52 protein-coding genes (1 of these 52 cut by a window edge) are annotated in these 57,671 nt (G+C 65.0%); 32 read left to right on the plus strand and 20 right to left on the minus strand.

All coding sequences use genetic code 11. The features are described 5' to 3' along the window. The first annotated feature begins 371 nt into the window (after positions 1–371). The 3 genes from A9977_RS34750 to A9977_RS10460 are packed head-to-tail and all read left to right on the plus strand — an operon-like array spanning position 372 to position 1,075. Entirely contained in the window at positions 372–566 is a 195-nt protein-coding gene (locus A9977_RS34750) for a DUF1508 domain-containing protein (protein WP_405054681.1), read from the plus strand. Between the two features lies 1 nt (position 567). Beyond that, on the plus strand, positions 568–816 hold the full coding sequence (locus A9977_RS10455) for a hypothetical protein (RefSeq protein ID WP_183024777.1): 249 nt from the start codon (positions 568–570) through the stop codon (positions 814–816). A gap of 52 nt (positions 817–868) precedes the next feature. Further along, on the plus strand, positions 869–1,075 hold the full coding sequence (locus A9977_RS10460) for a hypothetical protein (RefSeq protein WP_183024778.1): 207 nt from the start codon (positions 869–871) through the stop codon (positions 1,073–1,075). A gap of 1,264 nt (positions 1,076–2,339) precedes the next feature. Here the strand turns inward: A9977_RS10460 and A9977_RS10465 are convergent. Further along, positions 2,340–3,218: a c-type cytochrome gene (locus A9977_RS10465; protein WP_183024779.1), complete on the minus strand. Its 879-nt coding sequence runs from the start codon at positions 3,216–3,218 to the stop codon at positions 2,340–2,342. A 172-nt stretch (positions 3,219–3,390) separates the two neighbouring features. Here A9977_RS10465 and A9977_RS10470 point away from each other — a divergent pair, with 172 nt between their 5' ends. The 6 genes from A9977_RS10470 to A9977_RS10495 all read left to right on the plus strand — a co-directional run bounded on the left by A9977_RS10470 (position 3,391) and on the right by A9977_RS10495 (position 10,728). Continuing rightward, complete coding sequence (locus A9977_RS10470) at positions 3,391–3,714, plus strand: cytochrome c family protein (RefSeq protein ID WP_259651896.1); 324 nt, start codon at positions 3,391–3,393, stop codon at positions 3,712–3,714. After that, positions 3,711–4,649, plus strand: a complete 939-nt coding sequence (gene coxB / locus A9977_RS10475; RefSeq protein WP_183024781.1) for a cytochrome c oxidase subunit II — start codon at positions 3,711–3,713, stop codon at positions 4,647–4,649. The genes A9977_RS10470 and coxB overlap by 4 nt, the downstream gene beginning before the upstream one ends. Then, positions 4,646–7,165, plus strand: coding sequence for a cbb3-type cytochrome c oxidase subunit I (locus A9977_RS10480; protein WP_183024782.1), 2,520 nt, complete (start codon positions 4,646–4,648; stop codon positions 7,163–7,165). The genes coxB and A9977_RS10480 overlap by 4 nt, the downstream gene beginning before the upstream one ends. Positions 7,166–7,450: 285 nt before the next feature. Then, positions 7,451–8,722 (plus strand): sorbosone dehydrogenase family protein, encoded by a 1,272-nt coding sequence (locus A9977_RS10485; RefSeq protein WP_183024783.1) that lies wholly within the window; start codon positions 7,451–7,453, stop codon positions 8,720–8,722. A gap of 70 nt (positions 8,723–8,792) precedes the next feature. Next, positions 8,793–10,295: a superoxide dismutase family protein gene (locus A9977_RS10490; RefSeq protein WP_183024784.1), complete on the plus strand. Its 1,503-nt coding sequence runs from the start codon at positions 8,793–8,795 to the stop codon at positions 10,293–10,295. Positions 10,296–10,350: 55 nt separating this feature from the next. Then, positions 10,351–10,728 (plus strand): hypothetical protein, encoded by a 378-nt coding sequence (locus A9977_RS10495; protein WP_183024785.1) that lies wholly within the window; start codon positions 10,351–10,353, stop codon positions 10,726–10,728. A 63-nt stretch (positions 10,729–10,791) separates the two neighbouring features. Here A9977_RS10495 and A9977_RS34755 read toward each other — a convergent pair whose 3' ends face one another. The 4 genes from A9977_RS34755 to A9977_RS10515 form a co-directional block, all read right to left on the minus strand. Then, positions 10,792–11,016: a Lar family restriction alleviation protein gene (locus tag A9977_RS34755; protein WP_183024786.1), complete on the minus strand. Its 225-nt coding sequence runs from the start codon at positions 11,014–11,016 to the stop codon at positions 10,792–10,794. A gap of 965 nt (positions 11,017–11,981) precedes the next feature. Further along, a complete protein-coding gene (locus A9977_RS10505) occupies positions 11,982–12,335 on the minus strand; it encodes a VOC family protein (RefSeq protein WP_259651897.1) in 354 nt (117 codons plus the stop codon). A gap of 114 nt (positions 12,336–12,449) precedes the next feature. Continuing rightward, positions 12,450–13,361 carry an NAD(P)H-hydrate dehydratase gene (locus A9977_RS10510; protein ID WP_183024788.1) on the minus strand — a complete coding sequence of 304 codons (912 nt, stop codon included), beginning with the start codon at positions 13,359–13,361 and terminating at the stop codon, positions 12,450–12,452. A gap of 1 nt (position 13,362) precedes the next feature. Then, positions 13,363–14,130 carry a histidine phosphatase family protein gene (locus A9977_RS10515; RefSeq protein ID WP_183024789.1) on the minus strand — a complete coding sequence of 256 codons (768 nt, stop codon included), beginning with the start codon at positions 14,128–14,130 and terminating at the stop codon, positions 13,363–13,365. 283 nt (positions 14,131–14,413) lie between these two features. Here A9977_RS10515 and A9977_RS10520 point away from each other — a divergent pair, with 283 nt between their 5' ends. Continuing rightward, on the plus strand, positions 14,414–14,950 hold the full coding sequence (locus A9977_RS10520; protein ID WP_310936112.1) for a YetF domain-containing protein: 537 nt from the start codon (positions 14,414–14,416) through the stop codon (positions 14,948–14,950). Between the two features lie 1,247 nt (positions 14,951–16,197). After that, positions 16,198–16,587: a hypothetical protein gene (locus A9977_RS10525; protein ID WP_183024790.1), complete on the plus strand. Its 390-nt coding sequence runs from the start codon at positions 16,198–16,200 to the stop codon at positions 16,585–16,587. Between the two features lie 176 nt (positions 16,588–16,763). On the opposite strand, the gene A9977_RS10530 is transcribed toward A9977_RS10525, so the two are convergent. Both A9977_RS10530 and A9977_RS10535 read right to left on the minus strand, forming a co-directional pair. Beyond that, positions 16,764–19,082, minus strand: coding sequence for an FdhF/YdeP family oxidoreductase (locus tag A9977_RS10530; protein WP_183024791.1), 2,319 nt, complete (start codon positions 19,080–19,082; stop codon positions 16,764–16,766). 685 nt (positions 19,083–19,767) lie between these two features. Next, positions 19,768–20,133 (minus strand): hypothetical protein, encoded by a 366-nt coding sequence (locus A9977_RS10535; RefSeq protein WP_183024792.1) that lies wholly within the window; start codon positions 20,131–20,133, stop codon positions 19,768–19,770. A gap of 85 nt (positions 20,134–20,218) precedes the next feature. Between A9977_RS10535 and A9977_RS10540 the strand changes: the two genes are divergently transcribed. Further along, the gene (locus A9977_RS10540; protein ID WP_183024793.1) at positions 20,219–20,449 is read left to right on the plus strand and encodes a hypothetical protein; all 231 of its coding nucleotides are present in this window, start codon (positions 20,219–20,221) and stop codon (positions 20,447–20,449) included. Positions 20,450–21,993: 1,544 nt separating this feature from the next. On the opposite strand, the gene A9977_RS10545 is transcribed toward A9977_RS10540, so the two are convergent. The 8 genes from A9977_RS10545 to A9977_RS10580 form a co-directional block, all read right to left on the minus strand. After that, complete coding sequence (locus A9977_RS10545) at positions 21,994–22,833, minus strand: chemotaxis protein CheB (RefSeq protein ID WP_183024794.1); 840 nt, start codon at positions 22,831–22,833, stop codon at positions 21,994–21,996. Positions 22,834–23,873: 1,040 nt separating this feature from the next. Further along, a complete protein-coding gene (locus A9977_RS10550; protein ID WP_183024795.1) occupies positions 23,874–24,107 on the minus strand; it encodes a hypothetical protein in 234 nt (77 codons plus the stop codon). A gap of 476 nt (positions 24,108–24,583) precedes the next feature. Then, on the minus strand, positions 24,584–25,090 hold the full coding sequence (locus A9977_RS10555; RefSeq protein ID WP_183024796.1) for a hypothetical protein: 507 nt from the start codon (positions 25,088–25,090) through the stop codon (positions 24,584–24,586). A 21-nt stretch (positions 25,091–25,111) separates the two neighbouring features. After that, the gene (locus A9977_RS10560) at positions 25,112–26,266 is read right to left on the minus strand and encodes a zinc-dependent alcohol dehydrogenase (RefSeq protein ID WP_183024797.1); all 1,155 of its coding nucleotides are present in this window, start codon (positions 26,264–26,266) and stop codon (positions 25,112–25,114) included. Positions 26,267–26,400: 134 nt separating this feature from the next. Continuing rightward, on the minus strand, positions 26,401–26,637 hold the full coding sequence (locus A9977_RS10565; RefSeq protein ID WP_220811672.1) for a hypothetical protein: 237 nt from the start codon (positions 26,635–26,637) through the stop codon (positions 26,401–26,403). A 47-nt stretch (positions 26,638–26,684) separates the two neighbouring features. Continuing rightward, complete coding sequence (locus A9977_RS10570) at positions 26,685–26,975, minus strand: hypothetical protein (protein ID WP_183024799.1); 291 nt, start codon at positions 26,973–26,975, stop codon at positions 26,685–26,687. Between the two features lie 670 nt (positions 26,976–27,645). After that, on the minus strand, positions 27,646–28,788 hold the full coding sequence (gene glf / locus A9977_RS10575) for a UDP-galactopyranose mutase (protein WP_183024800.1): 1,143 nt from the start codon (positions 28,786–28,788) through the stop codon (positions 27,646–27,648). 345 nt (positions 28,789–29,133) lie between these two features. Continuing rightward, positions 29,134–29,322, minus strand: coding sequence for a hypothetical protein (locus tag A9977_RS10580; protein WP_183024801.1), 189 nt, complete (start codon positions 29,320–29,322; stop codon positions 29,134–29,136). A 142-nt stretch (positions 29,323–29,464) separates the two neighbouring features. Here A9977_RS10580 and A9977_RS10585 point away from each other — a divergent pair, with 142 nt between their 5' ends. From A9977_RS10585 to A9977_RS10635, 11 genes are all read left to right on the plus strand, one after another. Further along, entirely contained in the window at positions 29,465–30,373 is a 909-nt protein-coding gene (locus A9977_RS10585) for an alpha/beta fold hydrolase (RefSeq protein WP_259651898.1), read from the plus strand. 202 nt (positions 30,374–30,575) lie between these two features. Continuing rightward, entirely contained in the window at positions 30,576–30,983 is a 408-nt protein-coding gene (locus A9977_RS10590) for a TraR/DksA C4-type zinc finger protein (RefSeq protein WP_183024803.1), read from the plus strand. 44 nt (positions 30,984–31,027) lie between these two features. Continuing rightward, positions 31,028–31,921 carry an SDR family oxidoreductase gene (locus tag A9977_RS10595; RefSeq protein WP_183024804.1) on the plus strand — a complete coding sequence of 298 codons (894 nt, stop codon included), beginning with the start codon at positions 31,028–31,030 and terminating at the stop codon, positions 31,919–31,921. A gap of 1,425 nt (positions 31,922–33,346) precedes the next feature. Beyond that, positions 33,347–33,946 carry a methyltransferase domain-containing protein gene (locus A9977_RS10600; RefSeq protein ID WP_183024805.1) on the plus strand — a complete coding sequence of 200 codons (600 nt, stop codon included), beginning with the start codon at positions 33,347–33,349 and terminating at the stop codon, positions 33,944–33,946. Between the two features lie 180 nt (positions 33,947–34,126). Continuing rightward, positions 34,127–35,017, plus strand: a complete 891-nt coding sequence (locus A9977_RS10605; protein ID WP_183024806.1) for an MBL fold metallo-hydrolase — start codon at positions 34,127–34,129, stop codon at positions 35,015–35,017. Between the two features lie 263 nt (positions 35,018–35,280). Further along, complete coding sequence (locus A9977_RS10610; RefSeq protein ID WP_310936113.1) at positions 35,281–36,336, plus strand: c-type cytochrome; 1,056 nt, start codon at positions 35,281–35,283, stop codon at positions 36,334–36,336. Continuing rightward, positions 36,333–38,261 carry a cytochrome c oxidase subunit I gene (gene ctaD / locus A9977_RS10615; RefSeq protein WP_183024807.1) on the plus strand — a complete coding sequence of 643 codons (1,929 nt, stop codon included), beginning with the start codon at positions 36,333–36,335 and terminating at the stop codon, positions 38,259–38,261. Before A9977_RS10610 ends, ctaD begins: the two co-directional genes overlap by 4 nt. Further along, a complete protein-coding gene (locus tag A9977_RS10620; RefSeq protein WP_183024808.1) occupies positions 38,258–38,872 on the plus strand; it encodes a cytochrome c oxidase subunit 3 in 615 nt (204 codons plus the stop codon). Before ctaD ends, A9977_RS10620 begins: the two co-directional genes overlap by 4 nt. Before the next feature lie 9 nt (positions 38,873–38,881). Beyond that, positions 38,882–39,850: a cytochrome c oxidase assembly protein gene (locus A9977_RS10625; RefSeq protein ID WP_259651899.1), complete on the plus strand. Its 969-nt coding sequence runs from the start codon at positions 38,882–38,884 to the stop codon at positions 39,848–39,850. After that, on the plus strand, positions 39,847–41,136 hold the full coding sequence (locus A9977_RS10630; RefSeq protein WP_259651900.1) for a cytochrome c: 1,290 nt from the start codon (positions 39,847–39,849) through the stop codon (positions 41,134–41,136). Before A9977_RS10625 ends, A9977_RS10630 begins: the two co-directional genes overlap by 4 nt. A 410-nt stretch (positions 41,137–41,546) precedes the next feature. Beyond that, a complete protein-coding gene (locus A9977_RS10635) occupies positions 41,547–41,930 on the plus strand; it encodes a response regulator (protein ID WP_183024809.1) in 384 nt (127 codons plus the stop codon). A gap of 274 nt (positions 41,931–42,204) precedes the next feature. Here the strand turns inward: A9977_RS10635 and A9977_RS10640 are convergent, their stop codons facing one another. Then, positions 42,205–44,226, minus strand: coding sequence for an AsmA family protein (locus tag A9977_RS10640; RefSeq protein ID WP_183024810.1), 2,022 nt, complete (start codon positions 44,224–44,226; stop codon positions 42,205–42,207). Between the two features lie 1,023 nt (positions 44,227–45,249). Here A9977_RS10640 and A9977_RS34605 point away from each other — a divergent pair. The 4 genes from A9977_RS34605 to A9977_RS10655 all read left to right on the plus strand — a co-directional run bounded on the left by A9977_RS34605 (position 45,250) and on the right by A9977_RS10655 (position 48,249). Then, entirely contained in the window at positions 45,250–45,780 is a 531-nt protein-coding gene (locus A9977_RS34605; RefSeq protein ID WP_310936114.1) for an SDR family NAD(P)-dependent oxidoreductase, read from the plus strand. 84 nt (positions 45,781–45,864) lie between these two features. Then, entirely contained in the window at positions 45,865–46,299 is a 435-nt protein-coding gene (locus A9977_RS34610) for a hypothetical protein (protein WP_310936115.1), read from the plus strand. Between the two features lie 28 nt (positions 46,300–46,327). Beyond that, entirely contained in the window at positions 46,328–47,125 is a 798-nt protein-coding gene (locus A9977_RS10650) for an SDR family oxidoreductase (RefSeq protein ID WP_183024811.1), read from the plus strand. Between the two features lie 245 nt (positions 47,126–47,370). Continuing rightward, positions 47,371–48,249 carry a class I SAM-dependent methyltransferase gene (locus A9977_RS10655; protein WP_259651901.1) on the plus strand — a complete coding sequence of 293 codons (879 nt, stop codon included), beginning with the start codon at positions 47,371–47,373 and terminating at the stop codon, positions 48,247–48,249. Positions 48,250–48,400: 151 nt separating this feature from the next. Here A9977_RS10655 and A9977_RS10660 read toward each other — a convergent pair whose 3' ends face one another. Beyond that, complete coding sequence (locus A9977_RS10660) at positions 48,401–50,158, minus strand: hypothetical protein (RefSeq protein WP_183024812.1); 1,758 nt, start codon at positions 50,156–50,158, stop codon at positions 48,401–48,403. A 2-nt stretch (positions 50,159–50,160) separates the two neighbouring features. After that, positions 50,161–50,718 carry a dual specificity protein phosphatase family protein gene (locus tag A9977_RS10665; protein ID WP_259651902.1) on the minus strand — a complete coding sequence of 186 codons (558 nt, stop codon included), beginning with the start codon at positions 50,716–50,718 and terminating at the stop codon, positions 50,161–50,163. A 140-nt stretch (positions 50,719–50,858) separates the two neighbouring features. Between A9977_RS10665 and A9977_RS10670 the strand changes: the two genes are divergently transcribed. Next, positions 50,859–51,932 carry a UDP-glucuronic acid decarboxylase family protein gene (locus A9977_RS10670; RefSeq protein WP_183024813.1) on the plus strand — a complete coding sequence of 358 codons (1,074 nt, stop codon included), beginning with the start codon at positions 50,859–50,861 and terminating at the stop codon, positions 51,930–51,932. On the opposite strand, the gene A9977_RS10675 is transcribed toward A9977_RS10670, so the two are convergent. Together A9977_RS10675 and A9977_RS10680 are read right to left on the minus strand one after the other, a co-directional pair. Continuing rightward, positions 51,836–52,807 (minus strand): beta-xylosidase, encoded by a 972-nt coding sequence (locus A9977_RS10675; RefSeq protein ID WP_183024814.1) that lies wholly within the window; start codon positions 52,805–52,807, stop codon positions 51,836–51,838. The genes A9977_RS10670 and A9977_RS10675 overlap by 97 nt on opposite strands. Further along, positions 52,804–53,949 (minus strand): inositol-3-phosphate synthase, encoded by a 1,146-nt coding sequence (locus A9977_RS10680; RefSeq protein ID WP_183024815.1) that lies wholly within the window; start codon positions 53,947–53,949, stop codon positions 52,804–52,806. Before A9977_RS10680 ends, A9977_RS10675 begins: the two co-directional genes overlap by 4 nt. A 264-nt stretch (positions 53,950–54,213) precedes the next feature. On the opposite strand from A9977_RS10680, the gene A9977_RS10685 reads away from it, so the two are divergent. The 4 genes in view from A9977_RS10685 to A9977_RS10700 are tightly spaced (at most 9 nt apart) and all read left to right on the plus strand, a layout consistent with a single transcriptional unit that may run on beyond the window. Further along, entirely contained in the window at positions 54,214–55,332 is a 1,119-nt protein-coding gene (locus A9977_RS10685; protein ID WP_183024816.1) for an NAD(P)-dependent oxidoreductase, read from the plus strand. Continuing rightward, on the plus strand, positions 55,329–56,423 hold the full coding sequence (locus A9977_RS10690; RefSeq protein ID WP_183024817.1) for an NAD-dependent epimerase/dehydratase family protein: 1,095 nt from the start codon (positions 55,329–55,331) through the stop codon (positions 56,421–56,423). Before A9977_RS10685 ends, A9977_RS10690 begins: the two co-directional genes overlap by 4 nt. After that, complete coding sequence (locus A9977_RS10695; RefSeq protein WP_183024818.1) at positions 56,408–57,361, plus strand: zinc-binding dehydrogenase; 954 nt, start codon at positions 56,408–56,410, stop codon at positions 57,359–57,361. Before A9977_RS10690 ends, A9977_RS10695 begins: the two co-directional genes overlap by 16 nt. A 9-nt stretch (positions 57,362–57,370) precedes the next feature. Continuing rightward, positions 57,371–57,671, plus strand: the beginning of a protein-coding gene (locus A9977_RS10700) for a Gfo/Idh/MocA family protein (RefSeq protein ID WP_220811674.1). 758 nt of this gene lie beyond the right edge of the window; 301 of the gene's 1,059 nt are visible here — the first part of the coding sequence; the start codon lies at positions 57,371–57,373; the stop codon falls past the right edge of the window.

Raw genomic sequence — 57,671 nt, forward strand, 5'->3', positions numbered from 1 at the left:
CCGAGCAACCAAGAATAAGGGCGTAGGCCGTGCGACTTGTCGTTATTCCCGAGTCGAAAAAATCCTGGGTTTGGGAACTCCGGACCGCGCAGGACGTCTTGGTATTGAGGAGCCCGGCAGGCTTCGCCACCAGGTCTCAAGCCGTATCGCAGACTGAGGCACTCAGGCGAGCGATCGACATTGCGGGCATCTATGACCTTGTGGGATCTCGGGTGGATAACCCAGAAAATCGGGTCGCCCCCTAGTGGCGGCGACATTCCTTCTGTTTTGGCCCAAACGCCATAAGTCGCTGGCGGTCTCGGTTCATTGCTCAAGACCGAGCCGTTGCTGCTCCGCATTAAAGGTGTTGAGGGTTTTCGTTGTGAATACGTATGAGATTTGTAGTTGTGCCTGAGCTTGGTGGTCGCTGGACTTGGGTGATGCGAGACGGCGACGGAAACCAAATCGCCAAGAGTTCTCTATCCTGGTTGGATCGAGACGAAGCGCTCAGGGCCATCGAAGTTATTCGGGCCAAGGTGCCAAAGGCGTTAGTGTTCGATCCCCTTGGTTCGCCTATTTCCGGCTGACTTGAGCGACGGTTCGCCGCTATGCTCGGCCATGACTGAATACTTCCGCTCTGTCTCTGTCCGGGTCACCGAGCCGATGTTTGGTCGCTTCTACTGGACGATCGTGGAGAACCTCGGCGTCGCGACGAAGTTCAATGAGCTGGCGGCTGCGGCGGAGCCCTACGACACATGGGAAGAGGCGCGCCAGGCCGGCGTCGCCGAACTGAAGCGCCGCGAGCCCGAGCTATGGGCAGATCCTTCGTCAGGCTGAGCACAGCGCAAGTAACCTTGCGTCCGCCGCCCCTCCGGCGCAAAGTCCCGACATGACCCACCCGATCATCGGCCTCTTCGAGCAGCGCGCAGCCTTGCTGAATCTGCAGGGGAGCGACAAGGGGCTGGAAGATGCCATAGCCGACCTGGCGGTCTGGATGGGCTTGGCTACGGATCATCTCAGCGAGGACGATCTAGCAGTTCTGGGAGGGATCGGAGGGCTGCTGTACCGGGAGGGGCTACGACGGCGGCAGGCGTGAACAATCCGCTTCGGCTGCTGTGAGCAGTCCGGCTGCTGCGCTCAATGGGAGTGCTTTCATGCCGGGAGCCCGCTTACGGCTTGCCAGTGTTTGGGCGCTATCGTCGTGTGATCGCCGAAGCGCACCGTTCTCTGCTCGACCGGTGAGGCGGGAGCCTGTGGTCGCCGATCTCGTCGAACATACGCCGCGCGAACGGTCGCTTAAGGCCTGCTCGAAACCTTGGGGTAATGTTTACCTAGGCAGTCAGACGAGTCAGCACATACTCTGATAATTCTTTTGCAACGGTAGCCCAAGGAACGACATGGCTCAGGAAACAATAAGAAGCCGCGGATGAATGGGTAGGCGAGGTCATGGGCCGCCCCGCGCCTGCGGCATTCTTAGCCACCTACATTGAGCGCCGAGTGAGCGCTGGAGGACGCTCCTTGACCGTCGCCCTGGACGCCGAATAAGGTGAGGGCAAAACGTTATTTATTAAGCGCTGGGCAGAAGACCTTGAGCGTGCGAAGCGAGGCGTCCTCGTGTTCGACGCGTGAAAGAACGACACCGCCGCCGATCCGGTTTTCGGCTTTATGGCAGAGCTACAAGGCGGGATGACGTCCTCCGTCAAAAGGTGCCAGCTTCCTCAAGGGCAAGTGCAGCTCTAAGGGCTACGGCTTTGGGAATGATGAAATCTTTCCGGAAGGCTATAGTCCCGGCTGGCGGCGCGTTAGCGGCAGGCCTTCGTAAAAAGGCTACTGGTGTAGCGTGGGAGAGATAAGGGTCGAAATCTCGGCGGCCGACTTGGAGTTCGAAGTCGATACGGAGGCGCCCGGTTCGCGCCTTTCCGGATGGCGAGGATGCGCAGTCATATCTTCAAGTTATGAAGGCAAAGCTGAGCACCAGGGTCAGTGTGACTCTTGTGAGAGTGATCGCGAACTCTTTCACTGCGGCTCTCGGTGCATTTTTTACAACGGGCCCTGCTGTACTGTTTGGCGCTTCATTTGCAACCGTTTTTGAGTTCATTTCCTGATTTATAGGAAATGCATTCAGGCCTGCTCCTCCTGTATTTGATGGAATACGAATTTCTTCCCGCAATCCAGCGGACAACGGTGGCGGTCGGCGACCGTTGTGTTGCGCAGCGCTTGCATTCGTGCGCGGCCGACTGGGGCAGAGCACGAAGCGAAATCAGCGGTCATTGCTGAGTTGAAGAAAAAAGCTGGGTGTGGGACTTCGCAGTGGGGCGGTGAACCGCGGCCGCCCGGCTCGGTGTTCCCCGCAAACCCCCTCAGTGCAGCGTCGCCAAGTAGGCCGCGATGTCTGTTGCGTCCTGCTCGGTCAGCCCCATCTCGGGCATGGCTGTCAGCGGGTCGACCTCGCGCGTGTGGCGCAGCCACCGCACCATGTTTTCGGGCGTGTTGACCAGTTTGCCTGCAAGAGTGTGCCGCTGCGCCAGGCCCGCGAGCGGCGGCCCGACCGCGGGGGAGGAGCCGGTCACACCGGGGATGGTGTGGCAGGCATTGCAGGCGTACTGGTAGAGCGCCTGTTTGCCGCGTTCGATGTCGCCGGCGCGCGGCACGGCAGGCTCGGCCGCGCCGCAGGCGGTAGCGCCGACACGCGAAGCACCCGCCGCGGCCCACGCGTTAGCTTGTACCGCCGGCTGTGTCATGGTCGCGAAATCCTGCGGGCTCAGTTCGGGCAGCCTGTTCATGAACGCGACCAGGGCCCACAGGTCTGCGTCCGCCAGCCGGAACTCCCAGGCCGGCATGCCGCTCATCTTGATGCCGTGGCGCGTCACCCAGTACAGCTCGCGCGGCAGCCAGCGCTGGCGCGCGTCCACCAGCGGCCCCGGCAGCGGCTGCATGCTCTTGCCGATGTCGCTTTGCGCCACGCCCGGTGCGCCATGGCACTGCACGCACTTGTCCCTGAAGCAGCCTGCACCACGGGCCACGAGTGCGGGCGCGTCGAGCGCCGGCACCTGCACGTCGCGGGCGCGCAGACGCACCGACTGGCGCATGGCCGTCTCGAGCAGCGAGTACACGGGCTGCGTGTGCTGGCGGGCCGCCGACACGTCGTAGAGACCGCCGTAGACAAAGGCCAGCGCGGCCGCGGCGGCCAACAGGCCGGCGCCGGCGAGCGTCAGGAGGATCGTGGCGCGCTTGCTCATGGTCGCGGTATTGTCCGACGCATGTCGGCGCACCCGTGTCGGCGCGCAGCGCGTGTGCGGCCACAGAATCGTGCGCATGCCGACCGGCCCCGGACCCCTTTGCCCCGCCCTGGCGCGCATGTGTCGCACCTGCGTGATCAGTGCGACCTGCGGCGCGCTGGGCGGTTGCGGCATGCAAATCGGCGATCTGCCACTGCCGCACAACCGGGCCGCGCCCGCGCAGATCGCGCGCGGCCAGCAGCTGCTGGCGCAGTACCAGTGCGGCAGCTGCCATGTGGTGCCCGGTGCAGCGATCGCGCGGGGCCGCGTCGGCCCGCCGCTCGACGGGTTCGGCCGCCGCAGCTACATCGCGGGCCATGTGCCCAATGGACCCGAAGCCCTCGCGCGCTGGATCGAGGCGCCTGCGGCGCTGGTGCCCGACACGACGATGCCCTCGATGGGCGTTTCGCCGGCCGACGCGCGCGACCTCGCGGCCTACCTGCTGGCGCTGAAGTGAACGCGCCGCCGCAGCAGTCCGCCCTGAACCCGGCCGGCCCGTTGGCCGCCTCGATCCTCGACGTCACGCTGGTGATCACGGTCGGCGCCACGCTGATCTTTCTCGGCGTGATGGGCCTGCTGTGGCTGGCCGTGCGGCGTCGCGAGGGCGCCGCGGTGAACACACGGCTGTGGGTGATCGGCGGGGGCTTCGTGTTCCCGCTGGCGGTGCTGGTGGCGCTGTTCTTCTACAGCGTGCGGCACGCGCCGCCGTGGCGCGCGGTTCCGCCGTCCGATGCGCTGATCGTCGGCGTGACAGGCCACATGTGGTGGTGGTCGCTGCGCTACCGCGATCCGGCGTCGGACCGAGAGATTGCGACAGCCAACGAGATCCGCATCCCGGTGGGGCGGCCTGTGTACCTGGGACTGACCAGCGCCGACGTGATCCACAGCTTCTGGGTGCCCGCGCTCGGCGGCAAGATGGACATGCTGCCCGGCCGCGTCCAGCACCTTCTGGTGCAAGCCGACCGGCCCGGCATCTACCGCGGCCAATGCGCCGAGTACTGCGGCGCGCAGCATGCGCGCATGGCGCTGCAGGTGGTGGCGATGGCACCCGCGGACTTCGAACGCTGGCTGCACGCGCAGGTGCAGGACGCGGCGCCGGCCGACACGCCCGCGCTGGTCCGGGGCCGCCAGGCCTTCATCGCACAGCGCTGCGGCGCCTGCCACACGGTGCGCGGCGTCACGGCCGAGAGCCGGCTCGGCCCCGACCTCACGCATGTGGGCAGCCGGCTCCAGCTCGGCGCCGCCGAAATGCCCAATGAGCCCGCCACGATGATCAACTGGATCGCGCACGTGCAGCAGATCAAGCCCGGCGCACGCATGCCCTCAGGCGCAGGACGCGTCGACGACGAGAGCATGCGTGCCATCGCGCTCTGGCTGAGCCACCTGAAATGAGCACACCGCGCAGCCATCCCTCGCGCCTGCCGCGTCCCGCAGGCGAACGCGAAGCGCTCGAGCGGGCTTGGCGCTCGCCCACCGGATGGCGGCGGCTCGCGGCCGTCAACAACACCCACATCGGCGTGTACTACATCGCGACGGCGATGCTGTTCTTCGTGCTGGCGGGCATCCTCGCGCTGGTGATGCGCACGCAGCTCGCGGTGCCGGGCAACACGCTGGTCGATGCATCGACCTACAACCAGCTCTTCACCATGCACGGCACGGTGATGATGTTCCTGTTCGCGGTGCCGATCGTCGAGGCCGTGGCCGTGTACCTGCTGCCCGGCATGCTGGGTGCGCGCGACCTGCCGTTTCCGCGGCTGTCGGCGTATGCCTTCTGGGCCTACGCGATCGGCGGGCTGGCCTTCTTCTGCACGCTGTTCTTCGGTGTCTCGCCCGACGGCGGCTGGTTCATGTACCCGCCGCTGACCAGCAAGGAGTACTCGCCCGGCACCGGCGCCGACTGGTGGCTGCTGGGCATCGGCTTCATCGAGATCTCGGCCATTGCCGGTGCGATCGAACTCATCATTGGCATTCTGTTCACCCGCGCGCCGGGCATGACACTGATGCGCATGCCGATCTTCGCCTGGGCCATGCTGGTGACCGCTGTGATGATCGTGTTCGCCTTTCCCGCGGTGATCGCGGCGACCACGCTGCTCGAACTGGAGCGCGCCTTCGACTGGCCCTTCTTCATCGCGGCGCGCGGCGGCGACGCGCTGCTGTGGCAGCACCTGTTCTGGTTCTTCGGCCACCCCGAGGTCTACATCATCTTCCTGCCCGCGGCCGGCATGGTCTCGATGATGGTCGCGGCGCAGACCGGCACGCCGCTGGTCGGCCACCGCGCGGTGGTCTATGCGCTGATCGGGGTCGGCGTGGTGAGCTTCGCGCTCTGGCTGCACCACATGTTCGCGGCCGGGCTGGGCAACACCTCTATGCTGGTGGTGTCGGCCGCTAGCTTTGCGGTCGCGATCCCGAGCGGGATGCAGGTCTTCGCCTGGATCGCCACGCTGTGGCGCGGCACGGTGCGCTTCAACACGCCGACGCTGTTCCTGCTGGGGTTCCATTTCATCTTCGTGCTCGGCGGCCTGACCGGCGTGATGGTCGCGGTGCTGCCTTTCGACTGGCAGGCGCACGACACCTACTTCATCGTTGCCCACCTGCACTACGTCCTGATCGGCGGCATGGTGTTCCCGCTGTTCGCCACGCTCTACCACTGGGCGCCGGTGTACCGCGGCCACACGCTGTCGGAGCGCTGGGGCCGCTGGTGCTTCGGCCTGATGTTCGTGGGCTTCAACGTGGCCTTCTTCCCGATGCACCTGACCGGCCTGCTGGGCATGCCGCGCCGCGTCTACACCTATGCCGAGCACATGGGCTGGGGTGCGCTCAACATGCTCTCGACCGTGGGCGCCTTCGCCTGCGCGCTGGGCGTGCTGCTGTTCCTGGGCGACATGGCGCGCATGATGCGCAAGCCCGAACAGGACCATGACAACCCCTGGAACGCGGGCACGCTCGAATGGCTGCCGCCGCGCGACTACGGCGTGCGCAGCATTCCGCAGGTGGCATCTCGCGAGCCGCTGTGGGCCGACCCTACGCTGCCCGCGTCGGTCGAGGCCGGCCGCCACTGGCTGCCGGGCACCGTGACCGGAGGGCGTGAGACGCTGGTCACCAGCCCGGTCGATGCCACGCCGCGCCATGTGCTGGTGCTGCCGGGCGACGGCTGGAGTCCGTTGATCGCGGCGGCCGGCACCGCGGGCTTCTTCCTGCTGCTCACGGCCGGCCAGCTGGCGCTAGCCTTCGCCTGCGGGATCGGCGCGATCGTCGCGGTGATCCATTGGCTCTGGGGCACCGACCGGCCGCCGCCGGTCGCCACGGCCGAGGTCGCGGACGGTGTGCGGTTGCCGCTCGGTGCGCGTGGCCCGCGTTCCCACTCGTGGTGGGGCACGCTGGTGCTGGCCACGGTCGACATGACCGTGTTCGCCTGCTTCGTCTACGCGCACGTGCATGTGGCGATGGCCGGCGCCGTGTGCCCTCCCGTCGGCTCCGCGCTGCCGCCGCTCGCGCAGGGGCTCGTCGGGCCGGCGCTGTGGTTGCTCGGCTCCCTGTGCCTGGCCCGCGCGGCGCGGGTCTTGCGCGAGGCCGGCGGGCGCGAGCGCCGTTGGGTGCGCGTGCTGGTGCTGGCCGCGCTGCTGTGTTCGGCGGCGGGCTTCGCGCTCGACTTCCATGCCCACGCCGTTGCGGGCCTGTCGCCGACGCGCAATGCCTGGAGCGCAACGGTCGCGATGCTGCTCGGCTACCAGGGCTTCCATCTGGCGGTGCTGGTGCTGATGGGGTGCTTCCTGTTGGCCCGCACCCACAGCGCCCACCTGCAGCCCGGCGCGCGCGCCACGCTCGACAACACCGCGCTGCTCTGGCACACGGCAACGCTTCAGGCGCTGCTGGGAGCGGCGGCGATCAGGCTGACCGCATTTTTTTAGGGATGAAGGCGTCGAGATCACTGTCCGGTACGCCCGCAGAGCTGGCGCCGGGCCAGTGTGTCCTTGCCGGTCCGTCGACGCCTCCCTGCGCGTAGGCCCTGAGGCAGACGCTAGGGCGAGATGAGGTGACGACCGCGCTCGCGCCTCGGCGCTAACGCGCGGATTTGCGGGGCAGAGACCTCCCCATGCGTATGCGCCGTCGTCCTACTTGAGCGTTGCTTCCTCAGCCACGCGACAGGAGGGGATCTCCGTTGGAATGGCAGCCGCACCCGACTCACAAGGATCATGATGACCGTCTCCCGATCTTTCCTCGCCTGGGCCCTTCCGATGACGCTGGCCATTGCCGGTGCGGCCAGCGCTCAGCTCCCTCCTGGAGACGGTCCGAACGTGGTGACAACCACCAATCTCGAGCCCACGCCCGTTAAGTTCGAAGACAGCATGCTTCAGCGGCTGCGGGTGCCGGCGGGCTTCAGCGTCAACGTTTTTGCCAGGAACATGCAGCATGTGCGGTGGATTCAACCCACCCCAAACGGCGACCTGTACGTAAGCCGCCCCAAGCAGGGTGACGTGCTGCTACTGCGCGACGCCAATCGCGACGGCATGATGGATACGCAGAAGGTGGTAGCGCAGAACATCAAGAACGTGCACGGCCTTGCCCTGCGTGACGGCAAGCTCTACATGGCGAGCGACAAGAAGGTGCTGGTCGCGGACGTCCTGTCTGACGGCATGCTGTCGACGCCCAAGGTCATCGTCGACGACCTGCCCGACGGTTCGCAGCATCCCTACCGAACCCTGGCCTTCGGGCCCGACGGCATGCTGTACGTGACCGTAGGTTCGCAGTGCAACAACTGTGTGGAGACGAACCTCGAGGCTGCGACCGTCCTGCGCATGCAACCCGATGGTTCGGCCCGCAGCGTGTATGCCCGCGGCCTGCGCAACACGCTCGGCTTCGCATTCAACCCGGTGGGTGGTCAGCTCTATGGTTTCGATCACGGCTCGGACGACCGTGGCGACGACACGCCGCCCGAAGAACTCAACGCGATCCTGCCCAACAAGCACTATGGATGGCCGTTCTGCTGGGGTGATCGTCAGGTCGACATGAAGCAGCAGAACGATCCCGAGAACACAACGAAGGCGGACTTCTGCCCGACGACCGAAGCGCCGGCCCTGACCTACACGGCTCACGCCGCGCCGATCGGCCTGGCGTTCTACATGGGTGCCCAGTTCCCGGCCGACTACCGAGGCAGCGCCTTCGTCGCGATGCGCGGCTCGTGGAACCGTGGACAGCCCAGCGGCTACAAGGTGGTGCGTGTCCGATTCGATGCGGCTGGAAAGCCCCAGAGCATCGAAGACTTCGCCACGGGCTGGCTCATGGATGTGCCGCCCGCTAACCTGCAGCAGCCCGGCGCCGGCACACCGGCCGAACAGCAGAAGGCGCGCCGGCCAGCGCAGTTCGGCCGCCTCGCGGGCGTGGCGGTCGCCAATGACGGCGCGCTTCTGGTGGCCGAAGACCAGAACGGTGTGATCTACCGCATCAGCCACGGCAGCGCCCGCTGAGCGGCGCTCCCGCCCTTCGCCGCGCCGTTCCATGTCCAAGCCCGCATCCCCTGCACAACGGAAGTCCGCCATGTCCTCTCTTCTCTCCAGCACGCCTCTGCGGTGCGCGATGGCTCTTGCGGTCGCCGCCACGATGGCCGCCTGCGCGAACCGCGCCGAGACGGTGCCGCCTGCCACCACGGGCCCAATGGGTGCGCTCGCGCCCACGGGGCCCGCCGCGGTCGCGCGGCTGCTCACGCCAGGCGGTCAGCCCGCGGGCCAGGCCGTGCTGACGCCGGCGGCGAGCGGCGTCGACGTCCAGGTCACGGTGCAAGGCCTCAGCCCCGGCGCGCACGGGCTGCATGTGCATGCCAACGGCGCCTGTGCGCCAGGGCCCGATGCGGCCACGGGCAGCTTCGTCGATTTCGGCGCAGCGGGTGGCCATTTCGATCCTGGCGCCTCGCACAACCATGGGCAACCAGGCCAGCCGGCCGGCGCGGCGCACGCAGGTGAGTTGCCGGCGCTGCAGGTGGGGGCGGATGGCCGCGGCACCGTCCGCTTTCTGAATCCCAACCTCACGCTGTCGCCCGGGTCGATGTCCGCGATGGGGCGCACCGTCGTGGTTCATGCCGACCCCGACGACTACCAGAGCGATCCCGCCGGCAATTCGGGCGCCCGCATCCTTTGTGGTCTGATCGAACCCGGCCAGGGCGGCATCGTGCAGGGCCGCGCGACGATCGAAGGTGCCCAGGTCTTCCCGGAAGGCATTGCGGTCGATCTTCGCACCGGCACGGCCTATGTGGGCTCCACCACCAACGGCGACCTGTTCCGTATCGCGCGCGGCGCGACCAAGGCGGAGCTTTTTCAGGCCGGCGGCTCGCCCGGGCGTATGGGCGCCTTCGGCATGAAGGTCGATGATCGCGGGCGCCTCTGGATTGCCGGCGGGCCCAACGGCACGGTGGCCATCGTCGATCTGGCGACCGCGACCACTCTGGCCGCCATCGAGCTGCCCAAGGGCCCGCAGACCTTCGTGAACGACCTAGTCGTCAGCCGTGATGGTGCCGTCTACGCCACCGATTCGTTCCGCCCGGTGATCTACCGGATCCGCAACGTGCCTGCGGGCGGCACGTTGGTGATGGAGCCGTGGCTCGATCTGTCTTCGACACCGGTGCGCTACGTCCCTAACGAGGTCAACTTGAATGGCCTGGTTGCATCGCCCGACGGTCGCTGGCTGCTGTCGATCCAGCTGTCGACCGGCCAGCTGTGGCGCATCGACACGCAGACCAAGGCCGTGACCGAGGTACGCGTCGGCGGCCGACCGCTGAAGAACGGTGACGGCCTGGTCCTGTACGGGGCCGACGACCTGCTGGTGATGCGCAATGTCGAAGGCGAGATCGTGCATCTGAAGCTTGCGGCCGGTTGGGGCAGCGCCCAGATGGTGCAGCGGCACACCGATCGCCGCCTACGCTATCCCACCACGGCCGCAGTGACCGCCGACGGCCTGATGGTGGTCAACGCGCAACTCGACAAGCAGAAGAGCCCTCCGCCGCTGCTTCCTTTCGACATCGTGACCGTTCGCTTGCAGGGGCAGTGAACCGAACGTCTGCATGTGTTGGGCGCCCCGGGGTTTTGTCGATTGGGATAAGAGCATGGAACTGCAGAAGATGTTGACGAGGTCGGGGTATGTCGTGGTGGGCGCCATGCTGGTTGCGTTGAACGTCGGATGCTCCTTCCCTGGAGGAAGAGGACTTTCGGGCGGGCGCGATGCAACTTACAAGGTCGAGAATCAACCAGGTGGGTTCTTGATTTCGTCGACTTACTCGCGCCCTTCGCTCGCTGCTGACAATGAGACCGTTCGATCCTCCTGCAAGAGGAGCCTCATGGCGACGGCGCAGGACTATGCAGACAGCTTCGGCCGCACCATTCAGCCCTTGGAGGAGGGACGCGTTCGCGTAAGCATGAACCACGATGGCACCACGGGGATGACTCGCTGTGATGCATCAGTGGCGGTCGCGTGGTCACGATGACTGGGAAAAAGCGTGCCGACCAGCGTTGCCGTCCGCCGGTCTCAAGCATGCTCAGGGGCAGATTTACAACTTCGGGAACAGCGATCTGCTGTTCCATCGTCTTGCCGCCAGCTGAACCAAGTCAGACTCGGGATGATCCTGTGCCCGGAAAATCGGGCCTCGCGCTTCGCAGCGAACACATTGAACGTAGGCGTGTGCCCACCTCGGTGTCGGTGCTGGATCTTCCATCAACTGTGGCAATCCGTCTGCTCCGCAGAATGGACATTTTGCAAGCGTCGAGCGAGTCATGGTTCGATTCTGTGCTCTCCCGGTGTCGAAGCCGTCGTATGTGCATGAAGCCGAGAGGCTCTCCTACACACGCCCTGCAGTCTGGCTTTAAAAGGGGCTGATCGCCAATCGGTAGACGCCCTGAGCAATACCGCTGATCAAGGTCGGATGGCCGACCACCAGAGGTCGTAACCGCCAAGCCGGTCCGTCCCCGAAAAAGATGAGCACGCCCTCAAAGAGGGACATGCGCCAGGCGGAACAGGGTTCGGACGTCAAACTGCGCAAGTCAGAACAAGGAGCCGCAAATGACGTCCGCACCGTTCGACCAGATGATCGGCAAAACGATGCAGTTCTGTAGAAGGCACTCACCCACCTTTCATCGCTGCAAGGGGAAGGCAGGAGATGGAACGTACGGAATCGGGGGAGCCACCAGGGCACAGCAACCAGGTCAATGCGAGGATTGCGATCAATATCGTCCTGGTGATTGCAGAACCCACGCTCCATGCATTCTGGAGCGCTGAGCCGACGCCTGCCAGGGCGCAATCGTGGTCCAGCGACCTAAGTCCGACCCGCAGGGAATCACCTGCCGAAGTGAACGCCGAGAAACGGAAATGTGATGACCCGCCACGTCGCGGCCGGCCATTCTGGTTTTTGCCGATCTTTGGTCGTCCTTGCGGTTGCGACGATGGTCGTGGACAGCGTGCTTCATCTGAACGCGAGCCATTGCCGATCCACCATCAGCTCCGGCGTTGCATGTGCCCAACGCGCCGAACCAGCAGCGCTGAAGTCGCGCGATCGCAATGCGTGCTGCCCGCCTTGGGGTTCCAGTTGGACTGTCCGTGCAGCAACGGAGGCCATCGCCGAACGTCGCAGCTTCCCGTGCGCTCGGGTCTCCAGGTGGACGCGTTGATTGATCGTTGCCGCCTGGCGGCTTGAGCGCTTGCTCGCGTATGCGTCGACGGCGGCCTGGCTTGGGGGGAGGGCGTTCAACCTCCCGTGTGAACGAAGCAGAGCTTGTGACCTTCGGGATCGAGGCAGTAGGCTGCGTAGAAATCCGGTGCGTACGCATGGCGAATCCCCGGCTTTCCTTCGTCTGTAGCGCCAGCGGCAATGGCTGCGAGCCAGGCCCTGTCGACCAAGGGCCTCGACGTGCACAAAAAGCTGACCTGCGAGCCGTTCGCCGCGGTTGCCGGCTGCCCGTTGACCGGCTCGTTGAGAACGAACTGCGGCCAGCGGCTCCCCGGCAATCTCCAGATCACTCCCGCAGGAGGCGGGCGCGTCGACGACGAAACACGAACCCACCCCAGACTCGACAGGACGATGTCGTAAAACACTGTCATGGCGCCCAGATCCTGTGCGCCGAGTTGTATGTGCGCGTACATGTGCCGAGTCTAGACACAAGCGCTCGGCCTCAACTGGCCGCGCCGTGTCACTGGCGCGGACTTGTGCGGCTTTCAACGACGCACCGTGCGGGGCTGATCTCGCCGTGCCAATTGAGCCATGAGGGCCGGCACCTCGCCTGAAAGCTCCCTGGCGAGATAGCCTAGCGGGCCTTGCCGCTTGCGCAACGCGTGCCCCGCGTGCGCATGCAGAAGCACGCCCCACGCAGCTGCCTGCAGTGGCGGCGCCCCGCGCGCGGCCAGCCCCCCGATCAGTCCGGCCAGCGTGTCGCCGGAACCGGAGGTGGCCAGGCCAGCGGTTCCGCCGTCGAATCGCCACGCAGTGCCGTCCGGCAAGGCCAGATAGGTCGTCGGCCCCTTGAGCACGACGCACGCGTTCCATCGGGCGGCTGCCTCGCGTGCAACGCGCAGGGGATCGGCGTTGATGGTCTCCTTGGACAGGCCGCTGAGGTGAGCCATTTCTCCCGCGTGGGGCGTCATGACCACGGGCTGATCGAAAGGCCCGCCGTGCGCCGCCGACATGGCGAGTGCGTCAAGTACCGTGAGGCTGTTGCGAAAACACGGCAGCACGGCGCGAACGAAGGCTGCGCTGCGCCGCTCGTCCAGCATCCCGGGGCCGAGCACGACAGAGGCAACGGATGGTGCAACTGGCCGCAGCGCTTTGCAGCCGGCCTGAAGGAAGCCGCCGGCACGCGACTCGGCGAGCCCCAGCACGCGTGCCTCGGGGATCGCCAGCGCAAGCCCCTCAGCCACACGGCGGGGTGCGGCAATGGTGAGTTTGCCTGCGCCCGTGCGAAGCGCCGCGACGGCGGCAAGGAGGGCTGCACCGGGCATCTCGTGGCTTCCCGCCACGACCAGCACATGGCCTCGCGATTCCTTATCTGCTGATTCGCCGGCGTCCGGCAGGGGCCATCGCGCGAGCACCGCAGAAGTCAGCGCGCGGGCCTTGGTCGCAACGGCAGCCATGTCAGGGCTTCGGGGCGACTGGTCGATCGGGAGCTGTCGTCACGGGCGTAGCAGCCTCGCGCAAGGGTGCGACGAAGTTCACCAGATCCAGCTGCAGCGCCTCGTCTTCTTCGTGACGACGCTGCGCACGGTAGGAGGTGATCGCACAGTTCGGAACGTCTCCTTGGCGGTCGATCTCTAGAATCTGCTGCTCGTCCATGTGTTCGAGGAGGTAGCGCATGCAGTTGACGATCACCTGATGGGCGACGACTAGCACGCGCCGATCCGCATATTCGCGCGTCACCATCTCGAGAAGGCTGCGAAGCCGGAGGATGACGTCGCACCAGCTCTCACCGCCAGGTGGGCGGAAGTAGAACTTGCCCACGTGCAGGCGCTGCTCGTTGAGTTCGGGGTGCTTCTGCTGGATCCCAACCTTGGTCAGCCGGTCGAGGATACCGAACTCTTTTTCGCGCAAGCGCTCGTCGAGACGCAGCTTCATGTTCGGCCGGCCGAAGCGTCCGCCTTCGACAATCAGCCGCGCCGTTTCCTTGGCACGCAGATAGGGCGAACAAAGGACGACTTCTGGGCGCTCCGCCTCGGGAAGCTGTGCGAACCAGTCCCCAACGGCCGTGCACTGGGCCACGCCCAGATCCGACAGCGGGACATCGATGTCCCGCCAGGACAAATCGATCACCGCCAGGCCGCCCGATTCGGCGGCATCACGCGCAACATTGCCGGCGCTCTGCCCATGCCGGAGAAGCCAGAGGGAACGGGGCCATGAAGTAGACATGGACCCATCCTAGGAACTCGGGCGCGTCAGCGTCGTAGGCGGACATCCCCCAGGCTAGACGGTCTTGTCGACCCCGTACGGAGATGGATGTCCTCACTTGTCACGGAATCGCGTGGCGCTGGCACCGAGCGGCGGGATTGGCGCTTGCTGTCGAGCACGCTCCCGGGCCGGATCGACCGGGCGGGCAGTTGATGATCTCCGTCGGAACGGCGAGCGTGCCTCCGACGTCACGGCCCCGCCCTCACGTCGCAAACTGCAAAACTTCCGAACTCCAGGGGCCGTCGTGGACGAACTCTTCTCCCTTGAATTCCCGGTGTGGCAGATGGTGCTGCGAGGCACGGCCGTTTATGGCTTCTTGCTGCTCGTGTTCCGCTTCGTGCTGCGGCGCGACATTGGATCGATGGGCGTGGCCGACCTGCTATTCGTCGTGCTCGTGGCAGACGCATCGAGCAACGCCATGCAGGGAGAGTACCGGACAGTGAGTGACGGACTGGTCCTAGTGTCAACGCTGATTGCCTGGAACTTCGCACTCGACTGGTTGAGCTATCGTTCGCCCGCCGTGGCGCGCTTTCTTGAGCCTCCACCGGAGGTGCTGATAAAGCATGGCCGAGCCATGAAGCGTGCGATGAAGCGGGAGATGATCACCCAGGACGAGCTTGAGGCGCAGCTGCGTGAACAGGGTGTAGAGGACATTCGCAAGGTGCGAGTGGCACGCATGGAAGGAGACGGTCAGCTGAGCGTTTTCACCTACAACGGCCGCGGCACCGGCGAGCACCGCGACGCATCTCTGCAGCAAGATGCCGGCCCTCCGGCCGGGTAGCCGCCAAAAAGGTGCCAGTGGTCGGTCATGGAAGTGGACTTCCGGCCGCTCAGTTTCGAGGTCCATGTCGCATCGAATCGGTCGTCTGGTCATCTTTTGGGTGATTGAATCGCCGCTCCGAGCATGGCTTTGGCGACTTCGCGATGGCATGGATGCGTCTGGAGCATGTGAACGCCACGGAGTCGACGCCCCGCGTACCCACTCGCTTCGAGAGCGTCGCCGGAGGAACGGCATTTCGCACCATGAGCGTCGTGGCGCCCACAGCCGACGACGGGACCGGATCGAGCTTCCGGTACTCGCGGCGCCCGGGCATGCTTGTCGACATAATGCAGAACAATCCGGTCTATCACGCCTCTAGCGATCGCCGATCGGCAACCCCAAAAACGCGGCCTGAAATCATGGGTCACGCTGCTGTTTTCAAGGGTATCGGAGGGTCGCGTGAGCGGGAAGACGCAAGCGCTCCAGGCGTCGCATTGTGGTCGGAGTGATGCGCAGGCAATCTCCGGATTCTCCGGACGCAACGATGGCTGTCCTGAGCAGCCCTTGCGGCGCGTCGGACGCTTTAAGGCCGAGCCACGCCGTGCGTCGGCCGCGTCCGGTTGCGCCGGCAATCGGGTGCGCAAGGTTCCTACATTGCCCGAGAAGGGCCCTGCGTAGCGTGAACCACGACGTCGACGTCCGACGGCAATGCCTGACCAAGGAGCCTTGCAATGAGAGATCCGCAACTTCGCTGCACCGGGGCTGGGACCCGTACTCTCGCCGAAGGGGGTATTGACAACATGGCCGGGGACATACAAATCAGGCTTGACCGCGAAGGAGCTCTACCCGCGCTATCAAGCCCGGTCCTTCGGCAGGCGTGTTTCGCGAGCGCCGCGCGGAGCGCCTGGAGAGTTTCTTGCGTGGCGTTCGTGTTGTCGGCGTGTCAGTTTTCCCTGGCCCAGCCGACGGGTAACCCGAAGGGCAGTACGGCTCCGTCTGTGCAGGGCAACAGCGCCAAGGCTGGCGCCAACCGCGCAGCGCCCGTGGACAACGGCGCCGGGCCCATCGGTCCCGAATATGGTCCCTCCGAGGCTCGCACGCGGCGCACCGAGCCCCCTGGTGGAGGAACCGCAGGAGGGCTGACGCAGCGCAAGCTTACCGAGACCGATCGAGACTCCAAGAGCAGGACCGACAAGGGTTCTGCCGCTCCACGACCTGTGCCGCCAAGTTCGCGATGACGGTGCCTGCGGCCGGCTAGGCTCCGTGTCGTGACGCAGGTCGATACGCGGGCTGGCGTGGCCACCTGTATGGAAGCAGCCGGCCTGCCACGGCAATCAATGGCCCAAATCCAAATAGTTTCGATATCTGGAGAAAAAGCGATGAATCACGAACCTACGTGCAGGGCTGAGGCGGCCCCCGCATCCGTTAAGCCTGCCGGGCCCAGCCCATCCTCAGTCGACGACAGTGAGGAAGCCAAAAAGTCGCCGGCGTTCAGGGAAGCATTGCGAAAAGATGACGAGCGAGAAAAGCAAGCCGACTTTCATCCCGATCGGGATGTATGGGGACGCACGGGAGCCGGTCCCGATGCAAAGAAGACCGATCCGATGACCTCGCAGGCGCGAGAGGAAAAGAAGGCGCGGCGAGAGAACGGCTATTGACCGCCGTCTGGCCTGAAGGAAAACCGGCAGGCTTTTGCGCATCCGCAGCGCCGGGCCAGCGAACCTTTCCGCGGCGAGGAATCCGGACTGCCGTCGGCGACCGCGCCCTTGCGGCCGCCATCCACGGAGGGCTCGCCGCTCGGTATCACCCGTCTGCCGTGACACGGCAAGTACCGTCAAAGCCCAGGGCTTCGAACAGTCATCGCCGATCGGACCCGCACGGCGATGGCCTTGGCCGCAGGCACCTTGCTCTGCTCGGCATGATGGGACAGCGGGATGAGCGGATTGCACTCAGGGTAGTAGCCTGCCACGCAGCCTGCCGGGATGTCGTAAGGCGTCACGCGCAGCCCCTGCACCACCCGCGGTCGTTCATCAGAAGACACGGTGCTGACGGACGCCAGTTCACCTTCCTTCAACGCCAGGCGTTCGATGTCATCGCGGTTCATCAGCAACACGCGTCGCGTGCCATAGATACCCCTGAAGCGATCGTCCAGGCTGTAAATGGTGGTGTTGAACTGGTCGTCGCTGCGCAAGGTCATCAAGCGCAGCACGTCGGCACCGGGCTCGGGCATGTCGGGATCGGCACGCAGGTTCCCGAAGCCTTTGAAATTCGCCTTTCCCGTCGATGTCTTCCAGACGCGGTCCCTCGCGGGCAGCGGACGCGGAAAGCCGCCGGGCGCCGCAAGGCGCTCGTTGAAGTCATGAAAGATCTCTGGAAGCGCCAGCGCGATCTGGTCCCTCACCAAAGCGTAGTCGGCGACCCAGAGCTCCCACGGAACGAGGGGGTTCTCCGGCAGCGAAGCCTTTGCGAGGCCGGCGACGATGGCCGGCTCAGACAGCAGCGTGGCAGCGGCGGGCTCAGCAACTCCCTTGGAAGCGTGCATCACACCGGTCGAATCCTCCATCGAGACCGTCTGCTCGCCGCTCGCTTGGCGATCGATCTCGATGCGTCCCAGGCACGGCAATATGTAGGACACCTGGCCATGCACCAGATGGCTGCGATTGAGCTTCGTTGCGATGTGCACCGTGAGTTGGAGCTGTCGCCATGCCGACTCGATCCGGTAGGTGTCGGGCACCGCCCGCACGAAGTTGCCGCCCAGACCAATGAAGGCGCGCACACGGCCTGCAATGACGCCCTCACACGCCTCGACGGTGTTCAAACCCTTCTGACGCGGTGGTGCGAAGCCGTAGAGTTCGGCGAGCTTGTCCAGGGGCGCGAGCTCGGGTTTCTCGGTGATGCCGACCGTGCGCTGCCCCTGTACGTTGGAATGGCCTCGCACCGGGCAGATGCCCGCCCCCGGCCGTCCGATGTGCCCCCCGAGCAGCAACAGGTTGGACACCATCTGCACGTTCTCCACCCCCTTGCGATGCTGGGTCAGGCCCATGCCGTAGATGGCGATGACTGCGCGTGCGTTCGCGAAGGTTTCGGCCGCAGCTTCCAGTGCGGCACGCGCGAGACCCGACTCCGCTTCGATGTCGTCCCAAGCCGTCGAGCGTATCGAGGTGGCGAACTCCTCGAAGCCGAGGGTGTGTTCGGCGATGAAAACGCCATCCAGCACGCGCACCCGGCTCGCAGCCACGGCCCTGTCATCGGCCTCGATCAGGGCCTTGCACAGGCCGCTGAGTGCAGCCAGATCACCCCCGTTCTTCAACTGCAGGTACTGGGTACTGACGTCGGTGTGCGCAGGCGTCAGCATTTCGGGTGGCGATTGCGGATTGACAAACTCCACCAGCCCGCGCTCGCGCAGCGGATTGAAGGTGACGATCGGTACGCCGCGCCGACGCGCATCCTGCAGCTGGTGCAACATGCGAGGGCTGCTGACGCCTGTGTTCTGACCGAAAATGAAGATGGCATCGCACCGTTCGAAATCATCGAGATGAACAGTGCCTACAGGCACGCCGATGGTCTCGGGCAGCGCAACGGAAGTGCTCTCGTGGCACATGTTGGAGCTGTCGGGTAGGTTGTTGTTGCCATAAAGCCGTGCCAGCAACTGATACATGTAGCTTGTCTCGAGCGACGCCCGTCCCGACGCGTAGAAGACGACGGACGAGGGATCCTGCGCATGCAGCGCCTTCAGCTCGGTCCCGATGCCCTCGAAGGCTTGCGCCCATGACACCTCGAGATAGCTATCGCTCTGCGGATCCCATTTCATCGGTACCGTCAGGCGACCCCCCGCTTCCAGTTCGTGATCGCTCCATTCGAGGAGTCCGGTGACGGAATGCTCCTTGAAGAAGGCCGCCGGCAACCGCTTGGTCGTGAGCTCCCAGGCGGTCGCCTTCGCGCCGTTCTCGCAGAACTCGGCCGGATGCGGATGCTCGGGTTTGGCCCACGCACAGCTGACGCAAGCGAAGCCACCAGGCTTGTTTTGGCTCCACAGTGCTTTCGCTCCGATGATGGGAATGCGCTCGCGCAGCAGAACGGTGCCCACGGCTTTCAATGAGCCCCAACCCCCCGCGGCGTGGGTATAGGGGTCGAAATGCGTTTTGTCGGTCACTGTGTGCTCCGGCTCTGTTGTGTAGCAGTGACGCTATGGCGGACGCCGTCGGTGCGTGTAGGTGCCGACGCAGCGCGCGCGTCCGAATTCCCAGCACGTCCGAAGGGCGCTCCACTCGTCCATTGCTGTGGCTCGGTGCATCGCCGAAAGTCCACGTGCTCCGCCCCGGCTCGCCTTGGACTTGCTGGTCTTGATGCCGTGCTGTCGGACCGGCCGATCCGACATTCGATGCCACGGGGCCGGCAGCCTGCTTGGGGTTGCGCGCGGTTCATGTAGCCGATCGGAGGACACCGCTGCACAAGACGGCGATGCAGCAGATGAAGGGCCTGAGAATCGAGATCCATCAAACCGGGGGCGACGTTCGAATCGACACCCTTCGCCGTTCGGGACTCTGTGTCGATGCGAGCACAACCACGAGATCGGCGCCGATGTCTCTCGGGGCGGGGCAGGCAGGCGCGCTTCCTTTCAAGCGCGGGTCATGCTTTGTCCGGTCGGGAATCGCGGCAAGCGTATGACCCGCGACTCGTGCCATGGATCACCGAGACGACGCTGCTCGGCGCGAGGGCGACTGCCACGTTGAGCCGGCCCATAGCGAAGAGGAGCGCGAGCGGGTGAAGCCTGACCTTGGTCAGATTTGGGCGCAAATCAGCATCGAAGCGGGGCTCTTCCTGTGGCACTCAGCACGCTACGGACTGTTCGAGGACGTCGAGTTTCCCGGGTCGCGCTCGCCCTTGACCTGTTCCTCGTCGGTCACTTTGTGCCCCGCGGTCACGGCTTCGTTGTAGACCTGGTCCATCACGGGGCCGCGATCGGTATCGACGCTAGTCGTGACATCCTTGTAAGCCTGATTCCCGACCATCTCCATGGAGGGGTTTCCAGATGCCTGGCTGCTCGCCGACTGGTCAATCTCGCTGTACTGCTTCGGCGACTCCTTTTGAAGGCCGTCGCCGCTCGCTTGGGACCAATGCGTTTCACCAGGTTGACCATCACGCACGGGCTGATCAGCCTCGCCCAGATCCTGTTTATCATGGTTAGCAGAGCTTTTGTTCATTCGTATTCTTTCCCAGCGGGCGCTGCACCCGCCAATTGACGTTAACGAGGTATGCCCCGCCGAACGGGGCCCATGGTCCAATGTCGTGAACAACCGGCTTGATGCTCAGCTGCAGAGCGTCACGCCCAAAGACCAGCGCTGCTACTGTTTCAAATTGCCAAGCAGTGATGACTCTGCAACCTTGCACGACGAGAGCGAGGCCGCTTGCGCGGCATTCCTTGTTCGAGCTGATATCCAGACTTGGTTGAACGGGATTGCTGACTTGGCGAGCCAGAAGCTGTTCCAGCAAATACCGGAAGCCGCGCAGTTTTCATGATCGTCTGCGAGGAGCCCGCAACCGTACGGATTTGCGCGACCGGGCGTAGGAGAATGCCGCGGTCTTGCTCCGTCGCTTACGTCGCAGGGTATGTAAACAAGGATGCTCCTTTGCGCGTGGTGGCGTCACGATGACTTCGACAATCGAAGCCGAGTCGTCAGCGCGAGGGCGGAGATCACAGAAATCAGCCAGACGGCCATGCTAAAGCCCGCGCCGTGCATGCGATGACTTGGATGCGTCATGTGCAACTTTATGCGTGAGAGGACGAGCACCTGCGTCAACGCGCGCGTACTTCACTTTGGTGTTCGTGGGCATCGGCGGCGGCTGGTGCTGGCTGTGTTGTTCTTCACTGCGTCCGAGCGACCTCATGCGTGCCGCTCTTGGGCGCTCGGGAGCCAAGTGCTGGCCTCAATTGCTCGGAAGTAGCAACTCATACGATGATTTCGGCCGGCGTGTCGCTGTGAGCATTCCGCGCCTGACGCGCCGCGCGTATGCCGAAAACTCTTCGTCATCAGGAGGTGCGCTGGCTTGACAAGCCGGCAGTTGCGCACCTTGGGCACGCGCGTTGCCGCTGAACCGCATGCGCGTGGGTCCCCTATACGAACAGGCCGTCGATCTCTCCCCAAGCGCGGCAAGGATTGCCGCAAGCCTGCTGGTGAATGAACCGTCGCTTCCGGAACCCTTGCGCCGATCGCTTTCCATTGCGCTCAGGGCGTGCGGCAAGACAGGTTCAGGATCCGACGGCTTGCCGGACATTCGAGCGGCAGCCCTGGAATGCGAGGCGCGTGCCGCAGCGCGATTCGTCGAAGCATGCAAGGCCTTGTGCGCCCACGGCTAACGAGTTCATCGCGCAGGCCGTCGATGCTGCGTGTACTGAGAGCCTCACCTCCTGCCATTTGCTGTGCCACGGCGCCGAGCTGGCGCATTCTGCGTGTGGTTCGCGGGCCCCGCGGTTCCCGCAGCCGGTCCAGCCGGCGTACGCGATGCGAGCGCACGAAGTGGCCGTGCGACGTTGCCGACGAAGTGTCACTGAGCATACGGTACATGCGGCGATGTCGAGGCCTGACGCGCGATGAGGTTCGGTCAGCCTGTTGGCAAGGGAAGGTACAGCCCCTGCACGGCGAATGGCTGAGCTCTGGAGGTGATTCAAATCATCCCGGAAGGCAGCCCGCTATTCAGCTCACCCGTGCCGACGGTGCGCAAGGGAACGAGAGCGCGCCAACATCAGGCCCACCTTTGCCGCATGCACAGCGACCTGGCCGTCACGGCTGCTCCCGTCCAGTCCACGGAAAGGCGCGCTCGCGCGCCATTTTTCCTTGAATGCCTGGACTTCAGCTATGTCGCACTTGTCAACGCAGGCGGGCTCCGCACCAGCGTGCTGAGCTGTCTGCGCTGGACATCGATCCGCTCGCGCGCCAGGTCCGACTGTATGGCCTCCTTGATCTCTCCAGTGCTCCTGTGGGCGATTGCCAGCATTGCGAGAAGCACGGTTTGCTCCTGCAGTGACCGCACAGCTGTCCAGAGCGCCTCATCCATCGTCTGGGTCAGGGCGCGCTGGAGGGTCGCCAACGTGAAGCCGTCGCCGGTGTAGCAGCGATATCGCACCGGCTCCGCTCCGTCGATCTGCCAAAGCCCGCTTTGCAGTCGGGACAAACGAAGGCGCTGGGGTGCGCGATGGCTTCGAGGTGTTGCACGACGTCTCCTTCAACCGCGTGGAGTTGCATCTGGCGGACGAGACGGGAGGGGGCAGCGTGTTGGCTCATTGGCAAAGGATCCTGCGTCCACTGCGTCAGCAACTTGCCCATGCTGGCGACGGGCAAGCAGTAATCGACCGCCACGTACCGCATCGCGCTCCCGGGCATTTCGGGGGCCAGGGCATCGACTGGATCTTGCACGAGCGCGAGGCCGCCGCACGCCTTGACGGCCTGCAATCCCGCTGTCCCGTCCTCCATGGTGCCGGTGAGGATCACGCCCGCGACGGCCTTTCCGAAGCCCAATGCGGCTGACATGAACATCGGATCGATGGCCGGGCGCGTGTGGTGCTCCTTTGGACCGCAGGTGACTCTGCGACGACCATCCTCGACGATCAGATGGCGGTCGGGAGGCGCAATATAGATGCGCCCCGCGACCGCCACCTCGCCATCGACTGCATGCTCAGCGGGAAGCACGCCTTTGGATCGAAGGAGACGGGGCAGTTGGCTGGGGTGGCTTCCGGTATGAAGAGCTACCAGGATGGGCGCTGCAAAATGTGCAGGAAGATCTGCCACAAGCTCGGAAAGGGCCGCGATGCCGCCAAGCGACGTGCCGATTACCACCAACCGGCCCGCCCGAGCTTGCTCGGGTCGCAGCGGTCCTGGGGTTGAACCTGCTTGGAGGTTATGCATGCCATCTAGTCCGGAGAATGTCGGCAAGCGACTGCGCCGGCCGGACATTTCTTTCCGCAAGCCAATGGGAGCCGAAACCAAATGTCGCACAGCCTGCAAGGCGCATGGTTTCAAGCACCTCGAGGCTGGCGTCCGACTTGATCATCCAGGGGCCGCAATGCTTGCCGTGGCCGCGGAGTGGACCTTCTCCCTCTGTCCAGCAGAGTCGGACTTCTTTCATTTGAATCCTCGTAAGCAGCGGCTGCAACCACCTTCGCGACCGCAACCCGACCAACAAGGCCGCAGCCACTCTTCTTTTGGGCAACCGGCATGCCCGCGGGCGGCAACGCCACCGGCCAATCCTGAACGGAGAAGCTTCTCCAGAGAAGCCGTGCGGCTCGACGTGTGCGTCTGATCTACAGTTTCGACCCCGCTCGGTGGCCTTCATGACCAGATTCGAGATGGCTTCCACGCATTGCTGCTCGGCGCCGGTCGAGGCCCGCCGACCTCACTGTTATCGCTGGAAGGATCGCTCGCTGCCGAACGATGCAATCTCAGCTCAGGAAAACGGCACGGGCTATAGGTCGAACAGGTCCAGTATTGATGAAAGCTCAGGTGTCCGTCATGCCAGGGGAGCGCTTGGGATAACGTATCAGCGCGATCCTGCTTGGAACCTCCTGTGATGATTCTGGTGCGACGAAGAAAGGTGGCAGCCCTCGACGGGGTAAGGTCAACCGTGCGGCCTGTCGCGATCTTTCGATTGCGTAACGAGGAGTCCTACAACCATTCGGCGGCAAGCCGTGCAATGTGGCCTACGAGCGCACTCCGACAGATCTCGCTGGCCGTCATTGAACCAGCTGCCGGCTGATATTGCTTGGCAAGAACTGCGAAGGTCCCCGCGCGCAAGCTCAATGGCTGGATGCATTCAACGACGGCTTTGACGAGGTTTTGAGTACTCCCAAGCACGGGCGCGTTGGTCCTCGTCAGATGTCGAATTGCAATAGTATTCCCGCCAAGTCGCGAGCCCAATCCCGCGCCGCAGGCGCGGAACCCGGGGCGCCTCAGTCTGCTCCGGGAACTCTGCGTTCGTTCACTTTGGCGGCGTTGGCTGCGGCGATTAGATGGGGCCTTACCTGCTGCGCATATATCGCAGCTTGCACGGGCGTGAGGAACTTTTCGGTTCCTTCAGCCAAAACCTTCGATGCGATGTCGTGCGCAGGGGAATTTCCATCGAGGTCGCCGCCGGCGAGAACGCCGGCCAACATCTCGAAAAGCTCGCTGTCTGAAAAATCCATGAAACCTCCGTTGTCCAGGCGCCTACCGGATATGACTTAGGCCGTAAAGAACCGACACCCCGTGGCGCGTCGGTGCGGGCGCCACCGGCGCCTTTGTTTCATCCACTCTATGTTGTGACTGATTGGGTGCGGGGAGCGCGCGGCCCGGGCGGTCGTACGGGCGGAGCCTGATCGATTTTTCGTCTCCTTCACCGCCTTCGCAATGACGTTTCGCGCTGCGCCTCTATGGCGAACACTGGCGAAAAGCGGTTGTCATGTCTTCGGGACTCTTCTGCTCACAACACCCGCACCGGTGGCCCGAGGGGCTTGAGCGCCCGGCACAGGCCCGGGCCCGTCGTGACGAGTGCTGGCTCAGCTCAGCAGCTGGCCAAGAAGGCCTTCCCCGAGACCCCCGAAACCCTGTGCCGATGCCGACCGTCCATGCTGAACACCGTCGTCGCAGGGCTGCGTGGCTTGCGCGGGACCGGGCTGGTCGTTCAACGTTGCGGCAGGGTGCGCGAGCGCCGGCCGCTGCGCCGTTTCCTCGTCACGTAGACCATGCCGACCACTGCAGCGAGCAGCGCTACCTTGCGCGCTACGCCGATCGGGTTGTGCCTGAGCTCAGCACGGCCCCCCATCTCGGCGTAGAGGTTCGGCACATGGCCGCGCGCCAAATCCCCCAGCACGCCTTCGCCCACGTTCACCCGGTCAGCAAAGAGCAGCAGCAGCCAATGGCGCACGTCGTTCTCGCTGAAGCCGAAAGCATAGCGACGGATGCTGCCGCTCAAGCCGGCCGGCGCAGGGCCAGTGCCAAAAAGGGGTGGTCGGACCGGGTGCTCGAGGGAGGTCAGCACCTCGATGCGCTCGGGCTGCGGCGACGGTTGATCCCAATGGACGCCCTCGAGACGCGGCGGCGTGCGCTCGCGAGGATAGGCCGGCCGATTGGCGTGGTCCAGGTCTGCGCCCCAGCCGGGAATGTGAGCGTACTTGTCGGGGATGTCCATGAGTACTCCTGGTTTCGCTTGTCAGACGGTCACGCCCGGCGGGATCAGCACGGGCTTGATGCAGTTGTCGAGCTTGCTTGAGAAGATGTGGTAGGCGTCGGAGACCTCCTCGAGCGGAATCCGGTGCGTGATCACCTTGTGGGGCTCGATGTGTCCGGCCTGGATATGCTCGATGAGCCGCGGCAGGTGGCGCTTCACGCTCGCCTGGTTCATGCGCAGCGTCAAACCCTTGTTGAGCGCATTGCCCATCGGCACGAAGTTGAAGGTTGGCCCGTACACACCGACGATCGACACCACGCCGCCCTTGCGCACCGAGTTGATGGCCCAGTGCAACGCGGTGGCCGAGCCGGCCTGCATCTTGAGCTTGACGCCGGTCAGGCGCTGAATCGCGCTGCCACTGGCCTCTGCACCCACGCAGTCGATGCAGACGTCGGCGCCGAGCCAGTCGGTCATCTTCTTGATGTGGATCGCCATGTCATCCACGGTCTTGAAATCCACCGTCTCGCACTGGGCGAACTGCTTGACAAACGCGAGCCGGTACTCCAGGCAGTCGACCACGATCACGCGGCCTGCGCCCAGCAGCCACGCGGACTTAGCCGCGAAGATGCCCACCGGTCCGGCGCCGAATACCACCACCGTGTCGCCTTCACGGATACCGCCCATCTCGGCCGCTTGGTAGCCGGTCGGAAAGGCGTCGGTGAGAAGCACGGCGTCTTCCAGTAGCAACTGGTCGGGGATCTTCGTCGGCCCGACATCTGCCATCGGCACTCGCACGTACTGCGCCTGGCCGCCCTGGTAGCCACCCGCCGTATGCGAGTAGCCATAGATGCCACCGACTGCGGTCGCCTGAGGGTTGGTGTTGTGGCAATTGCCGTAGAGTTCGCGCTGGCACCAGTAACAGGTGCCGCAGAAGACGTTGAAGGGCACCAGCACACGATCGCCAATCTTCAGGTTCTGCACCGACGGGCCAATCTCGACCACCGTGCCGACAAATTCGTGGCCGAATGTCGTGCCCACCCGGGTGTCGGGCACCAGCCCGTGATACAGATGCAGGTCGGAGCCGCAAATGCAACTGCGCGTGACTTGCACGATAGCGTCGTTGGGATGCTCGATCACGGGCTCCGGCACGTCGGCCATGCGCACCCGGTAGGGTCCGCGGTAGTTCATCGCTCGCATAAAGATCCTTCCGAAAGAATTCCGTGGGGCACGCGGCATGCCCGCCGCGCGGGGTCCACACTCACGCCCCGAAGTTGTCTTCTGTTCGCCCTGTGCTTGCGCGAAGGTCTCGCTTCGTGTTGCGAATCGAGGCCTCAGACGCCGGTAAACGGCGCTGCAAATTCTCCGGCGAAACTCGCGACCGCGGCAGCCCGCAGCGATGCCGCGCCGAACGCTTTGCAGGGCTTGCCTGGGCGGGCAGCGCGTCGTGTGAAAGCGGCGAAGCGCTCGACAATGGCCGTCTCAGCGGGGCATGCCTGATCTTTGCTTCCCGGATCCTGCAGATGCCGAACAGGCCAATCGCCACGCGGCGCCGCCGCGTCGGGCAGCATGGCTGATGTTGCAGCCGAGGTCTCATGCCACATCGTGCTTGCTCCGGTCAGTCCTTGGGTTGGTTCACCGGCATCTCGTCGCGGCGGGGCGGGGGCTCGCGGTTGGTGACCGGCTCCACGTCCTCGTGCATGAGAAAGGGATCGACATCGTCGTGCTTGGCGTTGCGCACGTCGCTGCGCTTGTCGCTCATGCGCTCCTTAGGCGCGGGACCGGCGACATCGCCGCCGGGCGTCTGCTTGGTGCTGAACTTCTCGCCGGCGCCGATGTTGTCGACACCGCCGCTGGTGGTGGGGCGGGTACCGTCGCCGCTACTGCTGACCTGGTTGTATCGGGGCATGTAGATCTCCTTCATAAAAAGCCCAGGCTAAGCCGCCCGCGAAGGCGCAAGGTGTAGGACGCCTGCCGCGCCCGGTTGTCAGCGACGGTGCGACCTGCTGCGGGCGCCTGGTCGCGGCGACCGAGCCAAACCGCGACCGCGGCAGCAGACCGCCGTTGTGCAGGGTCCTTGCGCAGCAACACTCGCACACCTTGTAGAGGCACACCAGCCGGTAGCCGACGGCATGCATGCCCGGCGCCTCGACCTGTCGCTGCGCGACATCCTCCTAGTCATGAGGGCGGCCATCGGCACCGCGGGGGGCGTGGGTCTCTCGCCGAAGTTTTTGCAGCAAACCTGCGCGCACGGTCCGCACGGCCGCATGCCGATGTTCATCGGTCGAGTGGCCGCGCGCTGGTCCTCGCGCCCACGATGACCTCGAGGGCCGTCGGTGAGAGCAGCACCAGGTAGGCGGTGTCCGCGCGATTGGCGGCCGCGGCTGCCAGTCCCATTCGCCAGATGTCGGGTTCGGCAGGAACCGGGGCCATCGCCTCGTGCGTGCAACTGCAATGCCAGCGAAACCGCTTGATGGTGCCTCATCAGCGCTCCGCGTCAGGCGCGCCGCTGTGCGAAGGCCAGCGCCAGCGTGTCGCAGCGAGGGGTGAACATGGCTGGATCCTGTTGCCGGGGGCGCTCAGGCCGCCACGCTGGTCTGCTGCGCGAGGCGGGCGAACAGGGTAAGGCTTTGTGCCACCACCTGATCCATGTTGTAGTAGCGATAGGTGCCCAGGCGCCCGGTGAACGTGACCCCGGGTGTCTGTTCGGCCAGTTCTTCGTACCGGCGATAGAGAGCGGCGTTCTCAGGCGCAGGGATCGGGTAATAGGGATCGCCCACGTCACTCGGGAACTCGCGCGTGATGCTGGTGCGGGGGTGTCTCTGGCCCGTGAGGTGCTTGTATTCGGTGATCCGCGTATAGAGTACGTCCGAAGAAGGATAGTTGACCACCGCGACCTGCTGCAACAGGGGCGTGTCGAGCGTACTGTGCTCGAAGCGCAACGAACGATAGGGAAGCTTGCCGTAACGAAAGTCGAAGTACTCGTCGACTGGCCCGCTGTAGATCAGATGGTCGTGCGGGACCACGTCCCGGACGTCGGCGTATGCGGTACTCGGCAGGAAAGCGATGTTGGGGTGGTCGATCATCCGCTCGAACATCTGCGTATAGCCGTGCTGCGGCATGCACTGGTAGCGGTCCTGGAAGTAGCGGTCGTCGGTATCGGTGCGCGTCGGAACGCGTGAGGTCACCGAGCGGTCAAGCTCGCCCGCATCGCGGCCCCATTGTTTGCGCGTATAGCCCTCGAAGAACTTCCGGTAGAGCTCTTCGCCCACCTGGCTCACGACCACGTCGCGCGAGCTGCGAATCTCCGTCATCGGTGTGGCGCGTGCGGCGAGGAATGCCGCGGCCGCATGCGAATCCATCTGCAGGCTGTAGAGTTTGTTGAGCGTTGTCAGGTTGATCGGAATTGGCACCTGCTGGCCGTCGACCTCGGCCAGCACGCGATGTTCGTAGGGCCGCCATTCGGTGAATTGCGACAGGTAGTCGAGCACCTTCGCGGAATTTGTGTGGAAGATGTGCGGCCCGTAGCGATGAATCAGGATGCCGGCGTCGTCGAGGCAGTCGTACGCATTGCCACCGATGTGGTCGCGCCGGTCGATGATGAGGACACGGCGGCCGAGTTGGCTGGCCAGGCGCTCGGCCAGCACGCAGCCGGCGAAGCCGCCGCCAACGACCAGATGGTCGACCCCCTGATCGAGACGGAAGGAAGAGGAAGCGGGCATGAAGGTCCTTTGGAAAGCAATGGATCGAGCCCTACGCGTGGCAATGTGGATGCCCAAGACCCCTTGTCACGCCAGAGGTTCTCCTTGCCCTCTGGCACCGGTTGCCGCGCGCCCGAGGGCATCGCTCGCCTCGTCCGGCGCCAGGTGCACATGGACCGGTGCCGTCTCGCCGACGGCCCCGCATGGCCGAGCGGCATTTTTTCGCGAAGGGCTACGACCGTTCTCGGCTGCATCCCCGTGGGGTTACACGGCGTCCAGATAAGACGCTCACCGTTGGCCCCTATGCTGCGCTCGGCCAGCAGAAGGGTCGGGTGCAGTGAGGTACGGGGCCGCAACCGATGCGGATCAGGCATCGCCGACGTTGACGTTCACCTTGCCGTCTCCCCCGCACTCCGGGCACTCGGCGCCCTCGATGCGGCCGCTGCCGCCGCAACGCGGGCACACGCCTTCGGCTGTTTGTGGCGTGCAGGGAGGCGCTTCGTCGCGGCCATGGCCGGGTGACGAAGCAGGTGATGAGGAGGGCGTTGCGGGCATGGGCGGTCCTGGTATGGATGCGATCGGAGTCGCGGCACCTGCGTCGCGGGCAACCGTGGTGCCTGCAGCGGCGCTGGCACGCGCGCAGGCATCCGGTTCGCCCCGAGGCCCGAATGACTCGCAGACCTCGCCGGAGCCCCGCTTGACAGTTGCCGATGTCCGCCGCACTACGGCAAACGGGCTGAGCTTTCATGTGCGTGTTGACGGCCCGGAGAGCGGTCCGCTCGTGGTCTTGCTGCACGGCTTTCCCGAGACGGGTGAGGCCTGGCGTCGACTCGCGGCGGCGCTGAGTGCTGAAGGCTGGCGTGTGGTTGTGCCCGACCAGCGTGGCTATGGGTTGAGCGACAAGCCCAAAGGGCTGCGCGCCTACGCTCTGGACACGCTTGCTGATGACGTGCTCGCGCTTTGCACGGCCTTCGGCCACGCGCGATTCGCTGTCGTCGGACATGACTGGGGTGGTGTAGTGGCCTGGCACTTGGCCGCGCGCGACCCGCGACGGGTGCAAGGCGTCTGCATCCTGAACGCACCGCACCCGGCGAGCCTCGGCGGCTTCACCCTTGCGCATCCGACGCAACTCTTGCGTAGCACCCACGTCGGCTTCTTCCAGATTCCCGGCGTGCCCGAGTGGCTGCTCGCCGCACGCGACCATGCGCTGCTGCAGCGCGCATTGACCGGGAGCAGCCGCCCCGGGACCTTCGATGAAGCGTTGCTCGCCGCTTACGGCCGGGCCTGGGCCGAGGACGGCGCACTGACCGGAATGCTGAACTGGTATCGCGCGCTCGTGCTGGCACGGCCGATTGCCGGGACGATCGAGGTGCCGGTGCAGGTGATCTGGGGCGACCGTGACCGTGCGCTTGAAGCGGGCCTCGCAGAGGCCGCGTTGCGTTTCTGCAGACAAGGCATGTGTCTGCATCTGCCGCAAGCCAGTCACTGGGTGCACCACGAAGAGCCTGAGCGCGTCGGAGCTTGCGCCACTGAATTCCTGCACAGCGTTGCGCCGCCGACGTTTCGAGACAAGCGCACAGGGCCCTCCCCTGGGATCAAAGCATAGAGTCAGGGCGATCCGGACACAGAGGCCGAACTCATCAAACGGCGTGTCTTGATCGCCGAATCATCCTGTCGACCGCCAGCAGATGAAAGTCTCGCCGCGGCGCACAACTTGCACGTGGTCAGGGCGACCGGTCAGCGCGTTCTGGAGGTCGAGGTCGCAGGCACACAGTTTGCCGATGTTTCCGTGCAAGGGAAGCATCACCATGACCGATTCGATCCTGACGAAAGCCCATCAAGCAGCGCTCGCGGCTCAGCTCGATGCGCGCGAGTCCGAACTCCGCGCCCAGGTTCGCGCGGTCGCGAACGAAACCGCGGAAACGCCGACGCACGACCCGCACGTTCAGGTTGGCGACATCGGCGAGCAGGGCGAGGAACGGATCCGCGGTGCGATGCGCCACGCCGAGCAGGAACGCGACATCGACGAGCTGCGCCAGATCGCGCAGGCGCGGGGGCGCATGCGCGAGGGCAGTTATGGGCTGTGCATCGACTGCGGCACGGCCATCCCATTCGCTCGGCTGGAGGCGCTCCCGTTCAGCGCGCGTTGCGTGCCGTGCCAGCGGGTGTTTGAAGAGGCGCATCCGTTCGGCATTCGCATTGCGATAGCACCGTGAAGCACGCCTTGCGCAGCATTTTCTCAACTCAGAAAGAGACTCTCGTGGCACATCGACTCAAGCCCCTCGCAGAACAGGTCATTGTCATCACCGGCGCGTCCAGCGGCATCGGCCTGTGTACGGCGCGAATGGCTGCCAGGCGCGGCGCATCTGTCGTGCTGGCCGCGCGCAGCAAGGAAGTGCTGGAGGAAGTCGTTCACGAACTCTCCGTGAGCGGCGCGAAGGCGCTGGCTTGCGGCGCCGACGTGGCCGACCGCCGGCAGGTGGAGGAGGTCGCGGCGCGTGCCATCGCTGAATTCGGTCGCATCGACACCTGGGTCAACGATGCGGGCGTCTCGATCTATGCGCGGCTGGACGAAGTCAGTGAAGCAGACGGCCGCAGGCTTTTCGACACCAATTTCTGGGGCGTCTTCAACGGCTCGCTGGCTGCACTGCCGCACCTGAAGCGGCAGGGCGGCTCCCTCATCAACGTCGGCAGCGAGGTCTCGGATGCGGTTGTTCCGCTGCAGGGCATCTACTCGGCGTCGAAGCACGCGGTGAAGGGCTTCACGGATGCGCTTCGCGTGGAGATCGAGATCATCGACAAGGCGCCGGTTTCTATCACGCTGATCCAGCCCACCGCGGTTGACACGCCTTATCCGGGCAACGCGCGGAACTACATGGATCAGGAACCCAAGCTGCCGGATCCGATGATCGAGCCTGAGAAGGTGGCCGAGGCAATCTTGGCAGCCGCGGTCGAGGGCGGACGTGACGTCAAGGTCGGGGCGATGTCGATCCTGAACACAGCCATCGCGAAGATCGCGCCGTCCCTGGGGGACAAGATGTCGGCCAAGCAGGCGGACCGGCAGCAGAAGCCGGAGGCACCACACAACCCCGAAGGGGCGCTGTACAACGCCAGTGGCTCCGGGCAAGTGCGCGGTGAAGGGAAAACGGGTTGAACGCAACGCGAGCCGCGGCGTGGTCGTGATGGCGCCGGGCCAGCCCAACTGCACTGCCTCGGTCCCGCTCGGCGGTCGATGAATTGCAGTCCCATGAGCGCAATCTGTGCAGCCACCGCCTGTCGGGAAAGGCCGTCCACGGCCTCGTCCGGGTCAACACCAGCATCGCGCCGCGCGACGCGCAAGACTTCGCGCCGCGTGCAAGCGGCCTGCCATGCCGCCGTGGTTGTTGCGACTGCTGCAGGCGCAACAAGCCGCTCGTGAATGCTGCACTTCATCGGGGATCAGCCAAGGTCATGTGATGCTTCGTTCGACTCGTTCGTCTTCCTGCATGCGGCGCGCAGGAGCAACCCCATGCTCTTCAGGCCGTGCCCGTTTCGACAACGAATGGATGATGTATTCCTCAGCAACACAAAAAAAACCCGGCGGCTCGCGCCCCCGGGTAAGGCCGAAAGGCCCCCACCTTCGATATCAATGCTGCTCAGTCTCGGGTTGTCGCCCAAACCACAGATCACGCATGCCTACGCGAGTCGCCAGCAATTCAGTCTGTACTTCGGTCACTGCCGCCCTGTCTGACCGTTCACAAAGCGGCGAGGAGGTGCCAGGCCGCAGATCGCGCTGCTGCACTTGACGATCAGAGAACGTGACCTCCGTCACTGCGAAAAGCACCGGAAGGGCATGCAGCGTCCCTTCGACAGGTGCACATGCAAGCGCGTCACGCACTTCCGTTAAACGCTGAAACTCGCGGCCGCGATCCTCGTATCGGCGTCGGTCGCAGGGTGCATAAGTCATCGTGGGCTCGCAATCGGTGGACATGGCTGAGTGGCAAATGGGGTGCCCACTCGTGTCGAAATGATCAAACGCACCTGCGCGTCGGAGGAGCGCTGGAGCGAACCTGTCAGGGATCTTCTCCGTGGTGCTGCGTGCTCCTCTGGGTCACAGCGCGAGGTGGGTTGTAATCGGTTCGGTTCGGTTCGGTTCGGTTCGGTTCGGTGCGGTGCGGGAGACGTCAAGCGGGGACGCTTGGCCGGCATGCGCACAGGTCGCTATGGCAACTGAACAGATCGATCGCGCGGATGCCTGGATCCGACGTTCGGTCTTTGGGCTTTGAAGAATGAGTCGTCTGGGTCCCACTGGAGTGCAACGCCGCGGGCACGTTGACTCTGCGCATGCAAGCGCCACAAACGCGCCGGCGGGTTTTTTGCTGAGGAATTTGCGGCAAGCCTTGCAAACGTGCCGCATGGTGGCCGCTGCGGTGCGCTCGGACGCCGGTGGGCTCTCTTGATGTCAGTGCAGACAGTCCGGACGCACCTCGCCGCTGCTGCAAGGTCGCAACCAGGACTGGCAGCAGCAAGTCTCGCAGGCGAGGCGCGCCGGCAAGCACCTTCCGTCACAGCGCCCCCGGGCAACGATTGCGACCCAGGGGTGGCACGCACCTACGCTCGGCTCGCTCCGCCCTATGACCTGCTGTTCGGTCAGGTGCCGGAGCCGGGGCGGCGCCGCATGCCCGAGATGGTTCGGCAACTCGCGCCGGCGAGCCTGCTGGAGGTCGGTGTGGGCACCGGCCTTGCGCTTGGCGATTTCCCGTACAACGCATGCATCGTCGGTATCGATTTGTCGGCTGACATGCTCGCGCGGGCGAGCGAGCGCGCGGCGCTACTCGCAGATCACCGCAGCACCCTCGAGCAGATGAACGCCGAGCGCATGCGCTTCCCCGACGCCAGTTTCGACTGGGTCACCGTGCCCTATGTGCTTTCGGTCACGCCGCGGCCGGCGGAACTCCTTCGCGAGACTCGGCGAGTGCGCAAGCGCGGGGGGACGATCATGGTGCTGGATCATTTCTATGGCAGTCCGGCGTGGTGGCTGCTCGAGCGGGCGGTCCGCTCGGCGGCAGCGCATGCAGGGTTCCGGTCCGACTTCCGTTACGAAGAGCAGATCCTCGCGTACGACTGGCAGGTCGAGTGGCTGGAGCCCGGGAACCTGTGCGGCCTGCCGAGGCCGGTGGTACTGCGCAATCGCCCATGAGTCGGCTTTGCCCCTCTACAGGCTGACAAACCGGGCGTCGGCCGTGCGCGGGTGCGCCTTCGCGCAGCGGCGCTCCTGATTGTCGAGTCCAGCAGCCTGGATCGCCGCTGGATGGCCGCTTGCGGCGTTCACCCTTGCGGAGGCCCCGGGCGTCGGCACCCTGATTGCCACAGCGGGGGCATGACCGCGATCCACCATCTCAACTGTGTTTCGTCCTGCCCTCTGGGTGGCCGGTTGATGGACGGCCGCAGCCGCTCCATTGCGCAGCGCGGAAGCCTGTGCTGTCACTGCCTGCTTCTCGAGACCGACAACGGTCTGGTGTTGATCGACACCGGGTTCGGGCTGCGCGACGTTCGCGACCCGCGCAGTCGACTCAGCGGACTCTTCCTGCGCCTGCTGGCGCCCGATTTCCGCGAAGAGATGACGGCCGTGCGCCAGATCGAGCGAATGGGCTTTCGTGCGCAGGACGTGCGGCACATTGTGCTCACGCATCTGGATTTCGACCACGCGGGTGGGCTTGACGACTTCCCCGCAGCGCAAATCCATTTGATGCGGCGCGAGCGCGATGCGGCCGAGGCCCAGCGCACCTGGCTGGACCGCCAGCGCTTCCGGCCGCAGCAGTGGTCCAGCCGTGCGCGTTGGCACGTGTACAGCCCCTACACAGGCGGCGAACCATGGTTCGGCTTCGAATGTGTGCGCGACTTGCGCGGGCTACCTCCGGAGGTTCTGCTGGTGCCGTTGGCTGGCCACACCTTCGGCCATGCCGGCGTGGCTGTATGCGGTCCTCAGGGCTGGCTGCTGCTGGCTGGCGACGCGTACTTCTACCACCGTGAAATGGACGCCGACGCACCCTGGTGCACCCCGGGCCTGCGCGTCTATCAAAGGCTGATGGAAAAGGACCGACGCGCGCGTCTGCGCAACCAACAGCGCCTGCGCAGCCTCAAGGAACGCCTTGGCGATGAGATCTGCCTGCTGAGCGCTCACGATCCGCTCGAATTCGAAAGGGCCGCAGGCCGTCCGGCCGGGGCGTTGGCACCGTCCCGAGCGGGATCCATCGCGGAGGCGCTCTGAGGCCCGCGACAAAGGAGCATTGCCTCGGCTCAGACGACCCGCCGCTGCGCAGGTTCCATCGGGCCCTGAAGGTACTGGCCAGAAGCGTGGCCCAGAACGATGAGTGCAGCGACGTAAATGTCGGACTCGGTTTGAATGTCCGTACAGCCGGTGCAAGCGTTACCTGCAACGCCCATGCCCATGACTTGGCTTCGGGGGCGTCGCCGATTGGCAACCGGTCTCGCCTTTGCTAAAAGAGCCGCACGCCACCACGAAAGATCCAGGTGCCGCTCCTCGGTTCTCCATTGGAATCGTTGTTTTTTGATGCCCTGGCGTCGGGCCGCATGGTCGCGCAAACGACCTCCTTTTTCTCCGGCTCTGGCGGCCACAGCGCCCTGCAGCCGGCGGGCGCGCAAGCCGAGCGCATCCACGAATTGTGGCAATTGACGCTCTGGATTTGCATGGGCGTCTTCGCGGCCATCCTGGTGGTGCTGCTGATCGCGTTGATGCGTGCGCCCCGCAGCGCGACGGACTCGGCGCCGTTGTCGGCGCACGCGATGGGCGCCGAGCGCCCCGCGCGGCGCTGGGCCACCTGTGCCACCCTCGGTTCCGCGGGCTTGCTGATGGTGCTGCTCGGCATCGACATCTGGACCGACAGGGCGCTCTCTCGCCTTCCCACTGCCGATGCAGTGCGCATCGAGATGACGGCCCAGCAGTGGTGGTGGGAGGCGCGCTACCTCGACGCGCAGGGCCGGCCTGAATTTTCGGTCTCCAGCGAACTGCACGTGCCGGTGGGCCGTCCTGTGATCGTCACGCTGAAGAGCGCTGACGTGATCCACACCTTCTGGGTTCCCAGCCTGCACGGCAAGAAGGACATGCTGCCCGGGCGCAGCACGCAACTGCTGCTGCGTGCCGACAAGGCGGGCACGTACCGCGGCGAATGCGCGGAATTCTGTGGACTGCAGCATGCGCTCATGGCCTTCAGCGTGACCGCCGAATCGCCGGCGACCTACGCCCAGTGGCGCGCGGGTCAGAAGTTGCCGGCGGCCGAACCATCGGAGCATGATTCGATGCGCGGCCGGTGGCTGTTCCTCTCGTCCAACTGTGCGCAGTGCCACACCGTGCGCGGCACCGAAGCCAGGGGCACCCTGGGGCCCGATCTCACGCACGTAGGAAGCCGGTCGCTGCTCGCAGCCGGGACGGTCGTCAACAAGCCGGCTCTGCTCTCCGCTTGGATCGTGGATCCCCAATCCCTCAAGGCAGGGGCCACCATGCCGCCGAGCAAGCTGCCGCCGGACGATGTCCGCGCGCTGGTCGCCTACCTTGGAAGCCTGCGATGAGCGCCGCCGGCCCGCCGCTTCTCGACGGCCCTCACGCCGATGCGCAGGTGCTTGAGGCCTTGCGCGCCACATGGAGCGATCCACCGGGATGGTGCGGGCGCCTGCGCGCGATCGATCACAAGACCATTGCGCGCCGCTTCATCGTCGCGACCTTCGTGTTCTTTCTCCTGGGCGGCGTGCTCGCGCTGGCCATGCGGCTGCAGCTCGCGGCTCCCGGGCTGCGGTTGCTGAGCCCAGGGCTATACAACCAGCTGTTCACCATGCACGGCACCACCATGATGTTTCTCTTCGCCGTACCGGTGATGCAGGCCGTGGCGATGTACCTGGTCCCGTTGATGATCGGCGCGCGCAGCGTGGCGTTTCCTCGCATGAATGCCTTCGCCTTCTGGGTGTTCCTGATGGGGGGCTCCTTTCTGTATGCGGGTTTCGCGCTCGGGTCGGGCCCGGATACCGGCTGGTTCAGTTACGTGCCGCTCGCATCGGCCGACTATGCCCCGGGCAAGGGCGTGGACATCTGGGCGCAGATGATCACCTTCACGGAGCTGTCCGCGTTGCTGGTGGCCATCGTGCTCATCACCACGATCTTCAAGATGCGCGCGCCAGGCATGACGCTCGGGCGGATGCCGCTGTTCGTGTGGGCGACGCTGGTCACGCAGTTCATGGTGCTGTTTGCCATGCCATCGGTCATGCTGGGAAGCACGGCGCTGATCCTCGACCGCCTGGTGGGCACGCATTTCTACAACCCGGCGCGCGGCGGTGACGTGCTGCTTTGGCAGCACCTGTTCTGGTTCTTTGGGCATCCCGAGGTCTATCTGATCTTCATTCCGCCCTTGGGATTCATCTCCACCATCGTCTCGACCTTCGCGCGGCGCCCGGTGTTCGGCTACCGCGCCATGGTGCTGGCACTCGTCGCCACCGCGTTCCTCGCGTTCGGCCTCTGGGTGCACCACATGTTTGCCACCAACCTGCCGGAGGTGGGGAAGGCCTTTTTCACTGCCGCGAGCTTGGCGATCGCAGTGCCGTCGGCTGTGCAGATCTTCTGCTGGATTGCTACGCTGTGGAATGGACGGCTCGACTTCAAGGCACCGCTGTACTTCGTGCTGGCGTTCTTCGTCATTCTGATCGCGGGCGGCATGACCGGTCTGATGCTGGCCTCGGTCTCGCTCGACCTGCAGGTGCACGACACCTATTTCGTGGTGGCGCACCTGCACTACGTGCTGCTCGGCGGTGCGGTGTTTCCTCTGTTCGGCGCCATCTACTACTGGTTCCCCAAATTCACCGGCCGCATGCTGAGCGAGACGCTCGCACACTGGCATTTCTGGCTGTTCTTCGTCGGTTTCAACGTAACCTTCTTCCCGATGCACCTGCTGGGTCTGCACGGCATGCCCAGGCGCGTGTGGACCTATTCGCCGGGGCTCGGCTGGGATGGAATGAACATGACGGCGACGCTGGGTGCATTCACGATTGCGGCGAGCATGGCGGTGTTTCTCGTGAACGTCGCCATGAGCCTGCGTCGCGGGCAATGCGCGCCGAATGATCCATGGGGCGCGGGCACGCTGGAATGGCGCACGCCCTCTCCGCCCCCGCCGCACAACTTCGACGCTCTTCCGGTCGTCCACGGCCGCGACCCGCTGTGGATGGCCCCGAGGCCACCCTTGCACGTCGCGGGCCTCGCGGCCGATGCCAGGGAGGTGCTGGTAACGAGCGCACTCGCCGCGCAGCCTGAGAGCCGCCCGCTGTTTCCGAAGCCCAGCATCTGGCCATTCCTAGGCGCGCTGGCCACCACGGTGCTCTTCATCGGTTCGGTGTACACGCCGTGGGCCGTCGCTTGGGGTGCGTTGCCGCTCACCGTCGCGCTGATCGGCTGGTTCTGGCCCGGTCGCCAGGAGACGGAGCAGGCGCTGGCGTTGGAGAACCCGCCATGACGACCACTGGCGAACGCCAATTCGACGCGCTGGACGTGCGCGGGCTGACGAGCTATGCCTTCGGCCAGCGCAGCTTGATGTGGTGGGGCACCATGGGCTTGATGCTGATCGAGGGCACGGTCTTCGCGATCGGCGTGATGATGTACTTCTACCTGCGCGGCGTCGCATCGGTCTGGCCGCTCGATGCGGCACCTCCTGCGCTGCGTTGGGGCACGCTCAACACCGCCATCCTCCTGCTAAGTCTTTGGCCCAACCAGATGGCAAAGCGTGCCGCGGAGCAGAGGGACCGCGTCCGCACCCGCCTCTGGCTGACCGCGTGCGTGCTCTTCGCGGTCGCCTTTCTGGGCGTGCGTGCACTTGAATTCACGGCGCTCAATGTCAGCTGGCATGTCAACGCCTATGGCTCGGTGGTATGGCTGCTGCTTGGACTGCACACCACGCACCTCCTCACGGACACCATCGATACGGCGGTCTTGGCGACGCTGCTTTTTACCGGACCCTTCGAGGGCAAGCGCTTTGTCGATGTGAGCGAGAACGCGCTGTACTGGTATTTCGTGGTGGCAAGCTGGCTGCCCATCTACGCAGTCCTCTATCTGGCGCCGCGGGCGTGAGCGACGATCATGCAGACGCCTGTCTTCGTCCTGCGGCGTCGGCTCCTTCATGGGGCGACGCGCCGCGTTGCGTACGCGGTGCGGCTGACCATGTCGGGGGCCGCGCTGACGCTGTCCGGCATCGCGTGTGCGCACGTGATCGATCCCTCCGCCTCGCCCGCCGCCTGGCTGCAGTGGAGCTTGGACCCCTTTGTGCTCTGTGTCCTCGCGATCGGCCTGGTGCTCTACGCGCTCGGCTACCGTCAACTTCGGTCTCGCTCGCATGCCAGGTCGCGCGTACAGCGCGAGCGGCAGGGCATGGCCTTCGCGGGAGGCTGGGTCCTGCTGCTGATTGCGCTTGTCTCCCCGCTGGACGGGCTCGGTGCGGCACTGTTCTCGGCGCACATGGTTCAGCACGAGCTGCTGATGATCGTGGCGGCGCCACTGCTCGTGCTGGGGCGACCGCTCGGCATCTGGGTTTGGGCGCTGCCGTCTAGCTGGCGAAAAAGTGTCGGCGGCGTCGTGCGCTGGCCACCCCTGAGGGCCGTCTGGAAAGGCGCCACCGCCCCCGCGGGTGCGTGGCTGTTGCATGCGGCGGCGCTCTGGCTGTGGCACATACCGGTGCTCTTCCAGTCCGCACTGCTGCACCCGTGGGTGCACACCTTGCAGCACACGAGTTTCTTGGGCAGTGCATTGCTCTTCTGGTGGACCATTTTCCGGCACCCGGGCGGGGCGGCAATGTTGTCGTTGTTCACCACCATGGTTCACACCGGCGCCCTGGGCGCACTGCTCACACTGGCGCCCGGGCTCTGGTACCCGCTCTATGTCGAGTCTTCGGCGGCACTCGGCTTCGACGCGCTGCAGGACCAGCAGATGGGTGGCTTGGTGATGTGGGTTCCCGGCGGCATCGCCTATCTGGCAAGCGCGCTGGTCATCGCGGCGCGCTGGCTCGACGATCGCCGTTCGGCCGCTGCCTTGTCCGCGCCCGAGGCGCCATGAAGACGCTTCGTACCCGTACCTGGATGGCAGCGCTTGCAAGCTGCCTCCTTGTCATGGCGGCAAGGGCACAGCCCAGTGCCGTGCCGGTCGTCGGCTCGCTCGCGCGCGGCGAATACCTGGCGCGCATTGGCGGGTGCGCCAACTGCCACACCATGCCGCGCGACGGCATCCCGTTTGCTGGCGGACGGCCGATGTCCACCCCGCTCGGGGCCATCGTCAGCACGAACATCACGCCTGACCCGGTGCACGGCATCGGACGCTACAGCTTCGACGAATTCAGGCGCGTCATGCACGAGGGTACGGCGCCAGGCCAGAAGCACCTCTACCCGGCCATGCCCTACGGCGCCTATACGAAGGCCGCCGACGAGGACCTTCGGGCACTGTTCGACTACCTGATGCGCGGCGTCTCGCCGTCCGACTACACCCCGCCCCCGACCCGTCTGCCTTTTCCCTTCAATCAGCGTTGGGCGCTGCCCATCTGGAAGGCCGCGTTCCTGCCGTCGGGCCGCTACGTCGCGAAGGCCGACAGGGACGCCGAATGGAATCGCGGCGCATACCTGGTGCAGTCTTTCGGCCATTGCGGCGCATGCCATACGCCGCGCGGCTTAGCCTACCAAGAGCGCGGCCACGACGAGTCGTCCCGAAGCTTTTTGACCGGCATGGTCAACGACAACTGGTACGCGACGAACCTCACGGGAACACAGGGGGCAGGGCTTGGGCGCCTGGATGCCGAATCGATTGCGCGCTTCCTCCGCACAGGCCATGCCGAAGGCAACGTCGCCTTCGGCTCGATGGCGGAGGAGGTGGCGCAAAGCACCCAGTACCTTACGGAGGCCGACGCGTGGGCGGTCGCGAAGTACCTGAAGACCCTGCCGGCGCAACGCAATGAAGGAGTCTACGCCCCCGAACGGGCGGAGGCGCCAGGACCGCGAAAGGGCGGTCGCACCGGTGACGTGGAGTCGGTCGGCACCCGCGTCTACCGGTCTTTCTGCTCGCAGTGCCACCGTTCCGATGGCAAGGGCCTTGAGGACACGTTTCCGCGCCTGGCCGGAAATGCCTCGGTCTTGAGCGACGACGCCACCTCACTGATCCGCCTCGTCGTGCAGGGCGGAACCGGCCCACGAACAGCGAACGGCCCGGAGCCTCAGCAGATGCCCGGTTTCAATGCCACTCTGACCGATGTTCAGATAGCGCAGGTGCTCACCTATGTACGCCAGTCGTGGGGCAACGCGGCCCGGCCAGTCACCACCAATGACGTCACCGAGCTCAAGCGCAAGCTCAACTGAAGACCGGCCCCTCCAGGGCGGCGGAACTGACGTGATCTTGGGTCGCGTCATGCCAGTGAGGTCGTGCTTGTAGCACGCGCCGGCCTGCACGTAGCACTGTCTCGAACGCAGCTGCCGCGGACGACCCTCCACGCTGTGGCCCATGAGCGGCTGCGATCCGGCCCTGCGAAATCCGCGTGCCTACGGCACCAGACGGCAGTGCCGGGCGCTTCCTTACCCCGCCTGAGAGGCGCCTGTCACCGGCGGCCAACGGTCAGCAGGCCATCGAGCCTGGCCTGCGCCGAAGCGCCTGGAAGAGGGGAGAGAAGTGGGGGCGGCGGCAACACATAGAGGACACGTCAGCCTTTGCTGACCTACACAGGACGTTCAAACTCACGCGGAGAATGAATGGACATGGCAACTTCGATCCCATGGCGTTACAGATCTACCTTATTGAGGATGACGTCCGGCTTCGGGCTTCCATCGTTGACGCCATCAGCTCGATTTGCGGTGCTGTTGTCATCGGAACGGCGGAGACAGAAGATCAAGCCGTCGCATGGCTCAACGCCCACCACGGCTTCTGGCGTCTGGCAGTGCTGGACCTCTTCCTCAAACCCGGCACCGGTTTCGGTGTTCTTCAGCGACTCATTCCTCGGGACGCCACCGAACAGGTCATCGTTCTCACGAACTCTGCGACGCTAGAAAACCGCAATCGTTGTCTGGCGCTAGGTGCCCTCGCGGTGTACGACAAGACGGTGCAGTTGGGAGATTTCTTGGACCATTGTGTGCGCCATCACCAGCAGACGCCGATTTGAGAGAACAGCCAGAGACACGGCTCGGTCGTGGCAAAGAGATAGCGTGTCCACCCAGCCCAGCCCAGCCCAGCCCAGCCAACTCGGCCAGCTCGGCCAGCTCGGCCAGCTCGGCCAGCTCGGCCAGCTCGGCCAGCTCGGACCGGGCTCACTTTGCGTACGCGCCTGAGACGGCTCAGATTATTGAGCAAGGGGACATCAAGCCCGCTCAATTGGAAAGTCTTTGACGACCTTGTAGCGTTTGATGTAGACGCTTGGACCGTCAGCGAAGATGGCGCTATCTGTTCGTTTGAGAAGATTGCGCTCGAGAGGCAGCTTCGCGTTTCACTTTTCCGCAATCCGTCGAAACGCCAGGGCCCGTCTCAATGAGCGGGAGAAGTGCAGCGACAGGGGCTGTGAGAGCCAGGGCAATCGCGCCTCCTGCGCGCGCGAGTAGGGGCCCCTTTTCAATTTGAAATTCGGGGTTCTTGAATGTGCCTGTGAAGCGCACGGGCGTACGAAGGGACAAGATGGCGGGCCTTTTAGGCTTGGGCTCGACCAGAACGTCAAAGCGTTCACTGGCGAGTTCGAACGAACCCGCGCCGACGATCTGAGTGTCTTCAGTGTCCACAACCATCAGGGTGGAGCGTCCTTGCCCCTTGGCTATATTGAACATGACACCGCCGCAATTGACGGCGATCGTCTTGTCGCCTGATAGCAAAAGCTGGACCACCTTGCCGCCGTTCAGGCCGCTCACCGCGTCGGCCAAGTTGGAAATTCGCCCCTCGGCCACGGCGAGCTGCAGATTCCCATCTGCCTTGGCCGCTGCATCTGCGATGGAGTTGCCACGGCCTTGAAGCCTGAGAGCACCCTCGATCTGACCAGCGCCTTGGGCGATCTTTTCCTGCTTCGGCAAAAGCTTGGAGATCTGGATCTGTTTGAAAGCCACCTGCACGTCAGTGTTGATGGTGGGTTGGCGGGCGTCTAGCCTGACGCGTGAGGCAATCGTGCCACCTGCAAAGCCAAAGTCAAGTCGGGACAGGTCAAGCACTGCATCCTTCAGCCGAAGAGATGCACTGAGGCTCTCAAGCGGCAAGGCATCGGGCACTTCGAGCCGGGCAGCATCAAGAGTGACTTCGGCATCGATCTTTCCCAGGCGGCTGCCATCAAACTTGCCTGCCGGAAGGACGTGGTTCGGATCGGCGGCTTGATCCGCTGCCTTGGCGGATTCACGGCGGTTCGTCGACGCCTGAGAGGCTGCGGGCTTGCCGCCCGAGTCCTTGGTCTGCACGCCGACGAGCGGACCGAGGTCCGCGAGCTTGAGCAGCTTGCTGTGAAGTTCAGCTGTGAGAAGCGGCCGAGGTTCCCGCTCGATGTATGCCCCCTTGCCGTAAACGTCGGTCGCGCCGATCTTCCCCTGCAGGTCGTCGATCGAATAGCGAGTGCCTTTGAGGACCAGATGACCTCGGAGGCTGTAAGGAGGTGAAGCGGGCAGGGGGAGCAGAAGGAAGGGATACAAGTTGGCCAAGGTCTGGCCTTCAATGCGCAGTTGCGTGTCGATACCGGAGATGTCGGCTGCGTCGGCAAGGGTTCCCTCGACGCGGATCCGTGTGGTACCCGCCTTGAGCTCGCCTTTGATCGGAAAGGGCACGCCAGACTCTTGGAAGCTGAGCACCTCACCGGTCAATGCCGTGCCGGAGAAACCTGCATCGTGGTACTTGCCGGAGAACGCGTAACGCGTGGCGTAGCGGTTGTTGCTCGGCGCGGCGTCGGCGTCCTTCACCCTTTCCTGCAGAGCGGGATCGAAGGTGCTCGCGATGACTTCGAGGCTGAATGGCTCGCCATGATCGAAATACCTCAGCCGACCCCGGTCCACGGACAGGGTACTGATGCGAAGCTTGCTTGGGGAAGAGCTCTCCGATGGCTCGGCTAGCACCCAGTTCCTTCGCTCATCCTCGAGTTTCTCGAGCACCAGGTCTGGCTTGGTGAGCGCCACTCGAGGGATGAGGATCTTGTCGGGAAGGTCCCGCAGCGAGATGGAGAACTCAACCGTCTCGACACGCGCCATCGCCTCTTCTTTGGACCATTTGGCGTTGCTGAAATACACGTTCCTCATCCGCACTGTCGGCGTGAAGCCGAGGCGCACGTGCAGGTCGTCCATCTTGAACGTTCGCTGCGTCTTCTGGGAAATGTATCGCTCGACGGGCGCGCGCACCCAATTCCAGTCAAACAAGACGACCAGGATGACCAGAAAAAACACGAAAACGCCGAGCCCTGCGAACACGGGATGCCGGCGCGCGTGGTGCACAAGTGAACTCATGGTCTCGCTCTAGCGTTCAATGAAGGACCGGCATGGATCTTGGCGACCCCGGCGACCTGGCGGCGAGAGGGACCTTCTGTGAACGCTTGTAGGACTCAGCCTCCACCGCGCCACGATCCGCGACTGGCCCAACCTGCCAAGGATGTGAGGCATCGGCACGGCGGGCGAGCAGATTTGACCAGTTTCTTCAGTCGCACGCTGTCGTATTGCTGCTGACCACTCCTATGTCCGGGCCTGCGCCGTCAGCGAAGGATTGGACGCTCCATGATCGAATCCGAGCAGCCCGAGGCCGCAGTGGATTCACACACGCGCCCGGCTGAAAGACTCACGTCGGTAGCCGAGCGCTGCGTGGCGACTGAAGCTCGGCCTCTTCTTGCCGGTGGCGCCGACGGTGGCGAACGCACGGGCCGGCTGTGATGGCGACGCCGAACATTGCCAGGCATGAGTCCATCAGCAACGCATGGCGCCCTGCGGTTCGCTTGCCGGTGCAGTTAGTTGGTCTCACCATCTCGAGGCCGCGCGAGCGCGCGTTGATCGCTGTGCTGAGCACGCGGTGCCGCCGCGCAGTGCGGCGCAGGGCGCGGATGAGCGTGAAGGACGCGGGGCGTGAAGGCGTGTACCGCAGGCGTTGCGAGTCCGGAGCGCACGGCGGCGCCGATGTCGCAGCTCCGTCGACCGCGATGCGGGCCATGCCCCGCGGCGGGCAGATGACCGCGCTGCGGCGTTCGTCGAGGAAAAAGCGACTTTTGCCTACATGCTTTGCCCAGCAAGCAGCGATCGTTGTGCTGGCGACTACTTGAACCAAACAGCAACATCAACGATCCGCCATGCCGCAGCGAACAGGCTCTTGTCCAGCCCAGGGTGCACGGGCGCGACTCGGCCACGCAACGGCACCGTCCACGCAAGGGCACCGGCGCCCTTGCCGTGGCTTTCGGGGGCGTTGATGTGGTCGTCGCGCGGAGAGTCAAGGGCGGCGCTGAAGGGCCGAGTCCCGCCTCTTACCCCCTTGCGAGAAAGAGCACCATGCAGCACCTCGATACGCCGCTGTCACCGCTTGACACCTTGGGTCTGCCACGCGGGAAGGCCGTACAACGGTCCAGGAAATGCTTGAATGTGGTCTTGACCGGGGCGTCCAGCGGCATCGGAAGAGCCACTGCACTGGCATTCGCCCGCCAAGGCGCCTCACCCATCCTGGCATCGCGCGACCGGGAGCACCTGCGGGAGGTAGCGCACGCGTGCACGGAAGCAGGGGGCGCTGCCTCGATCATCCCGACAGATGTGACCGACGCCGCGGCGGTCCAGGTGCTTGCCGACGTGGCCGTCTCCCGCCTCGGGCATGTGGACGTGTGGGTCAACAACGTCGGTGTAGGCGCGATCGGTCTCTTTGATGAAACGCCGCTCGAGGCGCATCGTCGGGTGATCGAGGCGAACCTGTTGGGCCACATGCATGGCGCATACGCCATCCTGCCGCACTTCAAGTCGCGAGGCTCCGGCACCCTGATCAACATGATCTCCTTGGGCGGGTGGGTACCCGCGCCCTATGCCGCAGCCTAGACGGCGAGCAAGTTCGGCCCGCGCGGCTTTTCGGAGTCGCTGCGCGCCGAACTGTCGGCGCAGCCGCACATCCACGTGTGCGAGGTGTACCCGACCTTCGTGGACACACCGGGCATGTCGCACGGCGCCAACTACAGCGGCGCCCAGGTGCGCCCGCCGCCGCCCGTGGTGGATCCCCGCACCGTTGCAGATGCCTTGGTGTCCCTGGCCCTGCGTCCGCGCGCCAGGATCTTCATCGGCTCGCCTGCTCGGCCGGCCATTCTTGCCCACGCCCTGGCGCCCGACCTGCTGGCGCGCGGCATGAAATGGCTTACCGACAGGGCGCTGCAGCGCGCCAAGCCAGCCGAGCGCACGGACGGCAATCTCTTCGAGGCATCGCGTGGCAACGCCATCGACGGCGGTTTCCGATCCAGCGACGCACGCGCCTCTGCAGCGATGACCATCGGCATGGGCGCGGCAGCGATCGGCGCGCTCGCGCTGGCGGGCGGCTGGGCCATTCGGCAGCGCGACCGCACCTGAGTCGTTCCCCTCAACCAAGGAGTTTTCCATGTCTTCGCACAGCACGAACAAGGGCTCATTCGCCATCGTCACCGGGGCGTCTTCGGGCATAGGCCTGGAACTGGCGCGCTGTTGCGCTGCCTCGGGCTTCGACCTGCTCATCGCGGCGGACGAGCCCGAGATCGAGGCGGCCGCGCAGGAGCTGCGCAACGCCGGCGTGCAGGTCAGCGCCTTGGAGGTCGACCTGTCGACGATGGAGGGCGTCGACCGTCTATACGCCGCGGCAGGCGGGCGGCCCGTGGACGCGTTGCTGGCCAATGCGGGGCGCGGGCTGGGCCACGCCTTTCTTGATGAGGACTTCATGCAGGCCAGGCGGGTGCTCGACACCAACGTCACCGGTACCCTCTACCTGCTGCACAAGGTCGGTGGCGAGATGCGCGCCCGCAACCGTGGCCGCATCCTCATCACCGGGTCGATCGCGGGCTTCACGCCGGGTTCGTTCCAGGCGGTCTACAACGGCACGAAGGCGTTCATCGATTCGTTTTCCTTTGCCCTGCGCAACGAGCTGAAGGAATCCGCGGTCACCGTGACCTGCCTGATGCCCGGACCGACGGACACCGAGTTCTTCGAGCGTGCCGACATGCTGGACACCAAGGTGGGACAGGGCAGGAAGGCGGATCCGGCGAAGGTCGCGAAGATCGGCTTCGAGGCCATGCTCGACGGAGACGGCGACGTGGTCGCGGGCTGGAAGAACAAGTTGCAGGCGGCAGTGGCGAACATCACGCCGTCTTCGATCCTGGCGGAGCAGCACCGGAAGATGGCGGAGCCCGGGTCGGCGAAATCCTGAATCGCGTGCGCGCGCCGCGACGCCGATGCGCCACCGCGCGCAAGCGGCGCGTCTTCAATTTGCGAGTCGATCGGGGGGGGGTATCGCTTTGACACTGGCGCGGCAGCTGCTGCGATCCCCTTGGATCGTCTCGATGCCGCGCGCAAGACGCGCATGCGCTCGCGCGCAATGTCATGGCAGCGTTGCGTTCCAAGGGGTTTGGTAGTAACTTTGTACTCATTCCAGTCTATTTGGAGGTAAGTGACATGAGCAGTGCGGTGAACAGCCACGAATTGCCCGCTGCCTCAATGGCGGGTAATCCAATGAGCTTGGTCGTCGATGAAGCTTCTGAAGCTATTCGCGCCAACGCTTTTTACTTCGGGAACAAGGCGTGGGCCGAGGAATACCTCACCTACTGTCACCGAAGCGAGCAGTTCAAGGAGCGCTGGCTGGCGGCGACCGGAGACTGGACGGGCAAGGTCGTCGTCGACCTCGGCTGCGGGCCCGGCAACGTGTTTGCGACGCTCGGCGGTCGCCCCGCCAGGCTCATCGGTGTCGACGTCGCCGGCGGATCGCTCGAATTGGCAGAGGGGCTCGGCTACACGACCTTGCTTGCCGATGCGGCGAACGTTCCTCTCGACAGCGAGATGGCTGACGTTGTGGCGATCAATGCCTCTTTGCATCATTGCGAGGACATGCGCGCGGTGCTTGTCGAGGCAGCGCGGCTCGTCAAGCCAGGGGGGGTCCTGGTGACCGACCATGATCCGCAACTGTCGGCGTGGGATTTCAAGGGCGTTGCAAAACTTCTCTGGGTCGCACGTCTGTTCGTGTACCGGGTCATCGGGCACGGCTTTCACAAAACAGCGACGCAGCAGATGTGGGGCCTGAAGACCGAGATTCACCACAAGCCGGGCGACGGACTCACCGATGACTTCTACATCGACACACTTGCGCCCCTGGGCTTTTCCGTTTCGGTGTACGCGCACAACCATGAGATGGGAGCCGACGTCCTTGACGGAAAGGCAGGGCCTGCCGCGTGGAAGTACAAGATTGCAAACATGCTGTCCGGTCGCCGTCCGAGCGCCAGGACGAGCGCCCTCTCATTGATGTGCGTGGCGCGGAAAACTGATGGCGTGCTGGCCTGAGCGAGGTCCCTGGCCTCTGCGGGCACGGTGGTCGAGCCTATGCGCTCGCCGAAGGCGTACGGCCATCGCGCCGACCGTGCCAACTCGCAGCGACTGAACGCTGAGTCCCTTCTCTACCCAGCGTGCTGTCCGAGCGAGCGTCACGAGCGGTTCACCGACCGGGTCGGGCTTCCAGGGCGATGCGCAAGGCCCGGCGATAGCGATCGCGTTCTGCCACAAGCGCAGCACGCTCCGGAGCATCGGCCGCATTCACAGCCATGGCGAAGTGCGCCCACTGGAATGCAAGATAGGACGGGCGGAGCAGCGCAATCAGTGACATATTGATGTGTGCACCTTGCTGCCCCGCGCGGGCGGCCACCGTGCGGAGCTCCGCGGGCGACAGACCCCACTCGACCTCCGCTCCGACCATGTCCCAGGCGATGTCCTGGCACCCCACGAGATCGTGCGCGGCCGCGTGATCGACGGCGTCAGTCTTCAATAGAAGTGATCGGCCGGCGAGCCATTCCCACCGGTGCATCCGATTGTCGGTTTCCACGCGCACGACGTCCGCTGACGCGTGTTGGAAACTGCGCTCCAGGGCCGCACACCGCTCACCGGCGGAGACGCCGAACGCTTCCGTCGCATTGCATCGGGTCATCTCGAGCAACGACGCCATTGACGCGCCACTGTCGGCGGCAGCGGGAAAGCTGCGCGAGCGGAAGGCCAGGTAGTCGCCGATCTTCGTGAGCAGACTGGCGCGTTGCGCCCGCGGCAGCCGGGAGGGAAGCGGCCCAAGATCGTCGCGCCAGCGCTCCACGAGGAAGCCGTGGCGCAGGCCTGCCGGCGCCGGCGTAAAGCCCGCGCTTCCGAGCGCGTTCGCGCGTACGAGCGCCCGCTCGCCCATCCTGCCGAGACCGACAAACTTCACGAGCCAAGTTGCTTCGCCCGAGAACGCGAGGTATTTCAGTCGCTCTTGCCATGGATGTGCAGGCGGCGGCGGTTCGCCTTTGTCCCGCGTTTGCAATGGACGCCATCGGCCGTTTCCGATGTCCTGCAACGGCGCGACCAGCGGTCCGACCAGCGTCTCGACCCAACGGCGCAGCTGGTGCTCGGTCCGCAGTGCGGTGCCGACGCCGTCTTCGAAGCTCACATGCTGCCGTGAAACGCTGGTCCATAGCGTGCGGGCAAAGGTGCCGGCCTCCGGCCCCGGCAGGCCCGCATGGCTGGGGAAGAAATGCAGTCGGTTCGTGGCGACGCCTGCCTGCTGCAGCCAGCGTCCCGCTGCGGCCATGGACGATCCTGAAAGGCCGGGACCTTCGTCGACCACCGCGAAGCCCGCGCCTCCGTCGACGCATTGCAAGGGCGGCGCTGCGATCTCGCGATCGAAAGGGTGGCCGACAGGCCGCAAGGTCCGGGGAACCGGCGCTCCGAGCGCGACCGCCACCATCGCCGCCAGGCTGGTGCCGATGCTGCGCAGGCCGAACACCTGCCAGTGAGGTGCCATGTGCCTGCAGCGTCGCGCTGCCTCGCCGTAGAGCTCCGGATACACGGCATAGAACGCGTACCCCTCCGGGACCCGAAGGAGCAGGAGCGCGTCGGCCAGCGTGGCTTCGCAGCGCGCCAGGAGTTCGAAAGGCAGCGGGCCGCAGTTCTGGTACCCGCTGCACCACGATGCCCAGCAACAGCGCGCGAGCGCCGTGGTCAGGGCCATGGCCTCCTGCTGGCCAGCTACCGTGTCTTCGCCGGCCGCTGAGAGGCGGGCATCCGCGGCGCCCTGTGCGAGCATGCCTGCGTCTATCAGCAAGGTGACCAGCAGACTGTGCCGCGAAAGTCCGGGCGCCATGGTGCCCGCATGGCGCATGTCGTGGGACATTCGCGCGATGACTTGCGCGCCTGCTTGCTGCCTGGCGACGTCGCCGTAGACCTGCATGCTCAGGTCGTGCGCAAGTGACGGTAGGCAATCCGCTGGAAGTCGTCGAAGCTCGGAGTGGTCCACGACACTCGATGGTGAGGCCTGAAGCGCTCCAGCCATTCCTGCCAGCAGGCGAACTGGGCGGGAGAGGGCGACACGAGCGAGCGCCTGTCCTTCAGGCGCGCGAGCGCATCGAGTGGCGAGCTGCCCCGTTGCACCAACACACACAGCGCGAGCGTCGCCGATCGACCGATGCCGTGTTCGCAGTGGATCAGGACCCGACGCCCGCCGTCGAGCCATTGGCAGGCGAAGCGCACGCCGTCATCGAGTTGCCCGGGGTCGAGACCACACATGTCCTCGGTGGGCAGATGCAACAGCGAGATGCCGTGGGCCAGCAACACCTGCTCGTCGTCCCTGTCTTCCTGTCGCAGGTCGATCACCGCATCGATCCCGTGCATGGCCGCGAGCAGCGCGGCCTGGGTTGCGGGGAAACTGCCGCCGACGGCAAGTTGCTCGTCGATCCAGTCGAAGTTGGGCTGCCAGACGTCGTTCATGATCATGAAAAAGTGGGTGGACATGGGAACGTGAAATGCCTGTCGATGCGGCACGACTCATCAATGTGCACAGCAAAGCCACAGGGCACCGTCCGACCCGACGTGTGCCTCCAGCGCGATAGCGTGTGCTGTCTGTTCAACATTTCGATGGAGCGATGTCCGCCATGCGCAACTACACCTCGCAGTGCCGTGTTCTCGTCACCGGCGGTGCCGGCTTCCTGGGCAGTCATCTCTGCGGACGCCTGCTCGCCCAAGGGCATGACGTGCTCTGCGTCGACAACTTCTTCACCGGCGTCAGGCAGAACATCGCGCACCTGCTTGAGCACCCGCACTTCGAACTGTTGCGGCATGACGTGACATTTCCGCTCTATGTCGAGGTCGACCGCATCTTCAACCTGGCGTGCCCCGCGTCGCCGGTGCACTATCAGTACGACCCGGTGCAGACCACCAAGACGAGCGTGCACGGCGCCATCAACATGCTCGGTCTGGCCAAGAGGGTGCACGCGCGGATCTTGCAGGCGTCGACCAGCGAAGTCTACGGCGACCCGGACGTGCATCCACAACGCGAGAACTATTGGGGCCGCGTGAATCCGATCGGCATCCGCAGTTGCTATGACGAGGGAAAACGCTGCGCCGAAACCTTGTTCTTCGACTACCACCGGCAGCACGAGGTCGACATCCGGGTGGCACGGATCTTCAATACCTATGGACCGCGCATGCACCCGAACGACGGGCGGGTGGTCTCGAATTTCATTGTTCAGGCCCTGCGCGGCGAGCCGATCACCATCTATGGTGAAGGCGAGCAGACGCGCAGCTTCTGCTATGTCGACGACCTGATCGATGGCCTGACGCGCTTCATGGAGGCAGACGCGCCGATTCCGGGGCCCATCAACATCGGCAACCCGGGCGAGTTCACCGTCCGACAGCTCGCCGAGCAAGTGATCTCGCTGACCGGGTCGCGCTCCCGGCTGAGTTTTGCGCCACTGCCCTCTGACGATCCGATGCAACGCAAGCCGGACATTGCGCGCGCGCGTGACCTGCTGGGATGGACGCCCCAGGTACAACTCGAGGAAGGCCTGCGACGAACCATCGCCTATTTCGATGCGCTGCTTTCCGGTGCCACGACGGCGCTGACTTCGGATCATCTGAGCGCCAGTGCGTCGCCGCGCCCCTCGGCCGTCGGCGCTGCAGCGGCCAGCGGCATGGCTGCAACGTCGGGCGTGCTGCCAGGCGCATAACGGCGCACCATCCGCGCGCAGAACTCCGCGAACTCCTCGGCCTGCTGCGGCGGGCTGGTGTGATGCGGCGCCATCCCGCGGTGTTCGGGTGTGAAGCAGAAGGTGACGGTCAGCTCGAAATCTTCCAGCGTGCGCATGACGCGGTCGAACCAGAGTTGCCCGTCAGGGCGAAAACTGTCGGCCCAGCTCAGTCCGGTGCGCAGCTGCCGCACGCCGAGTCGTCTGAGCCATCGCACCGCATCGTCGAGCCGGTGGTCCTCGTGATGAAACCATTGGCAGATGCCCATCGCCGGCGTGTAGTCCGAAAAGATCTTGGCAGCGAGCTTTGGCGTACCGTCCTCGCGCAACAGACCCATGTGGAAGTGCCGGTAATAGCTGGAGCCTTCCGCTTCACGATGGCGTGTGGTGGCCGGCCATGCGGCGGGCAAATCATAGAGCGAGTACCAGAAGATGCGCGGCGCTCTTCCGATCAGCAGTTCGGCCGTTCGCTGCAGGCCGAAGGCCTGCACTTCTTCCGCGCCAAAGGTTGATACGCCGACCTCCGTGACCCATACCGGCAGGTGGGTGACCGCCGCGATTTCGGCCATGCGCACGGGCCATTCATCGATCGGCCAGTGGTTCCAGTCGAGCGGGAAGCCGTGTACTGCCACTGCGTCGAGCCCGGTGAGAACACCATTGTCGCGCAGCCGGGTCATGAAGCCCGCGTCGATCGGCGAGATGCCGCCCAGCACCTGAGTGATCGCCCTGTTCTCGGCGCGTACTGCTTGCGACGCGCGCCGCACCATGTGGGAGTAGAGCGTCCACTCGGGGTCGAGTTCGAGATCCCAGTGTGACTTGTTGTTCGGCTCGTTCCAGAACTTGACGGCTTCGATCATGCTTGGTCACTCTTGAGTTGGGCCACAGCCGCGGCGCGCTTCGCTGCCGCGCGCGCCGGGGCTGTGGCCTCCGCGTCGCCCCGGATGAAGGCCTCGACCAGCTCGTGCGCCTCGTCGTCGGTGAACTGTTGGGGTGGCGACTTCATGAAATAGCTCGATGGCGCCAGCACAGGGCCGCCGATGCCGCGGTCCAGGGCCAGCTTTGCGCAGCGCACGGCATCGATCACCACCCCGGCGGAGTTGGGCGAGTCCCATACCTCCAGTTTTACCTCGCACTGCAGCGGAACATTGCCAAACGTTGTGCCCTCCATGCGGATGTAGCACCACTTGCGATCCTCGAGCCAGGGCACGTGGTCACTTGGCCCGACGTGCACGTCGCGCCCGGCCATCGGATGGCCGAGCTGGCTGGTGACGGACTGCGTCTTGGAGATCTTCTTGGACTCGAGCCGCTCCCGCTCGAGCATGTTGAGAAAGTCGGTGTTGCCGCCGAAGTTGAGCTGGTAGGTGCGGTCCAGGCGCACGCCGCGCTTGCGGAACAGGTCGGTGAGTAGGCGATGCACGATGGTTGCGCCCACCTGCGACTTGATGTCATCGCCGATGATCGGCAGCCCGCGGTCGGCAAAGCGCTTCTGCCACACCGGGTCGGATGCGATGAACACTGGCACGCAGTTGACGAACGCGCAGCCTGCTTCGATCGCCTGCTCTGCATACCAGCGGGTCGCCCTTTCCGAACCCACGGGCAGATAGGAGACGAGCACTTCGGTACCGGTGTCGCGCAGCACCTTTGCAACGTCCGCCACGGCGCCGCGGGCGGGCGGAAACACACCCTTCAGGTACTTTCCCAGCCCGTCGTGCGTGGGACCCCGCATCACCTGCACCCCCGCGGGTGGCACCTCGGCGAAGCGAAGTGTGTTGTTGGGCGCTTCGAAGATGGCCTCGGAGAGATCGCGACCGACCTTGTTCGCATTGACGTCGAACGCGGCGCTGAACGCGATATCACTGGCGTGGTAACCGGCCAGGTCGATGTGCATGAGACCAGGCACGAACTCCTGCCGGCGTGCGTCCTTGTAGAACTCGACCCCTTGGACCAAGGAGGATGCGCAGTTGCCCACGCCGACCACCGCAACCCTGATTTTTTCCATGCAGACCCCTTGAATGATGGCTTTTGAAATGGTTGGCGCTGACGGGCGAAAAACCATGAAGGACGACGCTCCGCCTCGGAATGCTGCCGTTCCTTGCTTTGTACAAGGCCGATAACTCAGCCGTGGCGTAACCGAGCTTTGTTCCTACAACGGGCTACTTGCCTTCGCACACGCCGCTCGAACCGGCCCCGCGACGTTCAGGACTCGGAAGCCCCAGGTGCGTCATGCACGGCAGGCAAGAAGAACACACAACGAAAGGGAAAGATGCCGAAGCACATTCTCATCACTGGCGGCGCCGGGTTCATCGGCTCGCACTTGGCCGACGAACTGCTCTCGCATGGCTACCGCGTGCGGGCATTGGACAGCCTCTCGCCACAGGTGCACGGCGATGGATGCCAGCGCCCCGACTATCTAGACGCCCAGGTGGAACTGCAGATCGGCGATGTGTGCGACCCCGGCGCGGTACGCCGTGCGCTGAAGGACATCGACTGTGTCTTCCATTTCGCCTCGGCCGTGGGTGTAGGCCAGAGCATGTACGAGGTCGCGAACTACACCCGGGTCAACAACCTGGGCACTGCGGTGCTGCTTGAAGCGTTGATCGCCGACCCGGTAGAGAAGCTGCTCGTTGCATCGAGCATGAGCCTCTATGGCGAGGGTCTGTACCGCAGCGGCGCGGGTGCCTTGCGCACCGTCGGCGAACGGCCGCTCGCGCAGCTGCGAGCGGGCGAATGGGAGTGGCACGATGAGCACGGCGTGGCGCTCTCTCCAGCACCGACCCCCGAAGACAAGGCGCCGGCGCTGGCCTCGGTCTATGCGCTGTCTAAGTTCGACCAGGAGCGCATGTGCCTGATGATCGGCAGGGCCTACGGGATCCCGACGACCGCATTGCGCTTCTTCAATGCCTATGGTCCCCGGCAGGCACTTTCCAATCCGTACACCGGGGTTCTCGCCATCTTTGCTTCGCGCCTCATCAACGACAGCGCGCCGAAGATCTTCGAGGACGGCTACCAGCAACGTGATTTCGTGAGTGTCTACGACCTTGCAAGAGCCTGCCGTCTTGCCCTCGAGGCGCCTGCCGCGGGAGGAGAGGTCTTCAACGTGGGCAGCGGCGAGGCGGTGACAGTGCGCGACATTGCCCAGCGCGTGGCCCAAGTCGTAGGCAAACCTCACGTCCGGCCCGAGATCACCGGAAAGTACCGCGTGGGCGATATCCGGCATTGCTTCGCCGACATCTCCAAGGCCCGGCGCATGCTCGACTATGCGCCCCGCATCACGCTCGACCAAGGACTGGCTGAACTCGCTGCCTGGCTGGAGGGGCAGGCCGCCGTGGATCGCGTCGCGCAGGCCAGTGCCGAATTGAGCACGCGAGGGCTCGCGATATGAACGGACCACAAGAAGGCAGCGTTGATGGGCCCAGCACCTTGATCACCGGGGGGGCCGGCTTCGTCGGCTCCAACCTGGCGCATCGGCTGCTCGCGCAGGGCGAGCGCGTGCTGATACTGGACAACCTCTCGCGTTCGGGCGTCGAGCGCAATCTCGAGTGGCTCCGCGATGCGCATGGCGATCGACTCACCGTGATGGTCGAAGACGTGCGTGACGCCGCCGCAGTGCGTCACGCGGCGGCGCGTGTGGAGCGTGTCTTCCATTTCGCGGCGCAGGTCGCCGTGACGACAAGCCTTGTCGCGCCGCAGGAGGATTTCGCGATCAACGCACAAGGCACGCTCAACGTGCTGGAGGCGGCGCGCGGCCTGACAAGGCCGCCCTCCGTGCTCATGACGTCGACCAACAAGGTGTACGGCGCGCTGGAGGACTTGTCTCTGCACCTGAACGAGGGACGCTACGCGCCGCTTTCGCCCGAGTTGGCAGCGTACGGGATTTCGGAAGAGCGCCCGCTCGATTTCCACAGCCCTTACGGTTGCTCCAAAGGTGCGGCCGACCAATACGTTCATGACTACGCACGCAGCTACGGAGTGCGCACGGTCGTATTCCGGATGAGCTGCATCTATGGCCAGCGACAGTTCGGCACAGAAGACCAGGGCTGGGTCGCGCACTTCCTGTTGCGCGCGCTCGACCGGGCGCCGATCACGCTCTTCGGCGACGGGAGGCAGGTGCGCGACATCCTCTACATTGATGACCTGGTCGACGCCTTCCTGCTCGCCGACAAGCACATCGACCGACTTTCCGGGCAGGCCTTCAACATCGGCGGGGGGCCGGAGAACGTGATCAGCCTGCTGGACCTTCTCGACCGTATCAGGGCGCTCGACGGCCTCCCGCCTGAGGTGCGATACGAGGGCTGGCGCACAGGCGACCAACGCTACTACGTCTCGGACATCCGCCGGTTCCAGGCCGCGACGGGGTGGCGGCCCCAGGTGAACGCTGCGCAGGGCATTGAGCAACTGCATCGTTGGCTGTGCGAGAGCCACACCGACGATGCGGTCGCACGCAAAGCGAGGCTCGCATGTTTGCCGGCGTGATCGCATCGCCGGGGCGGGCGGTACTGGAACGGGTGGCTCGGCCCGACCCTGGCCCAGGGCAGGTGCTGCTGCGGCTCGAGGGGTGTGGCGTCTGCGCGTCGAGCCTGCCACTGTGGGAGGGGCGCGAGTGGTTCCAGTATCCGCAGGCAGCAGGTGCGCCGGGCCACGAAGGCTGGGGCCGCATCGCGGCCCTTGGCCAAGGGGTGGAGGGACTGAACATCGGCGACCGGGTGGCGGCGCTCACCTATCGCGCCCATGCCGAGTATGACCTGGCGCAGGCGCAGGCCGTGGTGCCGCTCCCGGCCTCACTAGACGGCGTGCCGATTCCTGGCGAACCGCTGGGCTGCGCGTTGAACATCTTTGAGCGCAGCGGCATCGAAGCGGGCCAGACGGTGGCGATCATCGGCATCGGCTTTCTCGGCGCGCTGCTCACGCGGCTGGCTGTGCAGGCCGGCGCGCGGGTCATTGCGATCTCGCGTCGTCCCTTCGCGCTCGATGTGGCACGCCAGGCTGGCGCGCAGCACACGGTGCTCATGGATGACCACTGGCGGATCCTCGATGAGGTCAAGCGTCTGACCGGCGAACGGTGGTGCGAACGCGTGATCGAGGCGGTCGGACTGCAGTGGCCGCTCGATCTGGCCGCGGAACTCACCGGCGAGCGCGGCCGGCTCGTCGTGGCTGGGTACCACCAGGACGGACTGCGTCAAGTGAACATGCAGATGTGGAACTGGCGCGGCTTCGACGTGGTGAACGCTCACGAGCGCGATCCGGCGCAGTACGTGGCCGGCATCCGCTCCGCAGTCGACTTGATGAGCGCCGGGGTGATCGATCCCTCGCTGCTGTTCACGCACCGCTTTCCGCTCGATCGCCTGGGCGAGGCGCTCGATCTCGCGCGTCAGCGCCCCGACGGATTTCTCAAGGCCGTCGTCACCACCTGAGGAGAAGCCTTGTTCACTGCATCGACGCGCGATCCGTTCATTGGCTGTGCCGACGACCAGGAAAGACATTGCGCACCACCGACCCACCGTCCCCGACTCGGCTTCCTCGGCGTTGGCTGGATCGGGCGCCACCGACTGCAGGCGATCGCAGCATCGGGGGTGGCGGAAGTTGCGACGCTTTTCGATGCCGCTCCGGAGGGCCTGGCCCAGGCGCAGGCACTGGCGCCCCGTGCCGAGGTGGCGGAGTCGCTCGATGCATTGCTCGCCGCCGAGCTCGACGGTATCGTGATCGCTACGCCGAGCGCACTGC

Origin of the sequence: Variovorax sp. UMC13 (assembly GCF_014170375.1) — a bacterium.
Lineage (GTDB): Bacteria > Pseudomonadota > Gammaproteobacteria > Burkholderiales > Burkholderiaceae_C > Variovorax.

Bases quoted from the DNA above. Each gene is read 5' to 3' on its own strand.
- A9977_RS10635 (WP_183024809.1), top strand. From the start codon at position 41,547: ATGGCGTTACAGATCTACCTTATTGAGGATGACGTCCGGCTTCGGGCT.
- A9977_RS10470 (WP_259651896.1), top strand. From the start codon at position 3,391: ATGCAAATCGGCGATCTGCCACTGCCGCACAACCGGGCCGCGCCCGCG.
- A9977_RS10625 (WP_259651899.1), top strand. From the start codon at position 38,882: ATGCAGACGCCTGTCTTCGTCCTGCGGCGTCGGCTCCTTCATGGGGCG.
- A9977_RS10650 (WP_183024811.1), top strand. From the start codon at position 46,328: ATGTCTTCGCACAGCACGAACAAGGGCTCATTCGCCATCGTCACCGGG.
- A9977_RS10695 (WP_183024818.1), top strand. From the start codon at position 56,408: ATGTTTGCCGGCGTGATCGCATCGCCGGGGCGGGCGGTACTGGAACGG.
- A9977_RS10490 (WP_183024784.1), top strand. From the start codon at position 8,793: ATGTCCTCTCTTCTCTCCAGCACGCCTCTGCGGTGCGCGATGGCTCTT.
- A9977_RS10670 (WP_183024813.1), top strand. From the start codon at position 50,859: ATGCGCAACTACACCTCGCAGTGCCGTGTTCTCGTCACCGGCGGTGCC.
- A9977_RS34605 (WP_310936114.1), top strand. From the start codon at position 45,250: ATGCAGCACCTCGATACGCCGCTGTCACCGCTTGACACCTTGGGTCTG.
- A9977_RS10515 (WP_183024789.1), bottom strand. From the start codon at position 14,130: ATGTCTACTTCATGGCCCCGTTCCCTCTGGCTTCTCCGGCATGGGCAG.
- A9977_RS10505 (WP_259651897.1), bottom strand. From the start codon at position 12,335: ATGACAGTGTTTTACGACATCGTCCTGTCGAGTCTGGGGTGGGTTCGT.
- A9977_RS34755 (WP_183024786.1), bottom strand. From the start codon at position 11,016: ATGACTCGCTCGACGCTTGCAAAATGTCCATTCTGCGGAGCAGACGGA.
- A9977_RS10550 (WP_183024795.1), bottom strand. From the start codon at position 24,107: ATGGATTTTTCAGACAGCGAGCTTTTCGAGATGTTGGCCGGCGTTCTC.
- A9977_RS10485 (WP_183024783.1), top strand. From the start codon at position 7,451: ATGATGACCGTCTCCCGATCTTTCCTCGCCTGGGCCCTTCCGATGACG.
- A9977_RS10590 (WP_183024803.1), top strand. From the start codon at position 30,576: ATGACCGATTCGATCCTGACGAAAGCCCATCAAGCAGCGCTCGCGGCT.
- A9977_RS10690 (WP_183024817.1), top strand. From the start codon at position 55,329: ATGAACGGACCACAAGAAGGCAGCGTTGATGGGCCCAGCACCTTGATC.
- A9977_RS10495 (WP_183024785.1), top strand. From the start codon at position 10,351: ATGGAACTGCAGAAGATGTTGACGAGGTCGGGGTATGTCGTGGTGGGC.
- A9977_RS10510 (WP_183024788.1), bottom strand. From the start codon at position 13,361: ATGGCTGCCGTTGCGACCAAGGCCCGCGCGCTGACTTCTGCGGTGCTC.
- A9977_RS10665 (WP_259651902.1), bottom strand. From the start codon at position 50,718: ATGTCCACCCACTTTTTCATGATCATGAACGACGTCTGGCAGCCCAAC.
- A9977_RS10620 (WP_183024808.1), top strand. From the start codon at position 38,258: ATGACGACCACTGGCGAACGCCAATTCGACGCGCTGGACGTGCGCGGG.
- A9977_RS10630 (WP_259651900.1), top strand. From the start codon at position 39,847: ATGAAGACGCTTCGTACCCGTACCTGGATGGCAGCGCTTGCAAGCTGC.
- A9977_RS10565 (WP_220811672.1), bottom strand. From the start codon at position 26,637: ATGCTGCCCGACGCGGCGGCGCCGCGTGGCGATTGGCCTGTTCGGCAT.
- A9977_RS10535 (WP_183024792.1), bottom strand. From the start codon at position 20,133: ATGAACAAAAGCTCTGCTAACCATGATAAACAGGATCTGGGCGAGGCT.
- A9977_RS10660 (WP_183024812.1), bottom strand. From the start codon at position 50,158: ATGCAGGTCTACGGCGACGTCGCCAGGCAGCAAGCAGGCGCGCAAGTC.
- A9977_RS10560 (WP_183024797.1), bottom strand. From the start codon at position 26,266: ATGCGAGCGATGAACTACCGCGGACCCTACCGGGTGCGCATGGCCGAC.
- A9977_RS10570 (WP_183024799.1), bottom strand. From the start codon at position 26,975: ATGCCCCGATACAACCAGGTCAGCAGTAGCGGCGACGGTACCCGCCCC.
- A9977_RS10460 (WP_183024778.1), top strand. From the start codon at position 869: ATGACCCACCCGATCATCGGCCTCTTCGAGCAGCGCGCAGCCTTGCTG.
- A9977_RS10545 (WP_183024794.1), bottom strand. From the start codon at position 22,833: ATGCATAACCTCCAAGCAGGTTCAACCCCAGGACCGCTGCGACCCGAG.
- A9977_RS10480 (WP_183024782.1), top strand. From the start codon at position 4,646: ATGAGCACACCGCGCAGCCATCCCTCGCGCCTGCCGCGTCCCGCAGGC.
- A9977_RS10555 (WP_183024796.1), bottom strand. From the start codon at position 25,090: ATGGACATCCCCGACAAGTACGCTCACATTCCCGGCTGGGGCGCAGAC.
- A9977_RS10655 (WP_259651901.1), top strand. From the start codon at position 47,371: ATGAGCAGTGCGGTGAACAGCCACGAATTGCCCGCTGCCTCAATGGCG.
- A9977_RS34750 (WP_405054681.1), top strand. From the start codon at position 372: ATGAGATTTGTAGTTGTGCCTGAGCTTGGTGGTCGCTGGACTTGGGTG.
- A9977_RS10580 (WP_183024801.1), bottom strand. From the start codon at position 29,322: ATGCCCGCAACGCCCTCCTCATCACCTGCTTCGTCACCCGGCCATGGC.
- A9977_RS10680 (WP_183024815.1), bottom strand. From the start codon at position 53,949: ATGGAAAAAATCAGGGTTGCGGTGGTCGGCGTGGGCAACTGCGCATCC.
- glf (WP_183024800.1), bottom strand. From the start codon at position 28,788: ATGCCCGCTTCCTCTTCCTTCCGTCTCGATCAGGGGGTCGACCATCTG.
- A9977_RS10640 (WP_183024810.1), bottom strand. From the start codon at position 44,226: ATGAGTTCACTTGTGCACCACGCGCGCCGGCATCCCGTGTTCGCAGGG.
- A9977_RS10605 (WP_183024806.1), top strand. From the start codon at position 34,127: ATGACCGCGATCCACCATCTCAACTGTGTTTCGTCCTGCCCTCTGGGT.
- A9977_RS10465 (WP_183024779.1), bottom strand. From the start codon at position 3,218: ATGAGCAAGCGCGCCACGATCCTCCTGACGCTCGCCGGCGCCGGCCTG.
- ctaD (WP_183024807.1), top strand. From the start codon at position 36,333: ATGAGCGCCGCCGGCCCGCCGCTTCTCGACGGCCCTCACGCCGATGCG.
- A9977_RS10675 (WP_183024814.1), bottom strand. From the start codon at position 52,807: ATGATCGAAGCCGTCAAGTTCTGGAACGAGCCGAACAACAAGTCACAC.
- A9977_RS10685 (WP_183024816.1), top strand. From the start codon at position 54,214: ATGCCGAAGCACATTCTCATCACTGGCGGCGCCGGGTTCATCGGCTCG.